This window comes from Sphingobium sp. WCS2017Hpa-17, from assembly GCF_031843765.1.
In the GTDB taxonomy this organism is placed as follows: domain Bacteria; phylum Pseudomonadota; class Alphaproteobacteria; order Sphingomonadales; family Sphingomonadaceae; genus Sphingobium.
In genome coordinates, this window is sequence record NZ_JAVTIV010000022.1 from 1 (window position 1) to 57,092 (window position 57,092).

General features: G+C 64.5%; 47 protein-coding genes, 4 tRNA genes, 1 rRNA gene and 1 riboswitch. Of the genes, 22 read left to right on the top strand and 30 right to left on the bottom strand.

All coding sequences use genetic code 11. From position 1 onward, the window contains the following. Window positions 1-102, top strand: a 5S ribosomal RNA gene (rrf, locus tag RQH62_RS20925); the annotation flags it as partial. 70 nt (window positions 103-172) lie between these two features. Continuing rightward, window positions 173-249, top strand: a tRNA-Met gene (locus RQH62_RS20930). 213 nt (window positions 250-462) lie between these two features. Here RQH62_RS20930 and RQH62_RS20935 read toward each other — a convergent pair. Further along, a complete protein-coding gene (locus RQH62_RS20935) occupies window positions 463-2,568 on the bottom strand; it encodes a prolyl oligopeptidase family serine peptidase (RefSeq protein WP_311270587.1) in 2,106 nt (701 codons plus the stop codon). After that, window positions 2,565-2,849, bottom strand: coding sequence for a hypothetical protein (locus tag RQH62_RS20940; protein ID WP_311270588.1), 285 nt, complete (start codon window positions 2,847-2,849; stop codon window positions 2,565-2,567). The genes RQH62_RS20935 and RQH62_RS20940 overlap by 4 nt, the downstream gene beginning before the upstream one ends. Window positions 2,850-2,887: 38 nt before the next feature. Further along, window positions 2,888-2,998: riboswitch (TPP riboswitch) on the top strand. Between the two features lie 55 nt (window positions 2,999-3,053). On the opposite strand from RQH62_RS20940, the gene RQH62_RS20945 reads away from it, so the two are divergent. Together RQH62_RS20945 and thiC are read left to right on the top strand one after the other, a co-directional pair. After that, a complete protein-coding gene (locus RQH62_RS20945; protein WP_311270589.1) occupies window positions 3,054-3,461 on the top strand; it encodes a DUF2065 domain-containing protein in 408 nt (135 codons plus the stop codon). An 11-nt stretch (window positions 3,462-3,472) separates the two neighbouring features. Next, window positions 3,473-5,407: a phosphomethylpyrimidine synthase ThiC gene (thiC, locus tag RQH62_RS20950; protein ID WP_405053578.1), complete on the top strand. Its 1,935-nt coding sequence runs from the start codon at window positions 3,473-3,475 to the stop codon at window positions 5,405-5,407. Window positions 5,408-6,057: 650 nt separating this feature from the next. Here the strand turns inward: thiC and RQH62_RS20955 are convergent. Together RQH62_RS20955 and RQH62_RS20960 are read right to left on the bottom strand one after the other, a co-directional pair. After that, window positions 6,058-6,324: a Txe/YoeB family addiction module toxin gene (locus tag RQH62_RS20955; protein WP_311270590.1), complete on the bottom strand. Its 267-nt coding sequence runs from the start codon at window positions 6,322-6,324 to the stop codon at window positions 6,058-6,060. Then, a complete protein-coding gene (locus RQH62_RS20960) occupies window positions 6,321-6,575 on the bottom strand; it encodes a type II toxin-antitoxin system prevent-host-death family antitoxin (protein WP_311270591.1) in 255 nt (84 codons plus the stop codon). Before RQH62_RS20960 ends, RQH62_RS20955 begins: the two co-directional genes overlap by 4 nt. Before the next feature lie 202 nt (window positions 6,576-6,777). Between RQH62_RS20960 and RQH62_RS20965 the strand changes: the two genes are divergently transcribed. After that, a complete protein-coding gene (locus RQH62_RS20965; protein ID WP_311270592.1) occupies window positions 6,778-7,059 on the top strand; it encodes a LysR family transcriptional regulator in 282 nt (93 codons plus the stop codon). 106 nt (window positions 7,060-7,165) lie between these two features. Here the strand turns inward: RQH62_RS20965 and RQH62_RS20970 are convergent, their stop codons facing one another. Together RQH62_RS20970 and RQH62_RS20975 are read right to left on the bottom strand one after the other, a co-directional pair. Then, window positions 7,166-7,852 (bottom strand): DUF6891 domain-containing protein, encoded by a 687-nt coding sequence (locus RQH62_RS20970; protein ID WP_311270593.1) that lies wholly within the window; start codon window positions 7,850-7,852, stop codon window positions 7,166-7,168. Window positions 7,853-8,010: 158 nt separating this feature from the next. Further along, window positions 8,011-8,334, bottom strand: a complete 324-nt coding sequence (locus tag RQH62_RS20975; protein ID WP_311270594.1) for a hypothetical protein — start codon at window positions 8,332-8,334, stop codon at window positions 8,011-8,013. A gap of 151 nt (window positions 8,335-8,485) precedes the next feature. On the opposite strand from RQH62_RS20975, the gene RQH62_RS20980 reads away from it, so the two are divergent. Continuing rightward, complete coding sequence (locus tag RQH62_RS20980) at window positions 8,486-10,330, top strand: ABC transporter ATP-binding protein/permease (RefSeq protein ID WP_311270595.1); 1,845 nt, start codon at window positions 8,486-8,488, stop codon at window positions 10,328-10,330. 6 nt (window positions 10,331-10,336) lie between these two features. Here RQH62_RS20980 and RQH62_RS20985 read toward each other — a convergent pair whose 3' ends face one another. Beyond that, window positions 10,337-10,732: an acyl-CoA thioesterase gene (locus RQH62_RS20985; RefSeq protein ID WP_311270596.1), complete on the bottom strand. Its 396-nt coding sequence runs from the start codon at window positions 10,730-10,732 to the stop codon at window positions 10,337-10,339. Beyond that, a complete protein-coding gene (locus tag RQH62_RS20990) occupies window positions 10,732-12,792 on the bottom strand; it encodes a S9 family peptidase (protein ID WP_311270597.1) in 2,061 nt (686 codons plus the stop codon). Before RQH62_RS20990 ends, RQH62_RS20985 begins: the two co-directional genes overlap by 1 nt. Window positions 12,793-12,902: 110 nt before the next feature. Here RQH62_RS20990 and RQH62_RS20995 point away from each other — a divergent pair, with 110 nt between their 5' ends. Both RQH62_RS20995 and RQH62_RS21000 read left to right on the top strand, forming a co-directional pair. Beyond that, window positions 12,903-14,684, top strand: coding sequence for an aminopeptidase P family protein (locus tag RQH62_RS20995; protein WP_311270598.1), 1,782 nt, complete (start codon window positions 12,903-12,905; stop codon window positions 14,682-14,684). A gap of 248 nt (window positions 14,685-14,932) precedes the next feature. Beyond that, window positions 14,933-15,007 (top strand) — tRNA-Thr (locus tag RQH62_RS21000). Window positions 15,008-15,029: 22 nt separating this feature from the next. Here the strand turns inward: RQH62_RS21000 and RQH62_RS21005 are convergent. The 4 genes from RQH62_RS21005 to RQH62_RS21020 form a co-directional block, all read right to left on the bottom strand. After that, complete coding sequence (locus RQH62_RS21005; protein ID WP_311270599.1) at window positions 15,030-15,371, bottom strand: DUF1294 domain-containing protein; 342 nt, start codon at window positions 15,369-15,371, stop codon at window positions 15,030-15,032. Beyond that, the gene (locus RQH62_RS21010) at window positions 15,304-17,319 is read right to left on the bottom strand and encodes a TonB-dependent receptor domain-containing protein (protein WP_311270600.1); all 2,016 of its coding nucleotides are present in this window, start codon (window positions 17,317-17,319) and stop codon (window positions 15,304-15,306) included. Before RQH62_RS21010 ends, RQH62_RS21005 begins: the two co-directional genes overlap by 68 nt. A gap of 107 nt (window positions 17,320-17,426) precedes the next feature. Further along, a complete protein-coding gene (locus RQH62_RS21015) occupies window positions 17,427-18,824 on the bottom strand; it encodes a porin (RefSeq protein ID WP_311270601.1) in 1,398 nt (465 codons plus the stop codon). A 112-nt stretch (window positions 18,825-18,936) separates the two neighbouring features. Next, a complete protein-coding gene (locus tag RQH62_RS21020; protein WP_311270602.1) occupies window positions 18,937-19,893 on the bottom strand; it encodes a PQQ-dependent catabolism-associated beta-propeller protein in 957 nt (318 codons plus the stop codon). 152 nt (window positions 19,894-20,045) lie between these two features. Here RQH62_RS21020 and pedF point away from each other — a divergent pair, with 152 nt between their 5' ends. The 4 genes from pedF (at window position 20,046) to RQH62_RS21040 (ending at window position 23,961) form a co-directional block, all read left to right on the top strand. Further along, window positions 20,046-20,471 (top strand): cytochrome c-550 PedF, encoded by a 426-nt coding sequence (pedF, locus tag RQH62_RS21025; protein WP_311270603.1) that lies wholly within the window; start codon window positions 20,046-20,048, stop codon window positions 20,469-20,471. 5 nt (window positions 20,472-20,476) lie between these two features. Then, window positions 20,477-21,334 carry a transporter substrate-binding domain-containing protein gene (locus tag RQH62_RS21030; RefSeq protein ID WP_311270604.1) on the top strand — a complete coding sequence of 286 codons (858 nt, stop codon included), beginning with the start codon at window positions 20,477-20,479 and terminating at the stop codon, window positions 21,332-21,334. Between the two features lie 92 nt (window positions 21,335-21,426). Next, window positions 21,427-23,166, top strand: a complete 1,740-nt coding sequence (locus RQH62_RS21035; RefSeq protein WP_311270605.1) for a methanol/ethanol family PQQ-dependent dehydrogenase — start codon at window positions 21,427-21,429, stop codon at window positions 23,164-23,166. A 12-nt stretch (window positions 23,167-23,178) separates the two neighbouring features. Beyond that, a complete protein-coding gene (locus RQH62_RS21040) occupies window positions 23,179-23,961 on the top strand; it encodes a response regulator transcription factor (protein WP_311270606.1) in 783 nt (260 codons plus the stop codon). A gap of 60 nt (window positions 23,962-24,021) precedes the next feature. Here RQH62_RS21040 and RQH62_RS21045 read toward each other — a convergent pair whose 3' ends face one another. From RQH62_RS21045 to RQH62_RS21075, 7 genes are all read right to left on the bottom strand, one after another. Beyond that, window positions 24,022-25,605 (bottom strand): Na+/H+ antiporter, encoded by a 1,584-nt coding sequence (locus tag RQH62_RS21045; RefSeq protein ID WP_311270607.1) that lies wholly within the window; start codon window positions 25,603-25,605, stop codon window positions 24,022-24,024. Window positions 25,606-25,684: 79 nt separating this feature from the next. Continuing rightward, entirely contained in the window at window positions 25,685-27,898 is a 2,214-nt protein-coding gene (locus tag RQH62_RS21050) for a NahK/ErcS family hybrid sensor histidine kinase/response regulator (protein ID WP_311270608.1), read from the bottom strand. Then, window positions 27,895-29,037, bottom strand: a complete 1,143-nt coding sequence (locus RQH62_RS21055; RefSeq protein ID WP_311270609.1) for an FIST N-terminal domain-containing protein — start codon at window positions 29,035-29,037, stop codon at window positions 27,895-27,897. The genes RQH62_RS21050 and RQH62_RS21055 overlap by 4 nt, the downstream gene beginning before the upstream one ends. Window positions 29,038-29,097: 60 nt before the next feature. Continuing rightward, the gene (locus RQH62_RS21060; protein ID WP_311270610.1) at window positions 29,098-29,502 is read right to left on the bottom strand and encodes a DUF779 domain-containing protein; all 405 of its coding nucleotides are present in this window, start codon (window positions 29,500-29,502) and stop codon (window positions 29,098-29,100) included. Between the two features lie 116 nt (window positions 29,503-29,618). Continuing rightward, window positions 29,619-31,139, bottom strand: a complete 1,521-nt coding sequence (adh, locus tag RQH62_RS21065) for an aldehyde dehydrogenase (RefSeq protein ID WP_311270611.1) — start codon at window positions 31,137-31,139, stop codon at window positions 29,619-29,621. A 45-nt stretch (window positions 31,140-31,184) separates the two neighbouring features. Beyond that, the gene (locus RQH62_RS21070) at window positions 31,185-31,643 is read right to left on the bottom strand and encodes a pseudoazurin (protein WP_311270612.1); all 459 of its coding nucleotides are present in this window, start codon (window positions 31,641-31,643) and stop codon (window positions 31,185-31,187) included. Between the two features lie 77 nt (window positions 31,644-31,720). After that, complete coding sequence (locus RQH62_RS21075) at window positions 31,721-32,275, bottom strand: rhodanese-like domain-containing protein (RefSeq protein ID WP_311270613.1); 555 nt, start codon at window positions 32,273-32,275, stop codon at window positions 31,721-31,723. Between the two features lie 79 nt (window positions 32,276-32,354). On the opposite strand from RQH62_RS21075, the gene RQH62_RS21080 reads away from it, so the two are divergent. Both RQH62_RS21080 and RQH62_RS21085 read left to right on the top strand, forming a co-directional pair. Next, entirely contained in the window at window positions 32,355-33,149 is a 795-nt protein-coding gene (locus RQH62_RS21080) for a quinoprotein dehydrogenase-associated SoxYZ-like carrier (RefSeq protein WP_311270614.1), read from the top strand. After that, window positions 33,146-34,087: a quinoprotein relay system zinc metallohydrolase 1 gene (locus RQH62_RS21085; RefSeq protein ID WP_311270615.1), complete on the top strand. Its 942-nt coding sequence runs from the start codon at window positions 33,146-33,148 to the stop codon at window positions 34,085-34,087. Before RQH62_RS21080 ends, RQH62_RS21085 begins: the two co-directional genes overlap by 4 nt. Before the next feature lie 138 nt (window positions 34,088-34,225). Here the strand turns inward: RQH62_RS21085 and RQH62_RS21090 are convergent, their stop codons facing one another. The 4 genes from RQH62_RS21090 to paoA all read right to left on the bottom strand — a co-directional run bounded on the left by RQH62_RS21090 (window position 34,226) and on the right by paoA (window position 40,409). Beyond that, complete coding sequence (locus RQH62_RS21090; RefSeq protein WP_311270616.1) at window positions 34,226-36,559, bottom strand: TonB-dependent receptor domain-containing protein; 2,334 nt, start codon at window positions 36,557-36,559, stop codon at window positions 34,226-34,228. An 84-nt stretch (window positions 36,560-36,643) separates the two neighbouring features. Beyond that, window positions 36,644-38,836, bottom strand: coding sequence for an aldehyde oxidoreductase molybdenum-binding subunit PaoC (gene paoC / locus RQH62_RS21095; RefSeq protein ID WP_311270617.1), 2,193 nt, complete (start codon window positions 38,834-38,836; stop codon window positions 36,644-36,646). Next, entirely contained in the window at window positions 38,833-39,789 is a 957-nt protein-coding gene (locus RQH62_RS21100) for a xanthine dehydrogenase family protein subunit M (protein WP_311270618.1), read from the bottom strand. The genes paoC and RQH62_RS21100 overlap by 4 nt, the downstream gene beginning before the upstream one ends. Then, a complete protein-coding gene (gene paoA, locus RQH62_RS21105; protein WP_311270619.1) occupies window positions 39,786-40,409 on the bottom strand; it encodes an aldehyde dehydrogenase iron-sulfur subunit PaoA in 624 nt (207 codons plus the stop codon). Before paoA ends, RQH62_RS21100 begins: the two co-directional genes overlap by 4 nt. Before the next feature lie 329 nt (window positions 40,410-40,738). Between paoA and RQH62_RS21110 the strand changes: the two genes are divergently transcribed. Both RQH62_RS21110 and RQH62_RS21115 read left to right on the top strand, forming a co-directional pair. Beyond that, window positions 40,739-40,813 (top strand) — tRNA-Gly (locus RQH62_RS21110). Between the two features lie 54 nt (window positions 40,814-40,867). Further along, window positions 40,868-40,942 (top strand) — tRNA-Gly (locus tag RQH62_RS21115). Window positions 40,943-40,989: 47 nt separating this feature from the next. Here RQH62_RS21115 and RQH62_RS21120 read toward each other — a convergent pair. Genes RQH62_RS21120 through mutY form a run of 4 tightly spaced genes read right to left on the bottom strand, consistent with a single transcriptional unit; the run spans window position 40,990 to window position 45,148 of the window. Further along, window positions 40,990-41,793 (bottom strand): 3'(2'),5'-bisphosphate nucleotidase CysQ, encoded by an 804-nt coding sequence (locus RQH62_RS21120; protein ID WP_311270620.1) that lies wholly within the window; start codon window positions 41,791-41,793, stop codon window positions 40,990-40,992. Continuing rightward, complete coding sequence (locus RQH62_RS21125; protein WP_311270621.1) at window positions 41,780-43,126, bottom strand: TldD/PmbA family protein; 1,347 nt, start codon at window positions 43,124-43,126, stop codon at window positions 41,780-41,782. The genes RQH62_RS21120 and RQH62_RS21125 overlap by 14 nt, the downstream gene beginning before the upstream one ends. A gap of 44 nt (window positions 43,127-43,170) precedes the next feature. Then, window positions 43,171-44,094 (bottom strand): NAD(+) diphosphatase, encoded by a 924-nt coding sequence (nudC, locus tag RQH62_RS21130; protein ID WP_311270622.1) that lies wholly within the window; start codon window positions 44,092-44,094, stop codon window positions 43,171-43,173. Continuing rightward, a complete protein-coding gene (mutY, locus tag RQH62_RS21135) occupies window positions 44,081-45,148 on the bottom strand; it encodes an A/G-specific adenine glycosylase (protein WP_311270623.1) in 1,068 nt (355 codons plus the stop codon). Before mutY ends, nudC begins: the two co-directional genes overlap by 14 nt. Before the next feature lie 26 nt (window positions 45,149-45,174). Between mutY and RQH62_RS21140 the strand changes: the two genes are divergently transcribed. The 4 genes from RQH62_RS21140 to smc all read left to right on the top strand — a co-directional run bounded on the left by RQH62_RS21140 (window position 45,175) and on the right by smc (window position 50,784). Further along, the gene (locus RQH62_RS21140) at window positions 45,175-45,717 is read left to right on the top strand and encodes a DciA family protein (protein ID WP_311270624.1); all 543 of its coding nucleotides are present in this window, start codon (window positions 45,175-45,177) and stop codon (window positions 45,715-45,717) included. Window positions 45,718-45,809: 92 nt separating this feature from the next. Continuing rightward, window positions 45,810-46,478: a thioredoxin domain-containing protein gene (locus tag RQH62_RS21145; RefSeq protein WP_311270625.1), complete on the top strand. Its 669-nt coding sequence runs from the start codon at window positions 45,810-45,812 to the stop codon at window positions 46,476-46,478. A 44-nt stretch (window positions 46,479-46,522) separates the two neighbouring features. Then, window positions 46,523-47,266, top strand: a complete 744-nt coding sequence (locus RQH62_RS21150) for a thioredoxin domain-containing protein (RefSeq protein ID WP_311270634.1) — start codon at window positions 46,523-46,525, stop codon at window positions 47,264-47,266. A gap of 74 nt (window positions 47,267-47,340) precedes the next feature. Next, window positions 47,341-50,784 (top strand): chromosome segregation protein SMC, encoded by a 3,444-nt coding sequence (smc, locus tag RQH62_RS21155; RefSeq protein ID WP_311270626.1) that lies wholly within the window; start codon window positions 47,341-47,343, stop codon window positions 50,782-50,784. A gap of 122 nt (window positions 50,785-50,906) precedes the next feature. Here the strand turns inward: smc and RQH62_RS21160 are convergent, their stop codons facing one another. Further along, entirely contained in the window at window positions 50,907-52,361 is a 1,455-nt protein-coding gene (locus RQH62_RS21160) for a phospholipase D-like domain-containing protein (RefSeq protein WP_311270627.1), read from the bottom strand. After that, window positions 52,358-53,266, bottom strand: coding sequence for a 4-hydroxybenzoate octaprenyltransferase (gene ubiA, locus RQH62_RS21165; RefSeq protein ID WP_311270635.1), 909 nt, complete (start codon window positions 53,264-53,266; stop codon window positions 52,358-52,360). The genes RQH62_RS21160 and ubiA overlap by 4 nt, the downstream gene beginning before the upstream one ends. Before the next feature lie 101 nt (window positions 53,267-53,367). Here ubiA and RQH62_RS21170 point away from each other — a divergent pair, with 101 nt between their 5' ends. Next, window positions 53,368-54,114, top strand: a complete 747-nt coding sequence (locus RQH62_RS21170; RefSeq protein ID WP_311270628.1) for a 16S rRNA (uracil(1498)-N(3))-methyltransferase — start codon at window positions 53,368-53,370, stop codon at window positions 54,112-54,114. Window positions 54,115-54,212: 98 nt separating this feature from the next. Then, window positions 54,213-55,586 (top strand): glutamate--cysteine ligase, encoded by a 1,374-nt coding sequence (locus tag RQH62_RS21175; protein WP_311270629.1) that lies wholly within the window; start codon window positions 54,213-54,215, stop codon window positions 55,584-55,586. Window positions 55,587-55,589: 3 nt separating this feature from the next. Here RQH62_RS21175 and RQH62_RS21180 read toward each other — a convergent pair whose 3' ends face one another. Continuing rightward, a complete protein-coding gene (locus RQH62_RS21180; protein ID WP_311270630.1) occupies window positions 55,590-56,900 on the bottom strand; it encodes an isoprenylcysteine carboxylmethyltransferase family protein in 1,311 nt (436 codons plus the stop codon). Between the last annotated feature and the right edge of the window lie 192 nt (window positions 56,901-57,092).

Consider the following 57,092-nt stretch of genomic DNA (forward strand, 5'->3'; position numbering starts at 1 on the left):
GCGTCTGTGACCCACCCGATCCCATCCCGAACTCGGCCGTGAAACCAGTCTGCGCCGATGGTACTATTGCTCAAGCACTGGAAGAGTAGGGCGTCGCCAGGCATTGCAGCTCGCGCATATATCGATCTAAAACCCATCCACAACCCAGCGACCTCCGGTCGCGCCTTCTTGGCGCGGGATGGAGCAGCCCGGTAGCTCGTCAGGCTCATAACCTGAAGGTCGTAGGTTCAAATCCTACTCCCGCAACCAAGAGGTCGCTAATCCAATTAGACATCACAAATCACGTCAGCAGTCGGGTAGTTCCCCCCCCGGGGACTGCCTTTTGTGCCTCCGTCTCGTCAGACGCATGAACTGACGGTCGTCGGTTCAAATCCTGCTTTCGTAATAAACAAAAAGCCCGCCAATCTGGCGGGCTTTTTGTTTATATGCGCTCTCCAGAGGGGGCACCGCCCGGCGCCAGGCTCAGTCTCCCTCCAGACGCTGGCTGAAATAGACCATCTGCATCGCCTGCAACCGCGCGCCCTGTTCGATATCCGCGTCGCCCGAATGGCCGCCGGCTGTATCTTCATAGAAATGATAGGGCAGCCCATAGTCCTTCAGCCGCGCCGCGAACTTGCGCGCATGCTGCGGTCCTACACGGTCGTCCTTGGTTGTGGTCCAGATATAAGGCGTGGGATATGTCCCTCCCTTGCGGATATTCGCATAGGGCGAAATTGTCTGGAGAAAGGCTTTCTCCTCTGGCACGGAAGCGCTCCCATATTCATCCACCCAGGATGCACCCGCCGCAATCTGCTCATAGCGGATCATGTCGAGCAGCGGCACCTGAATGACGACCCCGTTCCACAGGTCGGGATGCTGATTGAACTCCACGCCCATCAACAGACCACCGTTCGACCCGCCATAAATGCCGAAGCGACGGGGCGAGGACAGTTTGCGCGCGAAGATATCCTGCGCCACGGCCGCGAAATCATCATAGATGATCTGGCGCTTCGTCTTCAGGCCCGCCTCATGCCAGGCCGGGCCGAACTCGCCGCCGCCGCGGATATTAGCCAGCACGAAGCTGTTGCCCCGCTCCAGCCACAGCTTGCCGGTAATCGCGGCATAGCTGGGCGTCATCGGCACCTCGAAACCGCCATAGGCGGTCATGATCGTCGGAGTGCTGCCATCGGGTTTCATGTCCTTGCGATGGACGATGAAATAGGGGATTTTCGTGCCGTCGGTCGATGTCGCTTCATGTTGATCGACCACCAGTCCGGACGCATCGAAGCGCGCGGGCATCGCCTTCACCTGGCGTGGGGCAGGATTGGCGGCGTCGATCGCCCACAGCGTCGTCGGCGCCAGGAAGCCCGCGACCGCCAGATAGGCGGCATCACTCTTGTCGGTGGCGCTGGCAATGGAGATGGTCGCGTTGTCGGGCAGGGTGACCGGGGTGGCTGTCCACTTGTCCTTTTCCGGCGTCAGGACCAGCACCCGCCCGCGCACATTGTCGTTGATCGCCAGGATCACCCGACTCTTCGTCGCCGTCACGCCGTCAATGGATTGGCGCGCATTGGGCGCGAACAGGATCTGAGGGGCCAGTGTGGCACCTGATTCCAAGGCCTTTAACGGCACCGCCGCCAGCGATCCCGCCGGCACGGTGACGCCGCCGCTTTTCCATGTTTCGCTGGTCTGGATCAGCACCTGTCCCTGCACCATGCCCAGCAACTGGCTTTTGGCGGGCAGAGGGAGCTTCTTCACCCCTTCGCCCGTGACGAGATAGGTTTCGTTGCCGAAGAAGGTGACGCCACGATAAAGGAAGGCGGCGCGATTGCCCGATCCGTCGGACAGCAGCATGGGGAAGGTGCCGACCTGATCGCTGGCCGCGCCCCGATAGATTTCCCGTGCCGCCGACAAGGGCTGCCTGCGTTGTACCAGCTTCACCACGAAGGGATAGCCCGACTTGGTCATGCTGCCTTCGCCCCAGTCGCGGGCCAGCAGCAGAGAGTCCTTGTCCAGCCACGCTTCATTCTGCTTGGAGGTGGGAATATCGAAACCGCCCTGCACGAACGCGCCCGACACCAGGTCGAATTCGCGCAGCGTCACCGCATCCTCGCCGCCGTCCGACAGGTTGATCAGCGCCAGCCGCTCCTCGGGATCGAGGATGGTCGCACCCTTCCACACCCATTTCTTGCTGTCCGCCTTCGACAGGGCGTCCAGATCCAGCACCGTCGTCCAGTGCGGCGCATCGGTCGCATAGTCGGCTTCGGTCGTGTAGCGCCAGATACCCTGCGGATGATCGGCATCGCGCCAGAAATTATAGACGCGGCCGTGGATCAGCATCGGCATGGCGATCCGGTCCTTGGCCGATGCGATGGCGAGCGCGTCCCGGTAATAGCCGGCATAGCGCGGATCATTCTGAAAGGCGGCGAGGGTCGCCTTGTTTTCCGCTTCGACCCACTGCATCGCGCGCGGGCCGGTCCAGTCCTCCAGCCAGATGAAGGGATCATCCGCCGGGGCGGGAGCGGGGGCAGGGGGCGCACCGGCCCCGGTCAGCATCGCGGCAGTCACCAGCAACATCATCCTTTTCATGGGCTATTTCCCCTTTGCGGCATTATCCGCCCCCGCCGATATCGCCGCCGCAACAGCGCGCCCGCGACCAGCAAAGGTAACGCCGCCAGCATCAACAGGCTCCCGATCAGACTGGGCGACCAGCCCCAAAGGCTATGCAGCCCAAAGGCGGCGGGCGCCATGACCAGCAGGAAACCCAGCGTCAGCAGCCACAGCCCCCAGCGGCGCGGCCGTACCGCGACCATGCGCATTTCATGACGCCAGGCCTTGGTCGAAAGATCGGGGGGCGGGGTATCGAACATAAGCTGCTGGACCTTGTGCCGTTTCGCCCCTATCCTGTCCAGCATCCCCGGGGGACCGCACACAGGCGGTTGAGAGGTGGCTGATGTGGCCACGACCCGTTGAACCTGATCCGGCTGACACCGGCGTAGGGAGGGAACGGCTTGTGTAATCTGCAAACCGCGTCCGCCCTGCGTCTTTGAAAAGAGACGAAAGAGAGGCGGCCCATGGATACGATTTCCGTTCTGACGCTGCGCCTGGCCGAGATTTTCGGCCTCTACATGATCGTCGTCGGCCTTGGCGGGCTGGCCAGCCCGTCGCGCTGGCGGGCGGTGATGGACGATCTCAACCGGTCGCCAGGACTGGTCGTGGCGCTGGGCTTCGCGGTCTTTGCGGTCGGCGGCACTTTGGTCCTGATCCACAGCATCTGGACCGACCCGCTTGCCATTATGGTCAGCCTGATCGGCTATGTCGCGCTGATCGAGGGCGCGACCCTGCTTGCGGTGCCCAGCCCGCTCATCCGCATCGGCCACTGGTCGACCGGCTTCATCCGCGTCTGGGCCAGCATCGTGCTCATCCTCGGCATCCTCCTTTTCCTCGCCGGCCTCACCGGCCGCGCCACCATCATCGTCTGAAAGGCAAATCCATGGCAGATGTCCCCGCCCGCACCGAGATGCCCGAAGCCGAAGGCTTCTTCGGCCGGCAGGCCGCAATGAACGTCACTACTGGTCCGATCCGTGGCTCGAAGAAGATTCATGTCGGCCCGCGCAAGGTCGCCATGCGCGAAATTCATCTGGAGCCGGGCAGCGGCGAGCCGCCGGTGCGCGTCTATGACACTTCGGGGCCGTACACGGATCCCGACGCGCGCATCGACATCATGGCGGGCCTCCAGCAGCTGCGTCGCGACTGGATAAGCGAGCGCGGCGATGTCGAGGACTATGACGCGCGCGCGATCAAGCCGGAGGATAATGGGCTCAAGGGGCCGGACCGGAGTGGCGGCGTCCAGCCTTTCCCGAACGTGGTGAAGCGCCCGCTGCGCGCCAAGCCTGGCGCCAATGTTAGCCAGATGCACTATGCCCGCCGCGGCATCATCACCCCGGAAATGGAATATGTCGCGGAGCGCGAGAATCTGGGCCGTGCCCGCCTGAAGGATTATGTCCGCGACGGCGAAAGCTGGGGCGCATCGATCCCCGATTATGTGACCCCCGAATTCGTCCGCGATGAAGTCGCCCGTGGCCGCGCCATCATCCCGTCGAACATCAACCATCCGGAATCGGAGCCGATGGCGATCGGCCGCAATTTCCTGGTGAAGATCAACGCCAATATCGGCAACAGCGCCGTCGCCTCCGACGTCGCAGCAGAAGTCGACAAGCTGGTCTGGTCGATCCGCTGGGGCGCGGACACGGTGATGGACCTGTCCACCGGCCGCAACATCCATGACACCCGCGAGTGGATCCTGCGCAATTCGCCGGTCCCGATCGGCACCGTTCCCATCTATCAGGCGCTCGAAAAGGTCGGCGGCATCGCCGAAGACCTGACATGGGACGTGTTCCGCGACACGCTGATCGAACAGGCCGAACAGGGTGTCGACTATTTCACCATCCATGCCGGCGTGCGCCTTGCCTATATCCCGATGGCGGCCAAGCGCGTCACCGGCATCGTCTCGCGTGGCGGTTCGATCATGGCGAAATGGTGCCTCGCCCATCATCGCGAAAGCTTCCTCTACGAGCATTTCGACGAGATCACCGAGATCATGAAGGCCTATGACATCGCCTATTCGCTGGGCGACGGCCTGCGTCCCGGCTCCATCGCCGACGCCAATGACGAGGCGCAGTTCAGCGAACTCTACACGCTGGGCGAACTGACCCACCGCGCCTGGAAACAGGATGTGCAGGTGATGATCGAAGGGCCGGGCCATGTGCCCATGCACAAGATCAAGGAGAATATGGAAAAGCAGCTGCAAGTCTGCGGCGAAGCGCCCTTCTACACGCTGGGGCCGCTCACCACCGACATCGCGCCGGGTTACGACCATATCACCAGCGGCATCGGCGCGGCGCAGATCGGCTGGTACGGCACGGCGATGCTCTGCTACGTCACGCCCAAGGAGCATCTTGGCCTGCCCGATCGCGACGATGTGAAGGTCGGCGTCGTCACCTACAAGCTCGCTGCCCACGCCGCCGACCTTGCCAAGGGACACCCGGCCGCGCAGGTCCGTGACGATGCGCTGAGCCGCGCCCGTTTCGAATTCCGCTGGCGCGACCAGTTCAACCTCTCGCTCGATCCCGACACGGCCGAACAATATCACGACCAGACCCTGCCGGCCGAAGGCGCCAAGAGCGCCCATTTCTGTTCCATGTGCGGCCCCAAATTCTGCTCGATGAAAATCACGCAGGAAGTGCGCGACTTTGCCGCAAAGAAGAACCAGCCCGCCGACGGCTTCCTCGAAGCGGGCCTGACCGGCGCGGAAGTGGCGGAGGCCAGCAAGGCTGCGGCCTTGAAAGGCATGGAAGAGATGAGCAGGCTGTTCAAGGCTACCGGCAGCGAACTCTATATGGGCGCTGGCGGCAGGGAGCATGATTGAGAAGTCAGTGTTTAGCTAGGCTTCGGTCGCGTCAAGCCATCGAGATACTCTTTCGTATAGTCCTCGAAAAATGACGCGGCCCATTCATCCTTATCGGGTCGAAATTCGAGCGAGAATGATCGATACGAGTTCTTATCGTCACAACCGACATAAAACTTTGCTGAAAAGCGGACGCATCCACGTGTGTCAGCGCCGATCATTCCTAGCTCCTCTTGGTCTAAGGATGATTGCAAGCAAAGGCCGATTTCGGCTTTGTCTCCGCTTATTTTTCCAAGTCTGACTGAAACACATTCTCCCGGAGGAAGCAGATCTACAGGCCGTTTTAGTTCAAGAAGTTCAATGGAAGTTAATCGTAACTGATGATCAGAATTCGTTGCGCCATGGATATCCGATACAAAAATCCTCACGTTTTTTGCAGGATTTTTCCCATAGTTTTCGAGGAGAAATCCTAACTCTATTTCCCAAGGAGTTTCAGGTGGATCACCTGTATATGAGGACAATATTCCTCGATTCCAATTTTTCACTCTAAATCGAGGTCGCCTCACGTAGTTTACGAAGTTGAAAGACTGCGATACCAAAAATCCGAGCAGAGCACTTGCAAACGACAGTAGAATTTTCTCCATTCCACTCTTCTCCCACTAAATGCTCCCTCAATAATGATACCGGCAACTCAGCACGTCCAGCGCCTGCGTCTCGCCTGATCCGCTCACCCGATAGACCAGCCGATGCTCACCGGTGATGCGTCTTGACCACCAGCCGGTCAGATTCTGCCGCAGCGGTTCCGGCTTGCCCGTGCCGCGAAACGGATCGCGGCGGCATTCGCCGATCAGCGCGTTGATCCGCGCCAGCACCTTGGGATCATCCGCTGCCCACGCGACATAGTCCTGCCATGCCTGCGACCCGAAGACGATCTTCACGGCGCGATCAGTTCATGCTCCTCGCCCAGCCCGACATCCAGTTGCCGGATGCCCTCCAGCAGATGCCTGGCATTGGCGGGTGACGACAGCAAATGCAGCGTCTCCTGCATGCCTTCCCATTCGCTTTCCGAAATCATCACCACGCCCTCGCCCTTGGGCCGCACAATCTGGATCGGCGCCCTGTCGGCGACGACACGATCAAGCACGGCCTTGAGGTTGGCGCGGGTTTCGGAAACGCTAAGAGTCTGCATGGTCTTCATGTACTAAATTCGGTACAGAATCGCAAGGTGGCTGCTGCCGCTTCACATGTGGATCAGCGGTCGTCAGCGACATCTTCCCTCATGCTTAAGGGATAGACAATGTCGACGAGCGAGTCGAAGTTGTTTGTCACAACCCGGCCCCCGCCCGACACGATGCTGTCCTACACGCCAAATCTCTGATCTATCCTCATGGATGGACCAGCCTTCTCCCCCCAATCCGCCCGCTCGCCCCACTAAAAAACGTCGCGCCCGCTGGACGCCGTCGCTACAGGCGAGTTTCCTTGGGACTTTGCTCCAGACCGGCAGCGTCCGCCACGCTGCGCGTGCGGTGGGGATGTCGCCGTCCAGCGCGCATCGCTTGCGCCGTCGACTTACCGGCACGGAATTTGACCGCAACTGGGCCGAGGCGCTGCTGCTGCACGACCAGTTGATGACCCGGCCGCTGAGTATCGCGCATGCTGCTATCACCCGATAGGAAGAGGCGCATCGCGAGAGCGCAGGTGAGGCTTTGGGAGGGCGTTGCGAGTGCAATGCGAGCGCTTCGGGCCGAAAAACCCGACAACGGTGTGAACTTCGCTAGCCTATCCTTGGATCAGCACCGCGCCGCGCCGCTTCTTCCATTCCAGCGGCACGGCGATCCGCTGTTCCAGCCGGCCATCCCAACTGGTGGTCAGGCCGTGTGCCTCCAACTGCTCGACGATGCGATTACCGATGGCGACCGCCGCATCCTCGCCTTGCTGACAGGCGCCATAGTTCAGATAGAGGCCATGGCCTTCCACGGCGGATTCGGTATCCTGCATATGGAAAAAGGCATAGCCTTCCACAGACATGCCCTCATTCTGGGCCGTCTCGATCTCGTCCCAGATTTCGGACGCGCCGCAGGTGCCGCAACAGGTGAAATTCTGCCGTGCGACGATGCCTTCCTCTTCCAGAGCATCGAAGGCGGCATCCAGCCGGTCGCAATCGGTCATGTCCGACCAGTCCCGCTCGGCGGCGCGATGATCGGCCAGCGCCGCGCGCAGCGCAGCCGACGCCTCGACCCGCAACAACGGCCGGGGCAATTCTTCCTCGAACACGTCGTTGGCGTTGGTCAGGATTGCGTCATCATCGAAAAAGCCACCGGCGACATCGCGCCGCACCAAGTCGCGCAACGCGGCAACGGGGTCATAACTGGGGGTAGGGTTGGGGGCAGGGCTTTTCGCCTCGCATATCTGGTCGTCGCCGGCAGTCCTGTTTCCGAAAATCCGCTTCCACAAAGACCCGAACATGCGCCTGCCTTGCCTCCTGCGATGCGCTACGACCGCCCCATCATGCCGCGCGATGCCGCAAAGGAAAAGAGTCTAAAACGGCCCTTTGTTCCGGCAAGCCGCGCAATCGCCGCCTTCACCCCCGTCTCCGATACGGAAAAGAGAGCGGACGCCGCCGTTCAGTCAGCGTCGCGCGCCCGCGCCTTCACCTTGCGGATTTCCGCCAGCTGCCCCATCAATATGGTCAGCGCATCGCGTTCCGCGGCGTCCAGCGCCTTGCTGTCGAAATGACGGATCAGCACTTCAAGCGCGTCGCCGATCCGGCCGATCTGCCGGCCATAGCTGCCCACGTCGTTCAACACCGTGCGCTCTATGTCGGGCCGTGCCGTCTGGCCCAGCGCGATGTTGACGAGGCCGATCTGCCCGCCATTCTGGGTCCATGTAAGGGGATTGATCGCCTGCCACAGGCGTTCGGGGGCCAGCGCTACGCTAAAAGGTTCCATGCCGCGCATCATCCTTGTCGAAGAAGGGGAGGAGCATGCAGGCTGCCATGGTGCACCGCAGCAGGCAAGGTGCGATACGATATGTCTGTTTGGTGTCTATCCGCAGGCCAATTTACTGGATCGCTGAGCGACAGTGCCTACATAGAGGCCGATGCCACCCACCACACCCGATTCCACGCCGATCCCGCCCATCTGGGCGACATTACGGCGTTTCCTACCCTATCTCTGGCCGGCCGATTCGGCCGCGCTGCGTTGCCGGGTCGCCATCGCCATGGGACTGGTACTGCTGGCGAAAATCGTCAGTCTCGCCATGCCCTTCGCCTACAAGGCGGCGATCGACCGGATGGCGCCGGGCATGGAGCCGGCGGTCGGCCTCGCCATGGCACTGGTCGCCGTCTATGCGGGCGCGCGCTTCGGCAGCGTCCTGTTCGACAATCTGCGCAATGCCGTGTTCGAAAAAGTAGGGCAGGAGGCTGGCCGGCGCTTGGCCGACGATGTCTTCGTCCACCTCCACCGCCTGTCGCTGCGCTTCCATCTCGACCGCCGCACCGGCGCCGTGACGAAGATCGTGGAGCGGGGCACCAAAAGCATCGACACGATGCTCTATTTCCTGCTGTTCAACATCACGCCCACGGTGCTGGAGCTGGTCGCGGTCTGCGCCATTTTCTTCGTCAAATTCGGCCTTGGGCTGGTCGTCGCCACGCTCGTCATGGTGGCGCTCTATATCGGCTTCACCCGCACCGTCACCGAATGGCGCAACCAGCTGCGGCGCGACATGGTCGACATGGACACCAATGCCGTCGCCCATGCCGTGGACAGCCTGCTCAATTTCGAAACGGTCAAATATTTCGGAGCCGAGCAGCGGGAGGCGACCCGCTACGGCACGGCGATGCGTCGCTATGCCAAAGCGGCGGTCAAGAGCGAGAACAGCCTCGCCTGGCTCAATATCGGACAATCGCTCATCACCAACCTGATGATGGCGGGGGCCATGGCCTATAGTGTCTGGGGCTGGAGCCGGGGCCAGTTCACCACCGGCGACGTGGTGCTGGTCAATACGCTGCTCAGCCAGCTGTTCCGGCCGCTCGACCTGCTCGGCATGGTCTATCGCACCATTCGTCAGGGGCTGATCGATATGGAGGCGATGTACAAGCTGATCGACACGCAGCAGGAAATCGCCGACCGCCCCGACGCGCCGGCGTTGCAGCCGCATGGCGGTGCCGTTCGCTTCGACCATGTGCGTTTCGGCTATGATCCCGAACGCGAAATCCTGCACGATGTCAGCTTCACCGTCCCGGCGGGCAAGACGCTGGCGATCGTCGGCCCGTCGGGCGCGGGCAAATCCACCATCGCTCGCATCCTGTTCCGCTTCTACGACATCCAGTCGGGGCAGGTGTCGATCGACGGGCAGGATATCGCCGGCGTGACCCAGGCCTCGTTGCGCGCCGCGATCGGCATCGTGCCGCAGGACATGGTCCTGTTCAACGACACGGTCGGCTATAATATCGGCTATGGCCGCGAAGGGGCAAGCCAGGCGGACATAGAGGCCGCGGCAAAGGCCGCCTCCATCCACGACTTCATCATGGGTCTGCCGCAGGGCTATGACACGCGGGTCGGCGAACGCGGCCTCAAATTGTCGGGTGGCGAAAAACAGCGCGTGGCGATCGCCCGCACCCTGCTCAAGGATCCGCCGGTGCTGGTGCTGGACGAAGCGACCAGCGCTCTGGACAGTCGAACGGAAACGGAAATCCAGACGGTACTGCGCGATATCAGCCGCAAGCGCACGACGTTGGTGGTCGCCCATCGCCTTTCGACCGTGGTCGATGCCGATGAAATCATCGTGCTGGACAAGGGCGTGATCGTGGAGCGCGGCCGCCATAGCGACCTCGTCCGCGCCGACGGCCTCTACGCTCTGATGTGGGCACGGCAAGCTACCGAGCGGGAGGAGATGCCAAGCGAACCGGGGATAGAAGATATGTTTGAGGTCGCCCGACCCTGAACGGCGTTAGTCGATGAAGTTGGCTGCGACTTCGGCCGGAACCCGCAATATCCGGCCGGTCGCCTTGTCGATGATCGCCCAGGTGGATTTGGCCGCGACCTTCACCTTGCCGTCCGGCCCGGTAAATTCGATCAGCCGGTCGAACCGCGCCCCGCGTGGCGGCTCTGGAATCCAAGTGTGCGCCGTCACCACGTCGCCCTGCGTCACATTGCCGCGATAATCGACCTCGTGCCGGGTCACGACCCAGATATAGGCATCGACATGGGCCGGATCGGCGTCCTGCCGCCAATGCTCGACCGATACCTGCTCCATCCACTGGACCCAGACCGCGTTGTTCACATGGCCCAGTTCGTCGATATGCTCGGGACAGGCGGTGATCTGTTTGGTGAAACTGGACGCCATCAGCCCTCCACACCCAATTGCCACAGGATGAAGGCGAATTCCTCCGCCGTCTCATGCAGGCTTTCGAACCGCCCCGACTTGCCGCCATGGCCCGCACCCATATTGGTCTTGAGCAACAGGATATTCTGGTCGGTCTTGGTCGCCCGCAGCTTTGCCACCCACTTTGCCGGTTCCCAATAGGTAACGCGCGGATCGTTGAGGCCCGCCGTCACCATCAACGGCGGATAATCCTGCGCGCTGACATGGGTATAGGGGTCATAGCTCTGGATCGTGCGGAACGCGGCCTCATCCTCGATCGGATTGCCCCATTCCGGCCATTCGCCCGGCGTCAGGGGCAATGTCTCGTCCAGCATGGTGTTGAGCACATCCACAAACGGCACATGCGCCACCACAGCGCCCCACAGGTCGGGATCGGAATTCATCACCGCGCCCATCAACTCGCCGCCTGCTGATCCGCCCGAAATGCTTATCTTGCCCTTCGACGAATAGCCAAGATCGATCAGCCCCTTCGCCACATCGACGAAATCGGTGAATGTATTGACCCGCTTGTCCAGCTTGCCGTCCAGATACCATTGCTGGCCCAGATCATCGCCGCCACGAATATGGGCGATGGCAAAGGCGAAACCGCGATCCAGCAGCGACAGGCGGCTGGTCGAAAAGCCCGGCTCCATCGCCATGCCGTAAGCGCCATAGCCATAAAGATGCAGCGGCGCGCTGCCGTCACGCGGGAAATCCTTGGGGTAGACGATCGATACGGGAATCTGCGTGCCGTCGCGCGCCGCGATCATCAGCCGCTCGGCCGCATAGCCGGTGGCGTCATAGCCCGAAGGAATTTCCTGAACCTTCAGCACCTCCAACTCACCCGTCGCCAGATGATAGTCATAGATGGTGTCCGGTGTGACCATCGATTCATAGCCGATGCGCAGCTTCGTCACGTCATATTCGGGATTGTCGTCGAGGCTCGCCGAATAGCTGGCTTCCGGGAAAGGGATGCGCTTGGGCGTATGCGTCGCATAATCGCGCAATTCGATCTGGTCGAGGCCGTCCTGTCGCCCTTCGGTGACATAGAAACCCTTGAACAGCGTGAAATCGGTCAGATAGAAATGCGCGTCCGCGCCGATCACTTCCTCCCACTGGTCTGGCGCGTCCAGCGTCGCCTTCACCAGCCGGAAATTGGGATGGCTGTCATTGGTCTTGATGTAGAGCGTGCCCTCATGCTCATCGACATCATATTCGCGGCCGGCCTTGCGCGCGGACACCAGCAGAGGCGTCGCTGTCGGGTCGTCGGACGGGATCAGCCAGGCTTCGCTGGTCACATGATCGCCGGTCGCAATGACGATCCATTTTTCCGAAGAGGTCAGGCCGATCGAGACGCGGAACCCTTCATCATCCTCATGGAACAGTTCGACATCGCTCTCGATGCTCTGGCCCAGCCAGTGCAGCCGCGCATTGTCGGTCCGCCAATTCTCGTTGGCCAGACCATAGAGCAGCCCCTTGCTGTCGGCCGTCCACACCAGCGATGATAGCGTATCTGGGATCACTTCAGGCAATATTTCGCCAGAGAAGAGATCCTTGATCCGCGCTTCGAACCGTTCCGAGCCATTGGTGTCGATGGCATAGGCAAGGTAGCGGCCATCCGGGCTGACCGACATGGCGCCCAGCCGGAAATACTCATGCCCCGCTGCCAGTGCGGGTTCGTCCAATATCAGTTGGTCGTCACCGCCGGCGGACGGCTTGCGATACCATTTGCGATATTGCGCCCCCGTCTCGAAAGCGCGCCAATAGATATAGTCTCCATCCTTCTGCGGAACCGACTGGTCGTCTTCCTTGATGCGCCCCTTCATCTCCTGAAACAGCGTGTCGAGCAAAGGCTTGTGCGGCGCCATTGCACCCTCGAACCAGCTGTTCTCGGCCTTCAGATAGGCCAGGACATCCTTGTCCTTCACATCGGGATAGCCGGGATCGCGCAGCCATGCGTAAGGATCGTCAACCGTGATACCGTGATGCGAGAAACTATGCTGGCGGCGGTCGGCGACGGGAGGCTGCATGTGATCGGTCATTCACTATCCATGGTTCAGACGGGGGCCGCGCTGGAATAAGCGCGCCTGTCCCTCTATGTTGTTGCCATTATGGCCAACGCAAGAGGCCGGAATGATCCAAGGGAAGTCCAATGTCCAGTTATGAAGATCGCCTGAAGGCCCTGCGCGCGCAACTGGTGCGTCAGACGCTGGACGGTTTCGTGGTCCCGCTGACCGACGAGCATATGAGCGAATATGTCGGCGCCTATGCCCAGCGGCTTGCCTGGCTGACGGGATTTCAGGGGTCGGCTGGCAGCGCCGTGGTCCTGCCGCAGGAAGCGGCGATCTTCGTCGATGGCCGTTACACGCTTCAGGTCCGCGAGCAGGTGGACGGCGCGCACTGGCAATATGAGAGCGTGCCGCAGACGTCCATTGCCGCCTGGCTGAAGGATCATGCCGGGCAGGGCGCGCGTATCGGCTATGATCCCTGGCTCCATACCCGTGCCTGGGTGGTTCAGGCGACCGAGGCGCTGAGCCAGAAGGGGGCGGAACTGGTCGCGGTCGACACCAATCCGATCGATGCCGTCTGGCCCGATCGCCCGGCGCCCAGCGACGCCAAGCTGGTGGTACATGGCGATCGCTTCGCCGGTCAGTCCGCCGCCGAAAAGCGCGCAGCCATGGCCGACTGGCTGACGGAGAAGAAGGCTGACGCGGTCGTCCTGTCCGCCCTTGATTCGATCGCCTGGACCTTCAATGTGCGCGGCAAGGATGTGGAACGCACCCCGGTCGCACTCGCTTATGCCATCGTCCATGCCGATGCGACTGCCGACCTCTATGTCGCACCGGAGAAAATGGACGAGGCTGTCGCCCAGCATCTGGGCAACGCGGTGCGCATCCATGATCGCGCGGCCTTTGCCGATGCGTTAGCGGAGCTTGAGGGCAAGACCGTCGTTGCAGACCCCGAACGGGCCGTCGCCGCGATCTTCAACGGTCTGGACGCTGGCGGCGCAACCATCCTGTCGCTGCGCGACCCCGCCGTCCTGCCCAAGGCGATCAAGAACGACACCGAAATCGCCGGGCACAAGGCGGCGCAGGAGCGAGACGGCGCAGCGCTCAGCCGCTTCCTCCACTGGATTGCAGTCGAAGCGCCCAAGGGCGACCTCACCGAACTGTCCGCGTCAGACCGACTGGAGGCATTCCGGAAGGATACCGGCCTGCTCGAGGACCTGTCCTTCGACACGATCAGTGGCGCGGGGCCGAACGGCGCCGTCGTCCACTACCGCGCCGAGGAAAAGACGAATCGCCCGATCGAACTGAACAGCCTCTATCTGGTCGATTCAGGCGGCCAGTATCGCGACGGCACCACTGACGTGACCCGTACGCTTGCCATCGGCACGCCGACCGACGAGATGCGCCACCGTTTCACGCTGGTGCTCAAGGGCCATATCGCGCTCGCCCGCGCCGTCTTTCCCAAGGGGACGCGCGGTGGCCAACTGGACGCGCTCGCCCGCCAATATCTCTGGGCCGAAGGGCTGGATTATGCCCATGGCACCGGCCATGGCGTCGGCAGCTTCCTGTCGGTGCATGAAGGGCCACAGCGTATCGCGACCTTCGGCGGTGGCGACGAGCCGCTGGCGGCGGGCATGATCCTGTCCAACGAGCCGGGCTATTACAAGACCGGCGAATATGGCATCCGTATCGAAAATCTGGTGCTGGTGGAGGAACGCGACGTTCCCGGCGCGGAAAAGCCGATGCTGGGTTTCCAGACGCTGACCTTCGCACCGATCGACCGCACGCTGATCGCAACCGATCTGCTCGGCCGTGAAGAGCAGGCCTGGCTCGACGCCTATCATTCGTCTGTGCTGGACCTAGTCGGCCCGCAATTGGAGGGGGATGCCCTGGCTTGGCTCAAGGCGGCCTGTGCGCCGCTTTAAAGCCTAGTCATCCGACCTGTCAGCGGGAGGGGGCGACGCGGCACCCTCCCGCGCTTGGGCTTTCCGCCTGCGCAGATTGTCGCGCAGCGCCTGCGCCAACCGTGCCTTTTTCTCGTCCTGCGTTTCAGCCATGCAATGCGCATAAGCAAAATGCATGATCGACCGCAACCCGCCTTGACATGCGCCGCGAGGGCGGCCATAGGCCCGGCCTCCGAAGCGCACATAGCGCATCGGAACAGAAATAGAGTGCTGCCGTAGCTCAGTGGTAGAGCGCATCCTTGGTAAGGCTGAGGTCGGGAGTTCAATCCTCCCCGGCAGCACCATTTCTCCCCCGACAATCTGAAATCAGATCATCGCCCATACGGCGATCGCCATCATCTGCGCAGCCGCGATCAGGCAGAGCAATGCCGAGAAGGGCTGTTTGCGCGTCTTGTGGCGAAAGACATGGCGGCCCAGAAACGCACCCGGCGTTCCGCCCGCCAGCGCCCAGAGCAGCAGACTGCGTTCGGACAAGCGGCGCAGACCCATCCGGGCGCGCCGCTTGTCCATGCCGAACAGGGTGAAGGCGATCAGATTTGCCGGTAACAGGACGGCCAGAAACAGAATTGCCCGAATGGCGTCAGCCTCCGAAACTGACGCCGATCCACAGGGTGCGCGGCGTGCCCAGGTCCATCGATCCACCGGCATTGCGGGTCACGACCGTTTCATCGAACAGATTCTCGCCGCGTGCCACCAGGCTGATACCATGGCCGACCGGCAGGCGGGCGATAGCGTCGAGCGTCAGCGCATCTGGCAGCACGTCGCTTTGCAGATCATCCTCATATTGTTTGGCGACATAGCGCAGCGTGGTCGATAGCGTCGGGCCGGACGCCGGGGCGTAAGCGATGGTCGCGCTGGCGGCATGGCTGGGCGTCTGGGCCGGGCGCAGGCCGTCAAAGGCGTCGCCCGGTGCATGAACCCGGCTATGGCTATAGGCGTAGGAGGCCGACAGGTTGAAATCGCCCAGCTTCGCAGCGGCAGTCAGTTCGATGCCCTTGGCGACGATCCGGTCGACATTCTGGCGCTGGCGCGTGTTGGTGGCGACGGTGACATTGGCGATGGCATCGTCCAGCCGGTTGTAGAAGGCCGTGGCCGACAGGGTGATACCCGCAATCGGCGTCAGATCGACTCCGACCTCCGCACCCTTCAGCTTTTCGGGGGTCAATGCCGCATTAGCCTGCGTCGTGATCGGGAAGACGACGAAGGGCCGGTACAGTTCGTTCAGAGTCGGCAGACGGAAGCCGCTATAGGCCGATGCCCGCACTGCGAAGGCGTCGCTCGCATGATATAGCGCTCCAACTCGGCCAGAAAATTCCCAGTCCGATCGATCGGCATAGTCGCTGCCCGTGGTCGCGCCGGTTGTGGCGCTCACCTGATGGTAGAAGCCGTTGTTGATCGACCAGCGATCGGCCCGTCCGCCGCCCGTCAGCACCAGACGCCCGAGCGTCCAGTCATCTTCGACGAAGAACCCGGCCGTCCACTGATCCCCACCAGCATGGCGCAGGAAGGTGCGCGGATTGGCGGCGACATTGGCGTTATAGGCATCCTCATACATGTCGCCGGTGGCAAAGCGCGTGTCGACGCCCAGCCGCAGCATATGCGCGCCACCCACGGGCGGCCGTATCTCGATCTTGCCGCCGATCCCGGTGGAGGGCGTGTTACGCTGGTCCAGCGACTTGCGGAAAGTGGAGGAGGACATGACGATGTTGGAGAAGTTGCGCGCTTGGATATAGGCCAGCGCATCCACCTGCCACGACCCGCGATTGATATAGCGGATGCTGGCGTCCTGCCCCTGGCTCATGCTGTCCGCGCCCTTGAAACGCAGCGTGCGGTGATCCTCGAACAGGGTCGCGCGGAATTGCAGCTCCGACGTGGCGGAAAGGGGCGCCACCGCTCGCAAATTGGTCGACCAGCCATCATAGGCGGCCGGCACTGTGGCCGCGACGCGCTGATCCCTTGGCGTGGTCTGGAAACCGTCGCCCCGGTCCCAGCGGCCCGACAGTGAAACATAGCCGCCACCCAGATCCTGCGTCAGTCCGGCCGACAACTCGGTCGAGTCACGACTGCCGTAGAATGCGCTGGCGGAGAAATCCGACAACTGGTCGCGCGTGGCGCTGGCCATTTCGATCGTGCCGGCCACCGCGCCTGCGCCAAAGGCGCCGATACCGCCGCCGCGCGTCACCCGGACCACCGACAGGCGTTCCGGGGCCAGCGCGCTGAAGGGAATATAGCCGAAAAAGGGATCGGCGACCGGTACGCCGTCCAGCAGCATCAGGGTTCGGCTCGACGCATTGCCGCCGAGCGCCCGCAATGTTGCGCCCTGATTCGACGGGTTGGACGATCGGCTGTCGGACCTGCGGAATTGCTGGAACCCGGCCACGTCGCCCAGCACGCTTTCGATCCGGCCCGATGCACTGTCGAGCAGCCGCTGGCGGTCGATCACCACTGACCCATAGGCCGGCGTTCCCGGCGGCAGGGCCAGCCCTTCGCCCGTGACGATGATGGTGGATGAATCCGCGACGGCTTCGTCGGGCGCCTGCGCGAGGGCGGCGGTCGGAACGGTTAGCAGGATGGCGGGCAATAGGATATGTTTCATGGCGATCCCCTCGACGCCCCTGTCCTTATTTTCCATGCCTTTTGCAAATGGAAAGGGGCCGCACCCTATTAGGATGCAGCCCCCGCCCCGTGACATTGTTCCTTCGGTCAGAAGAAGAGAATGGCGCCCGCCGCAATGGCGTCCGACGTCGCCTTGTTGCCGTTGTGCGCTTTCGACCGGGTGTTGATATATTCGCCCAGCAGCGTCACCCAACTGTTCAGGCCATAGCGGACCTGTCCGACCCAACTGCTGTTCTTGTCAACCAGCGTGGGATTGGCCAGCGCATCGGCCGTGTTGGCATAGTCGAGATTGCTCTCGCCATAACTCCCGCCGACCGAGAATTTGCCGAAGGTCGTGAGACCCTGAAGGTAGAAGCCATGGCTGTCGCGTTTGTTGCCCAGGCTATCGGTGTCGAACAGGTTGAGGGCGGTCGTACCCAGGCCCGATGCGTCATAATAGGTGCCGACCAGCGTGACCGGACCGAATGTGACCTTGGCACCGGCGTCCCAGCCCCAGCCGGTATAGTCCGGCCCGGCGATGACATTATGCTTTTGCGACAGGCCGGAAACCCAAAGCCGCGTGCCGACGTCACCAAATTTGCCATCATAAACGAACTTGGCCTGGAAGCCGGGCTGCTTGTTCGATTCCGCCGGACCGGTGAGCGAGGACAGCGGCTCGAAAATGCCGACGCTGGCGGTGAAGCCGCCAAAGCTGGGCGTGGTATAGGTGATCTGCGGCTGGAAATCGGTGTAGATGTAGCCGGTGCCGATGCGGCCCAGCGTCGTATTGGATGGCGCGACATTGCCCGCAGGTGTGCCTGACGATAGCAGGGTGATGTCGTTCAGGATCGATTCCGACTGGAACAAGCCAATATCGCGGCCGATCTTCACCTCGCCGAAGCCGGCACGACCAAAGGTCAGGTATGTCTGACGAAAGTCGATGCCGGCGGTCTGGAGCGCGCGGGGATTGCCGCCGCTATTGGCGCCACCGCCGACATAGCTGACCGAGTTGATGCCCGGATACATGCCGAAATGCGCGCCGACGTCCCATCCGTCCAGACTGGTCGAGGCTTCCACCTTCAGGAAGCCGGGCAGCAGGCCGTTGCGGATGGCTGAGCTGTTGCCGCCCACGGTGGCGACCCCGCCCGTCACCGTCGTCGTGGCACTGGGCGTATCGCCATTGTCATGGACATAGAAGCCATTGACCGATCCGGAGAATTTCAGCGTCACATCGCCGATCTGGAGGCCCACGCCGCTGTCGGTCATGCGCACATAGCCCGCACCGCCCGACGCATCCGGCGTCACTGCCGGGGCAGGGGCGGCGGCCGTCTGCGTGGCCTCGCCACTCTGCCCCTTCGCCAGTTCCTGATATTCGTCGTCGGTTAGGATGCCCTTTTCATGCAGCCGCTTCAGCAGGTCTGCGGTGGTTCCGGCCATGGCCGGTGCTGCGGTGGCGGCGAGCATCAATGCTCCAGCCGCGCTCATCAGGCGCAACGTCCCCTTCATATTATCCTCCCTGTCTTCACGCCGGCTTGTCTCCGGCTGGGGTGGAGAGTGCGGCGGAAGGGGGAGGGGAGAAATTGGACTTAGGTTCTCGTCCCTTCGGACAGGAGACGAATCACGGCGCGGCGACGATGCCCCACGGTGCGGCGCCAACCGCGATCGTGCCGGTCACGGCCGCCTTGGCCAGGTCGATCACGGAGACATTGTCCGAAAGGCCATTGGCGGCATAGGCATGGGCGCCATCGGCGCTGATGGCGACATGCCAGACGCGCTTGCCGACTGGCACATAGGCCCGCACCTTGCGCGTCGAGACATCGACGATGGCGACATGATCGGCCCGGCCCAGCGCGATCACCGCTGTCCTGCCGTCGGGCGTGAAGCGGATGCCGCAGGGCAGGATGCGATGCTCGGGGATGCCGGGAATGGCGAAATGCAGCGTCTCGCTCACCTGCCGGGTGGCTGTGTCGACGATCTGTACCGTGCCGCCGACTTCCGCGGCGACCCAGAGCTGCTTGCCGTTGCCGGTAAATTCGACATGGCGCGGCCGCAGGTCGACCGGCGTTTCAGCCACCATCGTCTTCGTGCTCAGGTCGATCCAGTTGACGACATTATCCTCTTCGGACGTGACCACGACCCACTGGCTGTCAGGGCTTTGCGCCACGCCTTCCGGTTCGCCGCCGACATCGACCTGGAAGGCGACGGTACGGGTGGCGAGGTCGATCGCGGTCAGTGCGGCATCATCTTCATTGGCGACGAACAAGGTCTTGCCGTCGCGCGACAGGAAGAATTGCTCGGGGTCTTGCCCGGAGGGGAGTTCGGCGACGACCTTGCCGGTCGCCCGTTCGATCACCTGCACCGCATGGTCGAGGCTGGCGCAGAGATAGATGAAACGGCCATCCTTCGACACTGCGATGCCGCGCGGGCGGCCGCCGACCTTCCATGTTGCCGTCACTGCGCCCGCTGTCGCGTCGATCACGCTGACGCTGTCGCCACGCTCATTGGAGACGTAGAGGGTTTCGGCCTGCGCCGCAGCGGGCAGCAGCATCAACCCGGCCATCAAGATGCGCTTCATATCGTCCCGTCCTCTCCGTCCCTTATCTCGTTCCAATGATCTATCCAGAGGGTGTCAATTACGGGATTGTACCAATGGCCAATGGGGGCGCGGCTCGCCCTTGCCTACACTCGGAGTCATCAGGGGAAAACCGACCGGGTGAGGATATAATGATGAATTTGGGTAGGGTCGCGTTGCTGGGTGCCATGGCGATGCTGGGCATGACCGCAACCACATCTTTGATGGCGCATGGTGACGTGACGCCGCAGGCGGTGGATACGTCCGCATTGCCGGATATCGGCGAGGCTTGGCTGGATAAGAATCCCTATAGTGGTAATGCCAAGGCGATCGAGATCGGCCAGTCCGCTTACGGCCAGAATTGCGCGCGCTGCCATGGTCTGGACGCGGAAAGCGGCGGTATTGCGCCGGACCTGCGCTATCTGGAGTCGGGCGAGTCGGGCGACCAGTGGTTTGCCGAACGTTTCCGCCACGGCTCCAGCCATGATGGCAAGGTCTATATGCCGCCCTTCGGCGACGTGTTGGGCCAGAAGGCCGGCTGGGCGATCCGCGCCTGGCTCGAAACCAAGCACGAAGGCTGATCGGCATGCTCTCGCGGCGGGGGCTGATCGGCGGGGCGGGGGCGGCGCTGGCGCTTGGGCTGATACCCGGTGACCTTAGCGCTGCCCCACTTGCCAAGGTCAAGGCGCTCGGCACCATCCGGGTGGTCGTCTATCAGAATAACCGGCCCTGGTCCTGGGAAGAGGGCAGCAAATTGGTCGGGCTGGACGTCGATCTGGCGCTGGCGATAGCAACCAAGCTGGGCGTGCGCGCGGATATAGCCCAGTTGGTGGCGGACGAGAGTGCCGACGATGATCTGCGCAATGGCGTGTGGAAGGGTGGGCTGCTGGGCTTCACGCCCGGCGACATCATGTTGCATGTGCCCTTCGACCGGGTCTTCGCCTCGCGCAACGACCAGGTGGCGATCATTGCGCCTTATTATCGCGAAAGCTTCGGACTGGCCGGTGGCGGCGGCATGGCAGTGGAAGCGATGCCGACCGAATGGAAGGGCCGCAAGCTGGCGGTGGAGCTGGACTCCATTCCCGACTTCTACCTGATCGGCAGCTTCGGCGGCGTGCTGGCCAAGGATGTGACCCATTATCCGACAGGATCGGAGGCCGTCGCTGCGACCATGGCGGGGCAGGCCGATGCGGTTCTCGCCAGTCGTGCCCAAATTGAGGAAGGCACGCATCGGGCAGGGGGCAGGGCTCTGGCGCTGCGCAAGGGACCGCTGCCTGCGTTCGCATCGCCCGGCTGGGATATCGGCATGGCGGTCAAGGAAAACAGCCGCACGCTGGGCGATGCGGTGGAGGAAATCATTACGGCCATGGCCGCCAGTGGCGAGATGAAGGCGCTGTTCGCGCGCTATGGCGTCACCTGGACGCCGGCGAACGCGGCGGGTTGATAGGCGACCGAAGGTCCAATTGCCGCTTTGTCGGGGTGGCATAGTTTGCACGTAAACGGGCGTAGAGCGCCCGTTCAATAGGGAGGATGGTTATGAAAGGACCGATGATGCGGGCGCTGTCGGGCGTTGCCGCACTGTCGCTGGCGGTCGCTGCGGCGCCGCTGCTGGCCAATGGGCCAACGGATGCGGATTTGATGAACGATGCGGCATCGACCGGCGACGTTCTGACCTATGGCATGGGGCCGCAGGCGCATCGCTTCAGTTCGCTGAAGGCGATCGACAGCAGCAATGTGTCGAAGCTGGTGCCGGCCTTCGCCGCTTCGCTGGGTGGCGAGAAGCAGCGCGGTCAGGAAGCCCAGCCGATCGTCTATGACGGCACCATCTATGTGACGGGCAGCTATTCGCGCGTCTTCGCCTTCGATGCCCGCACTGGTGAGGAAAAGTGGCAATATGATGCCCGTCTGCCCGACGGCATCATGCCCTGCTGCGACGTCGTCAATCGCGGTGCTGCCATCTATGGTGACAAGATCATCTTTGCGACGCTGGACGCGCGCCTTGTGGCGCTCAACCGCAACACCGGCAAGGTGATCTGGAACAAGCAGATCGCTGATTATAAGGAAGGCTATAGCGCCACCGCCGCGCCCCTGATCGTCAAGGGCATGGTCATCACCGGCAATTCGGGCGGCGAATTCGGCGTTGTCGGCGCGGTCGAAGCGCGTGACGTCAATACCGGCGAACTGATCTGGCACCGCCCCGTGATCGAAGGCCATATGGGCACGCTGAAGGGCAAGGATAACGGCATCACCGGCAAGCTCAATGCAACCTGGACCGGCGACCTGTGGAAGAGCGGCGGCGGCGCGACCTGGCTCGGCGGCACCTATGACCCGGAAACCAACCTGCTCTTCTTCGGCACCGGCAACCCTGCGCCGTGGAACAGCCATCTGCGCCCCGGCGACAATCTCTACACCGCCTCCACGCTGGCGATCGACCCGGACACCGGCGTCATCAAATGGCATTTCCAGACGACGCCGCATGACGGCTGGGACTTCGACGGGGTGAATGAATTCATCCCCTTCGACGCCACGATCAACGGCAAGCCGATGAAACTGGGCGCGAAGGCCGACCGCAACGGCTATTTCTTCGTTCTCGACCGTACCAACGGCAAGTTCATCAGCGCCAACAAGTTCGTGATGCAGACGACCTGGGCCAATGGCTTCAACAAGAATGGCAAGCCCAACTATATTCCCGAAGGCCGTCCGCCGGCACCGGGTGAGGGCAAGGGCAAGCCGGTCTTCGCCTCGCCCTCGTTCCTGGGCGGCAAGAACTGGATGCCGATGGCCTACAGCCAGGATACCGGCCTGTTCTACATCCCGTCGAACGACTGGGGTATGGACATCTGGAACGAACCGATCGCCTACAAGAAGGGCGCGGCCTATCTGGGCGCGGGCTTCACCATCAAGTCGATCGCAGAGGATCATATCGGCGCGCTGCGGGCGATGGACCCCAAGACCGGCAAGATCGTGTGGGAATATAAGAACAAGGCGCCTTTGTGGGGTGGCGTTCTAACCACTGGCGGCAACCTCGTCTTCACCGGTACGCCCGAAGGTTATCTCAAGGCCTTCGATGCCAAGACCGGACAGGAATTGTGGAAGTTCCAAACCGGCTCTGGCGTGGTCGGATCGCCCGTCACCTGGGAGCAGGATGGCGAACAATATGTGGCGGTGATGTCCGGCTGGGGCGGCGCGGTGCCGCTGTGGGGCGGCGAAGTCGCCAAGTCGTTTAAGGATATCAATCAGGGCGGCGCCCTCTGGGTGTTCAAGCTGCCGAAATAAGGGATCAGGACAATGATCGTCATGGGACGTGGACATTATGCGCAATCCGCTCCGGCCATCCCGCCCGGCGCAATGCGGCTTGCTACGTCCCATGACTTGTCCGATCATCATGTGCAGGGGCAGGATATGGGGCATTATATGGGCGGGGACGCGATCATGGAGCGGGTGCTGATCATCGATGATCATCCGCTGGTGCGGGATGGATTGCGCAGCGTGATCGCGATCAGTTTCGACAATATCGAGATTTTCGAGGCGGCCGGTCTGGATGAGGCTGTCGCCACGCTGGAAAAGCAGGATAATTTCGATCTGATCCTGCTCGACCTCAATATTCCCGACGTTCGCCGGTTGGATGGCTTGAAGCTGCTGCGCGATCGTTTTCCGATCCTGCCGGTGGTGATGGTGTCCGGCGCCTTCGATCGGGCCATCGTGCAGGAGGCGCTGGCCGCCGGTGCGGCGGGCTTCATCCCCAAATCGTTGAAGCGCAGCGCTATCGTAGAGGCGTTGCATCGCGTCGTGTCGGGCGAAATCTACCTGCCCGAAACCATGGGCGAAGGCGCGGCTCCGTCAGCCGAGGAAGACGACATCGCCCGCCGGATCGACAGCCTGACCCCGCAGCAGAAGACGGTGCTGGGCCATCTGGTCAACGGTCGGCTCAACAAGCAGATCGCCCATGACCTTGGCGTGTCGATGACCACGATCAAGGCGCATGTCTCGGCCATCCTCCAGAAGCTGGGCGTGCTCAGTCGTACGCAGGCAGTCATCAAGGCGAACCGGGTGCATTTCGGCGCCGACTGATAGCGTTTGATGGCCTGTTTCCTGCGCCGCCTGCCTCCCGCCAGGCGGCGCTTCGTCGTTTCAGGCCTTGGCCGCCAATGCGCTCATCTCTTCCAGATCGAGGTCGCGCTCCAGTTCCTGCAACACATGCTCGTCGATATCGCCGATCCGGTGCAAGCGCAGCAATTCGATCCGGCCGGCCGCGACGGCCTTCAGCACCAGATCGAAATGGGCGTGCAGAATATGCGCATGTTCTTCTTCCTGCCCGGCATAGCTGGCCGATAGCGTCGCATGGCGCTGATAGCGTTCCAGCAGGCGTGGATGCAGCAGCACACCGTCCGCATCATGGGCATGAACCTCTACCACGCGCAGTTGCGCCTGCGCCATGGCGGCTTCCGCCTCGCTCATGCTGAGGCGGGCGCGGTCGCTGGCCGGCTCCTCCAGCCGCATCAGACGGATCACGGCGCCCAGCGTCGTTCCCTGAATCAGCACCGTGCCGATGATGACGGCGAAGGATGCGACCAGGATGAAGTCGCGACCGGGGAAACCCTCCGGCACGCTGAGCGCCACCGCCAGCGTCACCACGCCGCGCATGCCGGCCCAGCCGAGCACCACGGCGGATCGCGCACCGATCGGCGTATAGCGGCGCACGCCCATGGCCCGTAGCAGGCGGATGATGCCATCGGATCCGAACACCCAGGCAAAGCGCGCCAGAGTCAGCGCCAGCAGGATTGCCAGCACGGGTCCGGTCATCTGAGCCAGCACCAGTTCGAAGCCGCCGACCCGGTCGATCACGCCGCGCAGCGAGGAACCGATCAGCAGGAAGACGAAGGCCTCCATCAGGAAGATCATCACCGCCCAGAAGGCCGTGCCGTTCATTCGCACCGTCGCGGAGAAGACGACATGCTGGTACCAGCCGCAGATGAGGCCGGTGGTCACGGTGGCGATCACGCCGGACACATGCATCGTTTCCGCCAGCAGGTAGGAGGCCCAGGGCGCCAGCAGGGACGAAGCGATCATCAGATATTTGTCGTCCAGGCGCGGCGTCAGCCGGACCCAGGCGACGCCAACCGCTGCCCCGATCGCCGCGCCACCGATTGCCAGCAGCAGGAAGCTCTCCACCGCCTCAACCAGGCTGAAGGCGCCGGTAACGCCGGCGGCGATGGCAAAGCGGAAGAGGACGAGGCCGCTGGCATCGTTGAACAGGCTTTCGCCCTCCAGCAGAATGGAGAGGCGACGGGGCAGGCGGACATGCTGCAACACTGCGCGCGCCGACACAGCATCCGGCGGCGAGACGATCGCGCCCAGCGCGGCGCAGGCGGCCCAGGGCAAACTCGGCACCAGCATATGCGTAACCAGCGCGATGATCGCCGTGGTGAAGACGACCGCGCCAACCGCCAGTGCGATGATGCCCAGCATATGGCGATGGAGGTGCCGGAGCGCGATGAACCAGGCGCCGTCCATCAACAATGGTGGCAGGAAGATCACCAGCACCAGCTCGGGATCGAGCGAGAGGACTGGCAGGCCCGGCACGAAAGCGAAGAGCACGCCGCCGGTCAGCAGCGCGACGGCGGGCGGCAGGCGCATCTTGTGCGCCGCATAGTGCAGCACGATGATCGCCAGCAGCATGGCGATCACCAGTTCGAACAATTGCATCGGATGCATGCGGCCCCCGCTTCCACCTATATCCGTCCCTAGTAGCGCGTGCGCGATGCAGGTCCAGCGTCGGGGCGGTCGATAGGCGCTATTTCAGCATGGTTCGCAACAATGCGCGCAGTTGCGCAGGCTTGACCGGCTTGTTGAGCAGCGGGATGCCGTCGGCGTCCAGTCGCGCCTTCAATTCCTTGCCCCGATCGGCGGAAATCATCACGGCGGGCACCGGGTGTGCGAAATGCGCCCGCAGCCGGTCGAGTGCCGCATCGCCTGTCTCGCCATCGTTCAGATGATAGTCGATCAGGATGATGTCCGGCGTTTCGCCTGCTGCGAACAGCCCGGTCGCTTCAGTAAAGCCGCCTGCCGTGAGTACGGTACAGCCCCAGCCGCCCAGCAATGTGCGCATCCCAGTCTGGATCGCCCGCTCATTGTCGATCACCAGCACATTGAGCCCGCGCATGCTGCGGTCGCGCCCGACGCTGGCCGGGCCGCTGTCCGGATCGGCCACTGGCTCGCCCACCGGCAGTTCGATCGCGAAGGTCGATCCGCGTCCCGGCGCGGATTCCAGCGTGACTCTGTGGCCCAGCATGTCGCTCGCCCGCTTGACGATGGCGAGGCCCAACCCCTTGCCACTGGTGCGGGTGTCGAACCGACGAAATTCGTCGAACACCAGTGCCTGCTTGTCGGCGGGGATGCCGCTGCCGGTGTCGGTGACGCTGACGCGGATTGTCCCGGCATCCACAACACAGGCGACGCGGACCGATCCCTGCTGGGTATAGCGCAGGGCGTTGGACAGGAAATTCTGGAGGATGCGGCGGACCAGACGGATGTCCGACCGGACCCATAGCGGTTCGCTCGTCATATCCAGGGCCAGCCCCCCCGCCCGTGCTACAGGCGCAAATTCGACGCGCAAGGTGCCGAGCAGCGTATCGAGCCGGAAGTCGCTTAGTTCCGGCTGGATCGCCCCGGCATCGAGCCGGCTGATTTCCAGCAGCGCTTCCAGCAGATCCTCGACTGAATCGAGCGCGGTCGATGTCTGGTTGACCAGCGCGCGGGTCGGGAGGGCCAGCCGTCGGTCGCCCAGCGCCGCAACGAACAGCCGTGCGGCATTGAGCGGTTGCAACAGATCGTGGCTGGCCGCCGCGAGGAAGCTGGTCTTGGACAGGTTCGCCTTTTCCGCGGCTGTCTTCGCGTCGCGTAACTGCCCCTCGATCTCCCGCCGTTCGGCGACTTCTGCGCGCAGTTCGGCGGTGCGATCGGCGACGCGCCGCTCCAGCGTCTCGGCGGTTTCCTGCAAGCCGGCCTGCGCGCGCAGCATGTCGGTGACATCGGTAAAGCCGATCACCTGCCCGCCACGGTCCAGCGCAGTACTGCGCAGTTCGAAATGGCGGTCGCCGGCCGACACCAGCGCATGGGCCGGTTCGCCCGGTTGATCGCCGCGCCAGTCGAGACAGCCCTGATCGGCCATGCCCATATAGTCGCGGCACCAGTCGCGCAGCGCGGCATGGCTCGCCCCGTCCTGCATCCAGTCGTCGGGCAGGCCCAGCAGATGCTGCAAGGCTTCGTTCCAGGCGGCGATGCGGCCCTGTGCGTCGAACAGGCACACGCCTTCGGACAGATTATCCAGTGTCGATTGCAGCACCAGATTGCGTTCGGCCAGTTCCAGCGCGCGATTGCGGGCATCTTCCGCCTTCACTTCGGTAATGTCGGTATAGATGCCGACGATCCCGCCCTCGCTGGTACGCAGCTCGTTGATCTGCACCCAGCGCCCGTCCGCCAAGGCCTGCACATGGCCACCATCGGCGACGCTGTGACGGGCCAGTCGGTCGGATACCCAGCGGTCGGGAGCCACCACCGATCCCAAAGGCTGGTGATAAGCGGCGGCGAGGCGCGCGACATCCTCGAACGCCAGTCCCTCGCGCACATGGTCGGCGATTTCCGGCCAGAAGCCCAGATAGGCGTCATTATAGAGGACCAGCCGATCCTCCGCATCGAACAGGACGAAGCCTTCGTTGATCGAATCGATCGCATCGCGCAGCCGCCCCTGTGCGGCATGAGCGGTGGCATGGGCCTGCGCCAAGTCGGCATTGGCGGTCGCCAGCCGGCCCAGCGCGTCCTCCAACTCCATGGTCCGGTCACGCACCATGGCTTCCAGCGTGATCGCTGTCTCGAACATCGAAAAGGCATTGCCGGCCATGTCGCTCGACCGTTCGACCCGGTCGATCAGCGCCGCATTGATTTTGCGCAATTTGCGGTTTTCTTCCCGCAAATTGTCCAGTTCGCTGGGGCCTTCGATGGCCTTCATCGCCCGATCGCCAGCCCGCTGAACGTCTGGTTGACGTGCAGCGCATGATATTGCTCGCCATAGGTATTGAAGCCGATCACACGATGCCGGCCGTACAGTTCGGACACGGCGCGGCCGATCTGGCGTTGCTCCGCATCGATGCGATTGAGTACGCAGTCGAAGGCGATGATGCGGTCGACCTGTCCGACATGGGCGCCGATATCGGCGAACATGGATTCCATGCCGGCGATGCGGTCTATCGGTTCGCCCACCGTCAGCACGATCCCTTCGTCGATCGCGCAATAGAAGGTCAGGCTACCGTCCGCATTGGCGCTCTGGATCGAGCGGACATGATAGTCGCCGCCGGCACGCACCATCGGCGGGTGTGCGGCGTAGAAGGCCAGCCCCAGCTCTTCGCCGGCATGGCCCGCCAGCCGCAGATATTCCTCCGCCGCCGGTTCGGCATTGATTTCGGTGACGATCCGGTCCTGCGGGATCGCGCCGGTCACCACCATCTTGGCGGCGCCGGGGCGATAATGCTGCGCCTTGAACACATGGATCGGGCGGGGGGTGGACAGGATGGCGATCACGGCGGCGCGCTTGTGAAAACGGCCGCCCTCGAAGATGGCGGTTTCGCGAAAGGCGAGGCCATCGCCGGACGATCCGCCGATCAGCGGAATGTCGCCCAGCGCATCCTGCATCGTCATGGTCAGCAATTCCTCGCGATGCGACAGGCCATCGACCAGGAAAAGCGCGACATGGTTGACCTTGCCCCCCAGATGGCGGCTGTCACGATCGGCGATGGCGGCGAGCGCGCGGATTTCCTCCCTCGCGGCGACGGGATCGAACGCGTCGATATCGTCGAAAATATGGGATGTCAGGTGAAAGGCGTCGGCCGGAAAGCCGATGACGCTCAGGCTGTCCTCGTCATAGCCGGCTTCGGTCAGTTCGCCCGAACTGGTGCAGCCGATGGCGACGACCTGCTCGCTGTGGCGATTGACGGCGCGGGCCAGGGCATCGCGATCGAAGCGGTGGGAGCAGAAGAGCAGCATGCCCGCCAGCGGCGCATCGCCCAGCTGCCGCGCGACCTCCGCCATCGCGATGGCCGGATCGTGCGAGTGGCTTGATGCGAAGCCGATCTCCGACGCCAATATGGTCATGTCCCTCTCCTGCAACCGGCCCTTGTTTTTCAAGGTTATGCACTGTCCCGCATCAGATTGTCATCCGGGGAAATCATCGCCATGCGGTGGGTCGCCGGCCGCTTCCAGCCGGGCATTTTCGTCATCGTCGAATATGCGGGACCGGACGATGAAACGCACCCCTTCGGGGCTTTCCAGCGACATGCCCGCACCGCGTCCCGGAACGACATCAATCGTCACCTGGGTATGGCGCCAATATTCGAACTGCGCTGCGCCGATCCAGACCGGGATGTCCCCCGCGACATGGCCGAGCAGCACATCCTGCGCGCCAACCTTGAACTCGCCGCGCGGGAAGCACATCGGTGCGGAGCCGTCGCAGCAGCCGCCCGACTGGTGAAACATCAGCGAGCCGTGCATGGCCGTCAGCCTCTGCATCAGCGCCTCGGCGTCCGCTGTTGCCAGTATCCGTGGTGGCAGTGCCGTCATGTCCGACCTCTGGTTCCTTGAAAACAACGGTGCGGCGGACACCGGGGAAAGGGTGCCCGCCGCCGTCGAAGGCGTGTTGGAGAGGGAGAACGCCTTCTGACGAACCGTTCCCCGCTTTAGAAGAAGCCCAATGCCTTGGGGCTGTAGCTGACCAGCAGATTCTTGGTCTGCTGATAATGGTCCAGCATCATCTTGTGGTTTTCACGGCCGATACCCGACTGCTTGTAACCGCCGAACGCCGCATGGGCGGGATAGGCGTGATAGCAGTTGGTCCATACGCGGCCGGCCTGGATGCCCCGGCCCATGCGATAGGCGCGCGTCCCGTCGCGGGTCCATACGCCCGCGCCCAGCCCGTAGAGCGTGTCGTTGGCGATGGCGAGCGCTTCGGCTTCGTCCTTGAAGGTGGTGACGGCCAGTACGGGGCCGAAAATCTCCTCCTGGAAGATGCGCATCTTGTTGTGGCCCTTCAGCACGGTCGGGGTCACATAATAGCCGTCGCTCAATTCGCCATCGAGGGAGGCGCGTTCGCCGCCGGTCAGCAACTCTGCGCCTTCATTCAGGCCGATCTCGATATAGGAGAGGATCTTCTCCAACTGGTCGTTCGACGCCTGCGCGCCGATCATGGTGCCGGGGTCGAGCGGGCTGCCCTGCTTGATCGCCTTGACCCGTGCGATGGCGCGTTCGATGAATTTTTCGTAGATGGATTCCTGGATCAGCGCGCGGCTGGGGCAGGTGCAGACTTCGCCCTGATTGAGGGCGAACATCGCAAAGCCTTCCAGGCATTTGTCGAAATAATCATCGTCCGCGTCCATCACGTCTTCGAAGAAGATGTTGGGCGATTTGCCGCCCAGTTCCAGCGTGACCGGGATCAGATTTTCCGAGGCGTACTGCATGATCAGGCGGCCGGTGGTGGTTTCGCCGGTGAAGGCGATTTTGCTGATCCGCTTGTTGCTGGCGAGCGGCTTACCCGCTTCGACGCCGAAGCCGTTGACGACGTTCAGCACGCCGGGCGGCAGCAAGTCGCCGATCACTTCGAGCAGGACGAGGATCGACATCGGCGTCTGCTCGGCGGGCTTCAATACGATGCAGTTGCCCGCGGCCAGCGCCGGGGCGAGTTTCCACACGGCCATCAGGATCGGGAAATTCCACGGGATGATCTGGCCGACCACGCCCAGCGGCTCGTGGAAATGATAGGCGATCGTGTCATGGTCGATCTCGCTGATCGATCCTTCCTGCGCGCGGACGCAGCCCGCGAAATAGCGGAAATGGTCGATGGCGAGCGGGATGTCGGCATGGGTCGTCTCGCGGATCGGCTTGCCGTTGTCGATCGTCTCGGCCATCGCGATGAGGTCCAGATTGGCCTCCATCCGGTCGGCGATCTTGAGCAGAATATTGGCGCGATCGGTGGACGAGGTCTTGCCCCAGCTATCCTTCGCCTTGTGCGCGGCGTCCAGCGCCAGTTCGATGTCGCCGGCAGTACCGCGCGCGATCTTGCCGACGACCTGACCGGTCACGGGCGAGACATTGTCGAAATAACCGCCCTGCACCGGCGCGACCCATTCGCCGCCGATATAATTGTCATATTGATCGCGGATCAGCGTCTTTCCCGCGAAACGCTCCATTGCCTGCTGCAACATGCTTCTACTCCCGAATGCTATGCGTCTGAATGAAAGAGGAGGCGCTTACTTCACCTTGGCCAGCGCGGCGGTCATGCGCTTGGCGGCGAAGGGCGGCAGCTTGACGGCCTTGGCGGCGGCGATGTCGGCCGGCGTCACCTTGCCCACCTGTACCAGCGCGACCATGCCCATCGAATAATGCGGCATGCACTTGACCCCATAGAGGCCCGGCTTGCTGACGGTCAGCACGGCTTCCTTGTTCATGCCCCCCTTCATCGGCGTGGCGCCGGCGGGCAGCATATTGGCCATGGTTTCGGCATTGTGGCTGGCGTCGGTCGGCTTGAAGCGGATCGTGTCGCCGGGTGCGGCCTTCACGTAGCTCGGCTCGAACACCATGGCGCCATCGGTGCCCTGATTTTTCATCTGGACGACGATGTCTTTGGCCGAGGCCGGCAGCGAAACAGCGAGGGCGGCAGCGGTCAGCAGGCAGGCCGGAATGCGCAGGTCAGTCAAATCACTCTCCATGGAATCGAACGGCTTGGTCTGCCGGATTGGGGAGAGAGTGCGGCCGCAGGGGGGCTGCGCACAATTGACCTTTGGTCCTATGGGATGGTCCCGCCGTCTGGCACTGCGCGGGCAAGCGGCCTTTTCAGGTCGGTCCAGCCTTCGACCCCTTCGGCCAGCCACCAGATATTGGCATAGCCCTGTGATCGCAGCCTTTTGGCCGCGTTCCAGCCCATCCAGCAATCCGACCGGCAAAAAAGGATCAGCATCCGGTCGCGCCGCCCATGCGTCAGCCGGGCGAGGCCCTGCATGAACCAGTCGCCGATGCCGGGGGCCAGTTCACCCCGCCCCGCTTCGGGGAACCAGTGGGCGCCGGGAATGGACTCATGTGGCGTCGCGAGCCGCCACCGGCCGTCTGTTTCCCTGTGGCCGCCCTCTGCCGGCAGCACGTCGATGAAGAGGGCATCGCGTCCGGGTAGAAGCTGGGCGGCGGCCTGAGGGGCGATGCGGCCGACGCCGGGCGGGGCGTGGTGCACGGGTGCGCGATAATGGGCGATGCGATAGCCCTCTGCATTGAACAGCGCGTCCTGTGCCGGCGCGGGCGCGGGCAACAGCAAGGCGGTCATCAGGACGCTGATAGGGGCAGGGCGCATGTCTCTCTCCCGATACGACCAACGGCCAATGGTAACCTGCGACGCAGGAGAATAGACCCCACCATAAGGGAGAAGGATAATGCAAAGGCAGGCAAGCCTTTGGGTCGCGATCGCCCTGGTGTCGGTCGCGGCCGATGCCGGGGCGACAGCGCCCGCTGATCCGCTGGGGTCGCCGATGTGGCAGGCCCATGCCCGCACCCTGTTTGGCGATGATCCGGTGCGGTTCGATCCGCGCGTGAAGGTGGATTTTCCGATGATTGCGGAGAATCAGCGCGCCTTTCCGGTCGCGATCGACGCCCGCGCCATTCCCGGCGTCACCCGCATGGTGCTGCTGGTCGACCTCAATCCCATACCGATCGCGATCGATTATCGCCCCACCCACGCCGCCGCCTATGTCGCGACCCGGATCAAGCTGGATCAGCGGACGCCGGTGCGGGGCGCGGTGCAACTGGCGAGCGGGGAATGGCTGGTGTCGGGCGGCTGGGTCGATGCGGCGGGCGGGGGCTGTTCCGCGCCGCCGGTCAGCCGGGTGAAGGGCGACTGGGCCGATCATCTGGGCGAGATTCGGGGCGAGGCCTGGCCGATGCCGAACCATGTCAGCCGGGTCAGGCTGAATTTCCGGCATCCGATGGATACCGGCTTCGTCGCCAATATCGCCACCTATCATCTGGAGGCGCTTAGCGTGAAGGCGGGGGACCGGGTGTTGGGCGAGATGGAGATATGGGCGGCGGTGGCCGAAGATCCGGCGATTACGCTGATGGTCGATGGCGGCGCGGGGGAGGCGCTGCACGTCGAGGCACGCGATACCAATGGGCGCGAGTATCGGGCGGCGCTGTCGGTGGCACGCCAGTCACCCATGCCGGGTGGCCGATGATCCTGTCGCGGCGGTCCGTGCTGGGTGGCATGGCGGTGCTGGCGGCTGTGCCGGCGCAGGCTGCGGATTATGCGATCGTGCCGGAGCCGATCGGCGAGGGTGTGTGGCTGGTGCGCGGGGCGGACGAACCGATCGAGGCGGGCAATGGCGGTGCGATCGCCAATATCGCGATCATCGCCACGCCGGCCGGGACTGTGCTGTGGGAGTGTGGGCCGTCCATCCGCTATGCCCGCGCCTTGCGGCAGGCGGCGGAGCAACTGACGGGTAAGCCGGTGGTGCGGGTCTATATCAGCCATCTCCATCCCGATCATGGCATGGGGCTGGCGGCGTTTGACCCGGCCATCGTCGCGGCGCTGCCCGGCACGATCGACGCGCTGCGGGCGGAGGGGCAGGGCTATGCCGATGGCATGTACCGGCTGCTGGGCGACTGGATGCGCGGCACGGATCTGGTCCTGCCGGGGAAGGTGATCGCGCCGGAGGAAGAGGATTTTGGCGGACGGCGGCTGCGGTTGCTGGGCTTGTCCGGGCATAGCGGGGCGGACCTTGCCCTGCTCGATCCGCAGACGGGCTTGCTGCTGGGTGGCGACCTGATCTTTCACGACCGGGCGCCGAGCACGCCGACGGCGGATCTTGGCAAATGGCGCACCAGTCTGGATCAGTTGAAGGCGCTGCCGCACAAGGGGGTGGTGCCGGGCCATGGGTCGTTCGATCCGGGCGGGACGGTGGCGATCGACCAGACGCACGACTGGATCGACTGGCTGGAGGCGACGCTGACGCAGGCGGTGCAGGGCGGGCTGGACATGGTAGAGGCCGGCGAACTGCCGATTCCAGAGCGTTTCACGAGGATGGCGGCGGCGCGCTACGAATTGCAGCGTAGCGTGTCGCATCTCTATCCGGGGCTGGAAGCGAAGCTGATGCCGCGGGTGGATGTGCCGTAAATGCGACAGCGAGTTGGACAGGTGTTTCGGTTTTACTGAAATTCAAGCCATTGTTAAACAAGGGTTTTCAGGATGACATGCGTTCGGATTGTACGCATGCCATCCTATTTTCCTTTACAATCAATACGTTGTGGCGTTTCAGAAGCGAGCCTTCATGCCGACCTGCCAGCGACGGGGTGCGCCGGGGCCGTAGGCGCGGGGGTTGGAGGCGCCGGGGGCTTCTTCCAGTTCGATCTCGTCCACTTCGCTGAAGGTGCCGAAGGTGGCGTAGCGCCGGTTGAAGGCGTTGCTGAGCGCGCCGAACAGGCTGACGCCCTTGATCAGGTCCACGCTGGCGCGCAGGTTGACGACCGCATAGCCGCCCAGCTTCGCCTCATCATTGCCTTCGTCGCCGATCAGATATTGGCCGGAGCGGGCCAGCACATCGCCACCGACGGTCCAGCCCCTGTTGCCTGCAAAACGACCCGCATAATCGAGGCTGAGCGTGGCGCTGTGGCGGGGGATGCCGGGCAGGCGGTCGCCGCGTGCGACAGCGATCAGGCCATCCTCGTCCGCCGAGGGGTTGGCGGGGCTGGAGAGGGTGAGCGGCGCGCGATAGCTGGCGTGGGTGAAGGCGTAGCTGAGGCCGGCGGTGAACCCGCCCCGGCTGGCGCGCAGGGTGGCTTCGATACCCTGCCGCCGGGTCATGCCGATATTGCGGAAATAGGCGCGACCACGAATTTCGGAGGCGACATATTGAATGTCGTTGCGATTGTCGGTGCGATAGGCCGAGAGCAGCCAGTCGAGGGCGAAGCCGCCGACCTGCCCCTTGCCCTTGGCGCCGGCTTCCCAGCTTTTGGCGACGACCTGCTTCAACGGCGGGTCGGCGATGAAGAAGTTGGTGAGGCTGCATGGCGCATTTTCGTCGGCGCAGGAGAGTTCGGCCGGAGTCGGCACGCGGTTGCTTTCCGCATAGCCGGCGCGCAGGCTGAGGCTGTCCGACAGCGTATAGTCGAATTCGATGCCGGGGTTCAGCCGCTCGAACCGATGGCGGCCGTTGAGCGCGGTGCCGATCTGGTCCTGCATGACGATGCGGGCATGGTTGTAGCGCAGGGCGATTTCGGCGGAGAGGCGCGATGTGATCGGCAGGCGATCCTGCGCGAAGACGCCCCAATAATCGGTGTGGGCGACAAGGCCGACGGGCGCGATGGCGTTATCGTCCTGCACGATGATCGACCCCAGCCCATCGACGCTGCGGTCGTCGGTCAGGGCGCCCAGTTCCGTGGAGGTGTCGAAGCGGGTGCGGCTGGTGTCGTAGCTGAAGCCCAGGGCGAAGACATTTTCGCCTGCGCCCAGCGTGCGCTTGTCGATCAGTTGCACCAGCGCGCCCATCGCCCGCGTGGCGGTGCGGCCCCGGTTGAGCACGCCATAGCCTTCGCCGCCCAGCGTGTCGGCAATGGGGTTGCCATCGGCGTCGGTCAGGACCGCCTGTTCTTCCTCCTCGTCATCGCCGCCGACGGTTTCGAGACAGACGAAGCCGGCATCATCGTCATCCTCGCACCCTTCGATATCGGCGGCGTCGCCATTGACGGTGCGCAGCGTCAGTTTCTGGGCGTAGAGCGTGCCTTCGATCCGGGTGGTGTCCGACAGGGCGACCCAGGGGTGGAGGCTGACCCGGCCATAGCGGCTGCGGCTATTGTCGGGCCAGGTGAAGACGGCGCGGCGATCGGCCGCCAGCAGTTCGACCGGGGACACGCCATTGCCGGTGAGGTTGGTGTTCGCGCCGACGACCTTGAGGTGCAGGCCACCCGTCGCGGTGTCGAAGCCGAGGTCGGCATAGCCATTATAGAGGGTGGAGGGCGAATGGTCGCGCCAGCCATCGTCATGCGTATATTGGAAGGCGCCGAACGCGCTCCAGTCGCCCCATGCGGTGCCGCCCGCCACGCTGGCTTCCGTCATGCCGAAACGGCCGTGGGAGAGGCTGGCCTCCAGCCCCGGATCGCTGGCGCCGGTCTTCGTTTCCAGCGTCAGCGCCCCGCCCAGCGCGTTGAGGCCATAGACGGCGCTCTTGTCGAGCAGGGCGACGCTGCGGATCGCGGCTTCGGGTAGCAGGTCGAACTGCACCGTGTCGCCGAAGGGCTGGTTGAAGCGGGCGCCGTCCAGATAGACGGCGATCCCCTGCGACTGGCCCTGCAACGGGGAAGCGGTGAAGCCGCGATAGACGAGATTGGGTTGCCAGGGATTATTCTGTGCGTCCTGCAACGTCACGCCGGCGAAATTGCGGGTCAGCGCGCCGAGGAAGTCCGGGCTGCCGGTGCGGCTGATGTCGGCGGCGGTCAGGGTCAGCGCATCGTCGATATCGACAGCGCCGCCCGGTGCGGTGACGATGATCGGCTGGCGGATGCCGTCTGCCTCATCGGGCGCCTGTGCCCATGCCGTTCCGCCGACCAGCCCTATCGCGCTGCCAGCCAGAAACGCCGCCCATATCCGCATGCTCGTCCTCTCCCCATTCGTCTTTGGCGGGGAGGGTAGGGGCGGGCCGGGCGGCGCTCCATTATACCTTGGGTCGAGCGCCTCTTACGCTGCCTGCGCTTTCAACAGCTTGTCGATGGTCAGTGGATAGTCCCTCAAGCGAAGGCCGGTGGCGTTGTAGATGGCGTTGGCCACCGCCGCGCCCGCCCCGCATATGCCGAGTTCGCCGACACCTTTGGCCTTCATCGGTGAACTCTTGTCGTCCAGTTCGTCGACGAAGAGGACATCCTGCTGCGGAATGTCGGCATGGACCGGCACCATATATTCGGCCATGTCGTGATTGACGAAGAAGCCGAAGCGGGTGTCGACGTCCAGCGCTTCCATCAGCGCCGCGCCCACGCCCATGGTCATGGCGCCGATCACCTGACTGCGCGCCGATTTGGGGTTGAGGATGCGCCCGGCGGCAAAGGCCCCGCCCATGCGGCGGACGCGCACTTCGGCGGTGTCGATATCGACGCCGACCTCGCAGAAATGCGCCCCGAAGGTCGCCTGCGCATAGCGTTTGTCGAGATCGCCATAGTCCATGCTATCTTCGGCCCAAAGACCATCGCGGCCGGCGAGCGATGCCAGCGTCTGCGATTTATTGGCGAGTTTGACGAGGCCGTCCTCGAACAGAGCCTGATCGGCGGGATAGCCGGCCTGTTCCGCCAGCTTCGTACGCAGCGCCATGGCGGCGGCATAGACGCCGGCGGTTGCACTGTTCGCGCCCCATTGCCCGCCCGAACCTGCCGATACGGGGAAGCGGCTGTCGCCCAGGCGCACCGTCACCTGATCGAGCGGGACGCCCAGCATCTCCGCCGCCGTCTGCGCCACGATGGTATAGGTGCCGGTGCCGATATCGGTCATGTCGGTTTCGACGATGACGCGACCTTTTGCATCGACACCGATGCGGGCACCGGATTTCTGCACCAGATTGTTGCGGAACGCCGCGGCCACGCCCATGCCGACCAGCCAGCGGCCGTCGCGCACCTGCCCCGGCTTCGGGTTGCGTTTGGCCCAGCCGAAATGGTCGGCGCCGGCGCGCAGGCATTCCACCAGCTTGCGGCTGGAAAAGGGGCGCTGCGGGCCGGCTTCGGGATCATATTGCACATCGTTTCGGATACGTAACTCTACCGGGTCGATGTTGCAGGCCTCGGCCAGTTCGTCCATCGCGATTTCCAGCGCCAGCAGGCCGACCGCTTCGCCGGGCGCGCGCATGGCGTTGCCCTCCGGCAGGTCGAGGGTCACCAGCCGATGCGCCGTCATCCGGTTCGGCCCGCGATAGAGGAGGCGGGTCTGCTGCGCCGCCGTTTCCGGGCCGCCGCCGGGCAGATCGCCCGACCAGACTTCATGCCCGATCGCGTCGATCACCCCGTCCTTGTCCGCGCCGATGCGGATGCGCTGGATCGTGGCGGGACGGTGGGTGGTGTTGTTGGGGATCTGGTGCCGGGCGATGGCGACCTTGACGGGTCGGCCGACCTGCTTCGCGCCCAGCGCGGCAAGCAGCGCGTCGGCGCGCAGGAACAGCTTGGACCCGAAACCGCCGCCGATATAGGGGGAGACGAGGCGGACCTTCTCCTTGGGGATGCCCAGGGTCTTGGCGACTTCGCCGACGCCCCAGGCGATCATCTGGTTGGAGGTCCACAGCGTCAGCCTGTCGCCATTCCAGGCGGCGGTGGTGGCATGCGGCTCCATCATCGCATGGCTGTGGTCGGGCGTGGTGTAGTGCTGGTCGATCTTTACCGCCGCCTTGGCGAAGCCGGCATCGAAGTCGCCCGCCTTGGTATCGGCATCCTTGCCGGGATTGACCCCGCGCGCCTGATCGGCCGCCAGATCGAACCGGCCATCCGCTGCAGCATAGTCGATCCGCACCAGCTTGGCCGCGTCGCGCGCATTTTCGAACGTGTCGGCGATGACGAGAGCGACCGCCTGCTCATAATGGTCGACCTGCGGCCCGCCCAGCAGCGGGGCGGTGTTCATCGACCCCTTGCCCAGCTTCCCGGCATTGGCGTGAGTGACGATGCCCAGCACGCCCGGCGCGGTTTCGGCGGCGCGCAGGTCCATGGTGGCGATCCGCCCCTTGGCGATGGCTGATCCGACGATCCAGCCATAGGCGGCGTTGGGGGCGGCGTCGTGCCGTTCATAGGCATAGGGGGCGCTGCCCGTGACCTTGGCCGCGCCGTCGATGCGATCATGGGGGATGCCGATCACCCGGCCACGATCGATCGGGTTGGGGCCAGCCGGCGTATCGAACTTCATGCCCGTGCCTCCTGCTGGCGGTAGAGGGACGCGAGCGTCCGTTCGACCAGCGTCTTCTTGAAGTCGTTATGATGGGTGGTGCGGGCGCCGGTCAGGGCCGCTTCCGCCACGGCCTTGGCACCCTGCTTCCCCGCGGCGTCGGCCGCCGGTGTGCGCCAGGGCTTTGCACCGATGCCGCCGAAGGCGAAGCGGGTGGTGCCGTCCTTCCCGAACACCGCCGCCACCGACACGAGCGCGAAGGCGTAAGAAGCACGGTCGCGGACCTTGCGATAGACATGGGTGCCGCCGATCGGCCTGGGCAGCGTGACCGAGGTTATGATCTCACCGGCCTTCAGCGCGGTTTCCCTGTGCGGGGTGTCGCCGGGCAGGAGGTGGAAGTCGGCGATCGGGATCGACCGGGCCACGCCGTCCGCGCCCATCGTGTCGACCTGCGCGTCGAGCAGCCGCATGGCGACGGCCATGTCGCTGGGATGCTGGGCGAGGCAGGCGTCGCTGGTGCCGAGGATGGCGAGGCTGCGGCTCATCCCCTGCATCGCGCCGCAGCCGCTGCCGGGCTGACGCTTGTTGCAGGGCATGCGCGTGTCGTAGAAATAGGGGCAGCGGGTGCGTTGCAGCAGGTTGCCGCCGGTCGTCGCCTTGTTGCGCAATTGCCCCGATGCGCCGGCCAGCAGGGCGCGGCTGAGCACCGCATAGTCGCGGCGCACGGCCTTGTCGGCGGCAAGATCGGTATTGCGCACCAGCGCGCCGATGCGCAGGCCACCTTCCTCCGTCTTCTCGATCCGGTCGAGGCCCAGATGATTGACGTCGATCAGATGGGTCGGGGTTTCGATCTGAAGCTTCATCAGGTCGAGCAGGTTGGTGCCGCCGGCGATGAAGCGGGCGCCCTGGACCGATCCCGCCGCCTTGGCTGCTGCTGCGACGCTGGTGGCGCGTTCATAGGTGAAGGGCCTCATGCCTTTGCCTCCGCTACGTCGCGCATGGCGGCGATGATGTTGGGATAGGCGGCGCAGCGGCAGATATTGCCGCTCATCCGCTCGCGCAGTTCCATGTCGCTCAGCGCCACATCGTCCAGATCGTCGGTGACATGGCTGGGGATGCCGGCCTTGATCTCCTCCAGCACCGAAACGGCGGAGCAGATCTGGCCCGGCGTGCAATAGCCGCACTGATAGCCGTCATGAACGATGAAGGCCCGCTGCATCGGGTGCAGCTTTTCGGGCGTGCCCAGCCCCTCGATCGTCGTCACCTTCTCGCCATCATGCATCACCGCCAGCGTGAGGCAGCTATTGATGCGCCGCCCCTCCACGATCACGGTGCAGGCGCCGCACTGGCCATGGTCGCAGCCCTTCTTGGTGCCGGTCAGGTGCAGATGTTCGCGCAGCGCATCGAGCAGGCTGGTGCGCGGGTCGAGTTGCAGATGCACCTCGCGGCCGTTGACGGTCAGTTCGACGGGCATCATGGCATTGGCTCCGCTGGTCTTGGGCGTCGGCGCGGCGGCTGACAATGTGGGCGCGGCGGCGGCGAGGACGGCGCTGCCCTGCAACAGGCCGCGGCGCGTCAGGTGGTCGGACGACATGGTTGCATTTCCCTGCTGATATGGCCTGTAGGCTTGTGTTCAGTACGAAGGGCGGCGCCAATTGATCCCGCCGCGAAGCTGTTGGCGGCAGATTAGCAGATGGACGGCCTGCGCCAAGCGGTGCTTTTGCGGGACGATTCGCCGGACGGTGGCCAAATGTCGGCTGCGCGGGCATTTTCCACTCTACGCTAAACCGCAGAAAAGGCTGGTTTTCTGCGCCGGGAAAAGAGGATTTCATTTTTCTGCCATTCTGCCCCTTGCCGATTGGGGAAAGCCTTGCTAGTTGCCCGCCACCCGCCGAGAGGGACACACTCTCCCGGCCGCCAAGAGCGGGCGTAGCTCAGGGGTAGAGCACAACCTTGCCAAGGTTGGGGTCGAGGGTTCGAATCCCTTCGCCCGCTCCAGATTTTCTGCCAGTTGGCCACATATGCTGAAAAGGCAACTTTTCGGCCGCCCGAGCGGGCGTAGCTCAGGGGTAGAGCACAACCTTGCCAAGGTTGGGGTCGAGGGTTCGAATCCCTTCGCCCGCTCCAGTTTCCACAATCAATAGACTATTGCCTTCGGGCACCGCGTTGTCCGCCTATGCCAGCGGCTGGCCCAATATTTCGCGCGCGCGGGGCGTGAGGCGCTCTACAGCAGCGGCGTGGATGCCGGGCGCGGCGCAGAGCAGGCCGAAGGCGGTCGGCTGAGGGCGGTTGAACAGCAGGGGATCGCCCAGCGCGTCGGTCACGGTGCCGCCCGCTTCCTGCACGATCAGCGCGGCGGCCGCGACATCCCATTCATTGCCCCAGCGGACCGTGGCGACCAGATCGGCCTCGTCAGCAGCGACCATAGCCATGCGCAGCGCGATGCTGTTGGGCTTGTCCACCGTCACCAGATCGCGGTCGATGCGGGGCAATTGTTCGGCAGGGACGCGTGCACCCGGCAGGGTGTCACGTTCCCCGGCACGGAGCGCAATGCCATTGCGGGTCGCGCCCTTGCCCAGCTGTGCAACCCATAATTCGTTGCGGGCAGGAGCCGCCAATATGCCCAGCGTCACCGCGCCCTGATCGACCAGCGCCACCGACACGGCCCAGCCGGGCCGGCCGCGCAGATAATCGCGGGTGCCGTCGATCGGATCGACCACCCAGACGCGCGGCACGCCCAGCCGATGCACGGTATCGGCCGTCTCCTCCGACAGCCAGCCGGCCTGCGGATCGATCGCCGACAGCCGTTCGCGCAGCATGGCGTCGACCGACAGGTCGGCTTCGCACACCGGATGACCGGGCACTTTTTCCCACTGGCGCACGCGCGTTTCGCCATTGGCCCAGAGGGTCAGCGCATGGTCGGCCGCATCCGCCACGGCGGACACGATCGCGCGCAGGGCGGGGTCAGCCCCCGGCAACGGTCATCCCGTCCACGCGCAGCGTCGGCACGTTCATGGCATAGCGGAAGCTGAGGTCACTGGCCGGCGTCAGCGCGCGGAACATGTCCTTCAGATTGCTGGCGATGGTGATTTCCGACACGGCATGGGCGACCGCGCCATTTTCGATCAGGAAGCCCGCTGCACCCCGGCTGTAGTCGCCGGTGACGCCGTTCACGCCCATGCCGATCAGTTCGGTGACGTAAAGGCCGCGCTTCACGTCCGCCATCAGGTCGCCGGGCGATATGGTGCCGGCCTCCATATGGACGTTGGTGATGCTGGCGCCCGGCGCGCCGCTGCCGCCGCGACTGGCATGGCCGGTGGGTTCCAGGCCCAGCTGCCGCGCCGAGGCGCTGTCCATCAGCCAGCCGGTCAGCACGCCCCGGTCGATCAGCGCGCGCCGCTCCACCGGCAGCCCTTCGCCATCGAACGGGCGCGAGCGCATGCCGCGCGGCAGCAACGGATCGTCGATGATGGTGATGGCCGAATCGAACAAAGCTTCGCCCAGCGAGTCCAGCAGGAAGCTGGAGCGGCGGGCGATCGCCGGGCCGACCATGCCGCCGATCAGATGGCCGAGCAGGCTGGAGCCGATGCGCGGATCGAAGATGACCGGCATGACGCCGCTTTCGACCTTCACCGGGTTCAGGCGCGCCACCGCGCGCTGGCCGGCGCGGATACCGACGGCTTCGGCATCGTCCAGATCTTCGAGATGGCGGACGCTGTGGCTGGCATGGTCGCGCTGCATGTCGGCGCCGGTGCCGGCCAGCACGCTGGCCCAGGTCGCATGGCTGGTGCCGGCATAGGCGCCGGCAAAGCCGTGGCTGGTGGCGAGCGCCACCTGGCTGCGGCCGTTGGAGGCGCCGCCGCCTTCGCTGTTGGTGATGCCCGGTACGCTGCGGGCGGCTTCCTCCGCGATCAGCGCCCGTTCACGCAAGGCGGCGGGTTCCGGTTCTTCCTCATCGGTGAGGTCGAGCGAGGGCGGGCGCTTCTTCAGCAGTCGGTCTTCCGGCGCGAGGCCGGCATAGGGGTCTTCGGGGGCTTCGCGGGCCATGGCGATGCAGCGATCGACCAAAGTGGCGAGCGTCGCGGGGTTCATGTCCGACGCGGAAATGCTGGCGGAACGCTGGCCGATGAAGACGCGCAGGCCGATCTCCTCACCCTCCGACCGTTCGACATCCTCCAGTGCGCCCAGGCGCACCGACACGTTGGTCGATGCGGTGCAGGCATAGATGGCGTCGGCGGCATCCGCCCCGGCCTTGCGCGCGGCGCCGACCAGATCCTGCGCACGCGACTGGGCTTCGTCTAGGCTGAGCATGGAGGGGAAATCGTCCTCGAATATAGGGATAGTTGCGGTCGGCCTTACGCGCTTGCCGGCGAAGGGGCAACGGCGGCCAGCCAGTGATCGAGCAGGTGCCAGGCGACGGCCATCTGCGGCGGGGCAAGGAAGGGCGCGTCGGGATCGCCTGCCAGCGCGGCGCGGACCTGATCGGCGTCGCACCAGAAGGCGTCCTCGATCTCCGTTTCGTCCAGCGTCAGCGCATCATCCTGCGTCTGGCCGATGCAGGCGATCATCAGCGAAGAGGGGAAGGGCCAGGGCTGGCTCATCACATAGCGCACGTCATGGACGCGGACCCCCGCTTCCTCGAACAATTCGCGGGCGACCGCTTCCTCGATCGTCTCGCCCGGCTCGACGAAGCCGGCCAGTGCCGAATAGCGGCCGGGTGGCCAGGCATGTTGGCGGCCGAGCAATATGCGCCCGCGATGTTCGGCCAGCATGATGACGACCGGATCGGTGCGCGGGAAATGTTCGGCGGCGCAGGCGTCGGCATCGCATTTGCGCGACCAGCCGGCCTTGACCGGGCGGGTGGTCGCGCCGCAGACCGAACAATGACGATGCCGGGCATGCCAGTGGACGAGGCTGCGTGCGGCGCCGTAGAGCGCGACCTCTTCGGCCGGGACGAGGCCGGCGATGGCGCGGCTGCGCGGCGTGGGGGTGAGGGCCGGGCCAAGATCGACGACCAGCCGGGCGAAGATCGGCCGCGCGGCGGGATCGACGCCCAGCAGCACATGATCCTCCGCACGGGCATCGGGGCCGAGCGGTTCCAGCAGCAGATGGCCGTTCACCTCCACCGGTTCCAGTCCTTCCAGTACCAGCAGACGGGCGGCGGGATCGGCGAATGTTTCGGCCAGCAGGGCAGGATTGGTGCGGATATGATCGACGCGGTCCAGCCGGCTGCCGACGAAGCCCGGTATGGTCTTTGTCGTCGGGTCAGTTCCGTGCATGCGTCTGCCTTTCCTTCCTTACCGCTTCGGCCGCGCGGGCGAACAATGTCGGCAATCCAGCCTCCCCGATCTTGTCGATCGGCCACCATTCGCCTGCGCCCGGCGGCGTCATCTCCGCCCCCACATGGGCATGGTGGACGCGCAGCGCCAGTGAGAAATGGGTGAAGACATGCGCGACCGGCTCATCAATGCTGGTCCAGCGCGCCGGGAGCGGCGGGGTGGCGTCGGGCGTATCGCTCCAATCGGAACTGGGCAGCGCGCGCATGCCGCCCAGCAACCCCTTGTCCGGGCGGCGGACCAGCCAGACATGGCCGTCCCGCTCTATCCACCAGCCATGACCGGTGCGATGGGGGCGTGCTTTCTTGGGCGGCTTGACGGGATAAGCGGCGGGATCGGCGGTCAGTATGGCGGCGCAATCGTCGCGAATGGGGCAGATGCCGCAGGCAGGATTGCGGGCGGTGCAGATGGTGGCGCCCAGATCCATCATCGCCTGCGCGAAGTCGCCGGCACGGGCGTCCGGGGTGATGCGGTCGCAGGCTTCGCGAATTTCGGTGCGGGCGGCGGGCAGGGGCGTGGCTATGGCGAAGAGGCGGGCGACCACCCGCTCGACATTGGCGTCCACCACCACGGCGCGCCGGCCAAAGGCGATGGCGGCGACGGCGGCGGCGGTATAGGCACCCACGCCCGGCAACGCGCGCAGCCCCTCCTCGGTATCGGGGAAGGTGCCGCCATGATCGCGCGTCACTGCCCGCGCGCAGGCGAGCAGGTTGCGGGCGCGGGCATAATAGCCAAGGCCTGCCCATGCGGCCATCAGGTCGGCATCGTCGGCGGCGGCCAGATCCTGCACCGTGGGCCATCGTTCGGTGAATTTCGCGAAATAGGGGCCTACGGCGGCGACCGTCGTCTGTTGCAGCATCACTTCGGACAGCCAGACCCGATAGGGATCGGCGGCGTTGCTGCCCGGCGGTGCGCGCCAGGGCAGGCGCCGGGCATGCACATCATAATGAGCGAGCAGGTCACCCGCGATTTTTCTGTCTCTACCCTCGACGCGCATGCCGGCCCTATGCCATTAAGTGCGCCATGACGGAACGCCCGGTCCCCCCTAAATATAAGAGTCGTGCCAAGGCACCGGCCGAGCGTCCGCGCACCGGCGCGCCGCGCGCGATCGCCGACCTGATGCCGGATATCGGCCGCGCCGCCTTTCGCAAGTTCGGCTTCGTGCAGTCGAGTATCGTCACCCGCTGGGCGGAGATTGTCGGCAGCCATTATGCCGAGATTTCCGTGCCCGAATCGATCCGCTTTCCGGTGGGGCAGAAGGCGGGCGGCACGTTGCAGCTGACGGTGATGAGCGGCCATGCGCCGATGGTCCAGCATATGCTGCCTGATATCGTCGAGCGGGTGAATCGCTTCTTCGGCTATGCTGCGGTGTCGAAGGTGGCGATGCGGCAGGGCGAGATTGCACCGATGCGGGCCGAGCGCCGCCCACCGCCCCGCAACCTGAAGCCCATTCCGGTCGAGCTGGGCGATTCGCTGCGCGACATTGGCGACCCGGAATTGCGGGCGGTACTCGAATCGCTGGCACAGGGGCTTGCCAACAGCAGCGGATTGCCGAAAATTAACTAGAGCCATGGCGGATCGGGTGGCAATCCGATCCTTCGCCCATAACTACCCTTATTCGGCTCCGGTTCAGCGGGGCCTTTCTACGGACGCGCCTCATGAAGAAACTGCTCCTGCCGCTTGCCCTGCTTGCCGTTCCCGCCGCGCTGGTCGCCGCGCCCGCCGCCAACTGGGTGAGCCGGGTCGTGCTGTCGCCGATCGGCGGCCATCTGATGGGCAATCCTGCCGCGCCGACCAAGCTGGTCGAATATGTGAGCTATACCTGTTCGCATTGCGCCCATTTCGTCGGCGAGGCGAGCGCGCCGCTCAAGACCGGCTATGTGAAGGGCGGCAAGGTCAGCGTCGAGATACGCAACGCCGTGCGTGACAAATATGACCTGACCGCCGCGCTGCTGGCCCGTTGCGGCGGCCCGGTCCGCTTCATGGGCAATCATGAGGCGCTGTTCGCCAACCAGACGGCGTGGATGCCGCAGATCGAGGCCTATGACGGCAGCGCCGACAAGCCGGCCGATCAGGTCGCTGCGCTCAAGGATATCGGGCAGAAGACCGGCCTTTATGCGCTGATGACCAAGCGGGGTTTCACAAATGCGCAGCTGGACGCCTGCATCGCCAATCCGGCTTCGATGAAGCAGGTGCTGGCGATGACCGACGAGGCATGGAACAAGGCGAAGATCGGTGGCACGCCCGGTTTCGTCGTCAACGGCACGAAGGTTGAGGGATCGACCTGGGCGATCCTTCAGGCTGCATTGCCCCCTGCCGCGCGCTGATCTAAACCCCTTTCATCTTGTCTGAATTCGGAGCCTTGCCCGTCGTGAAAGCCTTTTCCGGTATAGCCCTTGTCGCCCTCAGCGCCGCCCTCAGCCTGACCCTCGCCGCCTGCGGCAAGAATGAAGAGGCTGCCAAGCCTGCCGGCGAACCTGTCGCCGCCGTCGCCGCGCCTGCCGGCACCAGCTGGTCGGAAACGATCGCGGAAACGCCGGACGGCTATTTCGTGATGGGCAATCCGTCGGCCAAGGTGAAGCTGATCGAATATGGCTCCTACACATGCAGCCATTGCAAGGATTTCTCGGCTGAAGCGTCGGAGGAGATCAAGAAGATCGTCGATACCGGCAAGATGAGCTTCGAGTTCCGCACCTATCTGCGCGATCCGATCGACCTGACCACCGCGCTCCTGGCTCGTTGCGGCGGCAAGGATATTTACTATCCGCTATCGGAACAGTTCTTCGCCAACCAGTCGGCGATGTTCGAGAAGGTGCAGGGCAATGAGGCCGCCTTCCAGGGCGTCGACAAGCTGCCGCCGGCGCAGCGCCCTGGCGCGATCGCCCAGATCGCAGGGCTGGTCGAATATGCGCAGCAGCGCGGCATTTCCGCCGATCAGGCCAAGCAGTGCCTGGCCGACACGGCGGTGGCCGAAAAGCTGGCCAAGAATGTCGAGAAGGCCAACAGCGAATATCAGATTCAGGGCACGCCCAGCTTCCTGATCAACGGCGTGCTGCTGGACAATGTCGCCAGCTGGTCCGCGCTGTCGCCCAAGCTCAAGGAAGCGGGACTCTAATTGCGCCGGAGGGGGCTGACAGGCGCGGATACGCATAACGGAACCGGGGTGGCTGGCTGCCCCGGTTTGCCGTCATGCAGATAAAGCGCCTCAAGCTCTCCGGCTTCAAGAGCTTCGTCGATGCGACGGAGTTGCGGATCGAACCGGGGCTGACCGGCATCGTCGGCCCCAATGGCTGCGGCAAATCCAACCTGCTGGAAGCGATCCGGTGGGTGATGGGCGAATCCAGCGCCAAATCCATGCGCGGCGGCGGCATGGAGGATGTCATCTTCGCGGGCACCGCCACGCGGCCGCAGCGCGACTTTGCCGAAGTGTCGCTCCTCACCATCCAGGAACAGGGCGAGCTGTTTTCCGCCGTCGATGTCGGCGCAGATGGCGAACTGGAGGTCACGCGCCGGATCGAGCGCGGGGCAGGCAGCGCCTATCGCGCCAATGGCAAGGATGTGCGGGCCAAGGACGTGTCGCTGGTCTTTGCCGACGCCGCCACCGGGCCGCACAGCCCGGCGCTGGTCAGTCAGGGGCGCATCGCTGCCGTCATCGCTGCCCGGCCGCAGGAACGGCGGGCGATGCTGGAGGAAGCGGCGGGCATTGCCGGCCTGCATGTCCGGCGCAAGGATGCCGAGCAGAAATTGCGCGCGGCCGAAGCCAATCTGGCGCGGCTGGACGAGATATTGGTCGACATGGACGCGCGCGCCAATGCGCTGCGGCGGCAGGCGAAGGCGGCGGAACGCTATATCCGCCTGTCCGACCAGATAAGGGTGGCCGAGGGTCGCGTGCTGTTTGCCCGCTGGCGCGAGGCCAATGCCAGTGCGGAGGCGGCGCGGGCCGAGGCGAAACAGGCGGACGCCGTCGTGTCGGCCGCGCAGGAAGGGCAGATGGCCGCCGCTGCCCATGCGCAGGCGGCCGTCGCGGCGCTGGCCGACCGGCGCGCCGCTGCGCAGGGCGCACGCGATGCCGCCAATGAGGCGGGGCACCGGCTGGCTGCGCTGCGGACCGAGCGGGAATCGGTCGTCCGTCGCCTCGCCGACCTGACGCAACAGGCAAGCCGGCTGGAGGAGGATCGCGCGCGCGAAGGGACTTTGGCCAATGATGCGGCCGATGCGATTGCCCGGCTGACGACGGAAATCGCGACGCTCAAAGGCCGGGTGGCGGAGACGGAGAAATTGCGGCCTGCCTTTGCCGCGCGGATCGCCGCTGCCGAGGATGCGGCGCGCGACACCGAACTGGACCTGGCCAAGGCGATGGCGACGCAGGCGGCCGAGCAGGCCGAATTGCGCGTGGCCGAAGCGGCACTGGCGGCGGCGCGCAGTCGGCTGGACCGGGCCGAGCGGGAAGTGGCGCGGCTGACTGCCGAGGCCGAGGCATTGCCCGATGCCGCGCCGCTGGAGGCACAGCGAGCGGCGGCGCTGGCGGATCAGGACAAGGCGAAGGGCGAGCGCGATGCGGCTGAAGTCGAGATCCAGTCGGCCGATGCGGAGCGCCAGTCTGCTGCCGAAGCGCGAGCCGGGGCCGAGGCGGCGCTGGCGTCGGCGCGGGCGGGGCTGGCGGCGCTGGATAGCGAAGCGGCGGCACTGCGGCGCGCGGTCGATAGCGGTGGCGCGGGCAAGGGGCGGGCGCTCGACCGGCTGAAGGCGGCGCCGGGCTATGAGCGGGCACTGGCCGCCGCGCTGGGCGATGATCTGGAGGCGCCGGTCGGGGAGGAGGGTAAGCGGCGCTGGGCCGGAGCCGATTCTTTGCCCGGCGATCCGGCCCTTCCCGACGGCGCCACGTCGCTGGCGGCGCATGTCATAGCGCCGGCCGAACTGGCTCGCCGTCTGGCGCAGATTGCCGTGGTGGACCGGGACGAGGGGCAGGCGCTGGGCGTCGGGCAGAGGCTGGTCACGCGGGATGGGCAGTTGCGCCGCTGGGATGGCTATGTCGCGATGGAAGGCGGGGCGGCGGCGGCGGAGCGGTTGATCCGTCTTAATCGACTGGATGCGATTGCGGCCGCGCGTCCGGCTGTCGAGGCGGAGGTCGAAGCGGCCAGCGCCGCGCAGGATCAAGCGAAGGCGCGGGAGCAGGCGGCGGCGCAGGCTTTGGCGACGGGGCGGAATGCGCTGACACAGGCGGACCAGCGATTGCGTGCCGCGCTGCGGGCCGCCGATGAGGCGACGACGGCACTGGAACGGCTGGCGGGCCGACGCGAGAATGTAGAGGAGCGGCTGACCGAGGCGCAGCGCGACCGGGATGGCGCGCAGGGCGAGCATAAGAAGGCGGAGGCGAACCGGGCTGCCGTGCCCGATGGCGCAGAAACCCGTGCGCTGGTTGCGAGCCTTTCTCAGGCCAGCGAGAAGGCCCGGGGCGTCGTCAGCCAGTTGCAGGCCGAACAGGCGCTGGCCGACCGTGCGCTCTCCAGCGACCGGGAGCGACAGGAGGCGGCGGATGCCGAGGTGAAGGGCTGGCGCGCCCGCGCCGGCGAGGCGGCCAAGCGGATCGCCGCGATGGTGGCGCGGGCCGAGGAGATTGTTGGCGAGCGGGACGGGCTTGCTGCCCAGCCGGAGACGCTGGCCAGCGCGATTGCGGGGTTGAGTGATCAGGGCACGGCCCTGACCGAGGCGGCCGATCAGGCCCGCCGCGCCGAGCAGGAGGCGGAGAGCGCTTTGCGCACTGCTGAGGCGCGCGCGGCGCAAGCGGGCGAGGCACTGGCGGCTGCGCGCGAAGCCCGCGCTACCGCCGTCGCTCGCGCCGAGGCGGCCGATGAGCGGCGGATCGAAACCAACCGCCTGTCGGGCGAGCGGTTCGAATGCCCGCCACCGGTTCTGCCGGAGAAACTGGGCTTTGCCAGTGCAGACATCCGCATCGCCCAGACCGAACTGGCCGATCATGACCGGTTTCATGCCGAGCGCGAGCGGATCGGCCCGGTCAATCTGGTCGCGGCGCAGGAACTGGAGGAACTGGAGGCCAGCCAGGCCACCAGCCGGGCGGAAAGCGCGGAACTGACCCAGGCGATCAACCAGTTGCGCGGGTCGATCGGCAGTCTCAATCGCGAAGGGCGGCAAAGGCTGCTGGCCGCGTTCGAGGCGGTGGACGGGCATTTCCGACGGCTGTTCACCACACTCTTCAATGGCGGTCAGGCGCATCTGGAACTGATCGACAGCGACGATCCGCTGGAGGCGGGGCTGGAGATCATGGCCCAGCCGCCGGGCAAGAAGCTGGCGGCGCTGACCCTGTTGTCGGGCGGTGAGCAGGCGCTGACCGCCGTGGCGCTGATCTTCGGCCTGTTCCTGACGAATCCCGCGCCGATCTGCGTGCTGGACGAGGTCGACGCGCCGCTGGACGACGCCAATGTCGAGCGCTTCTGTGATCTGCTCGACGCGATGGTGGCGCAGACCAATACCCGTTACCTGATCGTCACCCATAATGCCGTCAGCATGGCGCGCATGCACCGGCTGTTCGGTGTGACCATGGTGGAGCGCGGGGTCAGCCGGCTGGTGTCGGTCAACCTGCAAAGCGCCGAGGCATTGCTGGCGGCGGAATAGGATTTCCGCCGCTTAACTTCGCACATTTCCCGCACATTTCGACATTTTGTTGCTTGGCGATGATCCTATCGGAAAGGCGGGCTGCTATCATAGCATCCAGGCCGTCCGATAGGACAGCGGCATCACCCCCGCCCGAACCAGCCCTTCATCCGGCGGAACAGGCCGCGTTCGCTGACCGGTTCGAACATTTCCTCCGGCCCTTCGGGGTCGAGCACCTCATGGTCGGCGATCCATTGCTGCACGTCGTTCAGGTCCGGCGTCACATAGGGGCGCAAGGTGCGGCCGGGCTTCTGGCGCAGTTCCTCGATCGCGGCGACGAGGCCGCGTTCGGCGATCACGGCGGACACGCGCTCGGCGGGCAGGTCGAGATGCTCGGCGATCAGGTCGTCGCGAATCTTCAGGATCGTCGTCTGCCGCCCGTCATTGCCGGGGAGGGCGGTATCGATCGACACGTCGCATTCGGTGTCCAGCCGCATCGAACGGTTGTTCATGTTGGAGGAGCCGACGCGGATCAGCCGGTCGTCCACGATCAGGATCTTGGCATGGACGTAAATCGGCACGCCGCGATTGGTGAAGGGATGGTAGATGCGGAAGCGGCCGTGAGGATCGCGGCTTTTCAGCGTTTCATAGAGGCGCGCGCGCGCCGTATCCATCGCCTGCTGTTCCAGCCAGCCGTCGGCCTGCTCGGGATTGACGATGACGATCTCCGGCCCGTCCGCTTCGGCGAGGCGCTTGGCGATCGCTTCGGCAATGCGGCGGGAAGCGAAATATTGGCTTTCGGCATAGATGTGGCGCTTCGCTGCCGCGATCTGGTGCAGGTAAAGCTGCTCGATCTCGGTCAGTTCTTCCTGATCGTCCATTTTCGGCGCGGTGCGGGCGATGGCGATATCGACGCCTTCGAACATCACGGGCAGCCTGTCGGGCCAGCAATCGCTGATGCCCTCGACCGGCTCCAGCGGATCGCCGCCCGCGCCGACCCAGCGGTTGCGGGCATGTTCGCCCAGCGCGGCCGCGACCGGGCCGGCCAGCGCGGTGGTGGCATCATGCCAGGGGCCATAGGGCGATCCGTCGGGATGATGGCGGCCGGGCTCTTCATCGCGATGATGGCGGGTGTCCCACCGGTCGCCGGTCATGTCGATGCCGCCGCAGAAAGCGAAGCAATCGTCGATCACCACGATCTTCTGATGATGGGAGGCGGCGGGCGGATGATGGCCGTCCAGCTTCACGGTGATGCGCGGATGCGCCATCCAGCGCAAGGTGGTGACGAGGTGCGACGGGCGCGCCATCGACTTGATCGCGCCGACATCCCAGCGCAGCAGGAAGATTTCCAGTTCCGGGTTCTGCTCCACCAGCCAGGTGATGAAATCGCCGATGACGATCGGTGCGCCGTCCTTCGCCTCATCCTCGCGGATCAGGCTGATGGCCGGGTCGAAATCCCAGCCGATCAGCATGATGCGGCGCTTGGCCTTCATCATCGCGTCGCGGGCGATGCGGAAATAATTGTCGGCGTCGATGATGACGCTGGCCTTTTCGGCGCGCGCGATGCGCCAGCAATCCGTGCCCGGCTGCGGGGTCATAGCGAGGCACTCCCCACGACCAGACAGCCCAGGAACATCAGCAAACCGGCAAAGCGGTTGGACCGGAATTTACGCAGGGGATCGACTCCATCTTCCTTCAACGTGGCCGTCTGCCACAGCAGATGCACGGCCATGGGCAGCAGGGCGGCCAGCGCCAGACCCTGCGGCCGTATCTGCCAGATTGCGCTGCCCCACAAGGCCAGAGCGAGCACGTAACATAATGTCACGCCGCCGCGCACATGGCGGCCCATCGACAGGGCGCTGGAGCCGATGCCGATCAGCGCGTCATCTTCCCGGTCCTGCAACGCATAGATGGTGTCATAGCCGACCACCCAGAAGAGGCTGCCAGCATAGAGCAGCAGGCCCGGCAGGGTGAGGGCGCCGGCCACCTCGCTCCAGCCGACCAGCGCGGCCCAGGAGAAGACGAGGCCGAGCCAGACCTGCGGCCAGCCGGTGATCCGCTTCATGAAGGGATAGGCGGCGACCAGCGCGAGACTGCCGAGCGCGACGACTTGCGCATAGGGGCGCAGTTGCAGCAGGACGATCAGGCCGACGAGGCAGAGCGCCACCAGCCACAGCCATGCGGTCCTGACCGCCACTGCCCCGCTCGCCAGCGGCCGGGCGGCGGTGCGGGCGACTTTCCGGTCGAGGTCGCGATCGACGATATCGTTGAAGACGCAGCCAGCGCCGCGCATGGCGATGCTGCCCAGCAGCAGCCAGCCGATCAGCGGCCAGCGGGCAAAGCCCCCGCCCGCCAGTGCGACGCCCCACGCGCCGGGCCAGAACAGCAGCCACCAGCCGATCGGCCGGTCGAATCGCGCCAGTTGCGCGAGCATACGGGGGGTATCCGGCAGCCGGGCGAGCAGGCCGCGCGCTTCGCTGTCGGGAACGATACCTGAATTCAACGGGGTCTGATTCAACGACGACTCCATTCACCCTAACGCTTGTCGAAGGGCCATGCTTCTCTTTAGGGAAGAACATGTATCCGGCAAGACAAGAGACGCATGTGACCGCAACCCCCGCCTGGCCCCCGCAAAGCGCGCCGCGCCTGCATGTCGAAACCCAGTTGGGCGAAGGCGTGGTGGTGCCGGTCGATGGCAATCCGGCCCATTATCTGATCAGCGTCATGCGGGTGAAGCCCGACGATATCGTGCTGCTGTTCGACGGGCGATCGGGCGAATGGGCGGCGCGGGCGCGGGATATCCGCAAGCGCGATCTGGTGCTGGAGTGCGTCCAGCAGACCAAGCCGCCCGAGCATGTACCCGATTTCTGGCTGTGTTGCGCGCCGATCAAGAAGGGACGGATCGACCTGATCGCGGAAAAGGCCTGCGAACTGGGCGTGGCGCGGCTCCAGCCGGTGCTCACTCGCCGGGCGGTGGTGGACAAGCTGAATCTTGATCGGCTGCACGCGCATCTGGTGGAGGCGGCGGAGCAATGCGGTCGGACGGCGCTGCCGGAACTGGGCGAGATGGTGAAGCTGGACGCGCTGCTGAAAGGCTGGTCGCCCGACCGTCATCTTTTCTTTGCGGACGAGACGGGTGGGGCGCCGCTGGAGGCGACATTGCGGACCCATCCCGGCCCCGCCGCTTTTCTGGTCGGGCCTGAGGGGGGATTCGATCCCGTCGAGCGGGACGCGATCCGCGCGACGCCCGGCGCGGTGCCGGTATCGCTCGGCCCGCGTATCCTGCGCGCAGAGACGGCGGCCATCGCCGCGACATCGGCCTGGATGACCATAAACGGCGACTGGAAATAGTTTCATTTCGCTATGTTATTGCAGTTCGCAAAAGCGCAACTTATCTGTCGGCCGCGCGCTCTTGTTTGACGCGCTTGGGGGAAGAAGTAAGGCGGGGCATGAGCACCAGAACCGACTCAGGGGATCATGATCCCGTCATCGAGAATCGCGACCAGCTGATCGCGGCCTTTTCCAAGGGCGAAAAGCCCAAGGACCGCTGGCGCATCGGCACCGAGCACGAGAAATTCGTCTATAATCGCAAGGATTATCACGCCCCGGCCTATGAGGAAAAGGGCGGCATCCACACCTTGCTGATCGGCCTGACCCGCTATGGCTGGAACCCGGTGTTCGAGGGCGAGAATATCATCGCCTTGTCCGGCACCGACGGCACGATCAGCCTGGAGCCGGCCGGCCAGCTGGAATTGAGTGGCGCGCCGCTCGACAATCTGCACCAGACATGCGCCGAAACCGGTCGTCATCTGGAGCAGGTCAAATATGTCGGGGACATGCTGGGCCTCGGCTTTCTGGGTCTTGGCATGTGGCCGGACAAGACGCGCGCTGAGCTGCCGATCATGCCCAAGGGTCGCTATGACATCATGCTGCGGCACATGCCGCGCGTGGGGTCGATGGGGCTGGACATGATGCTGCGCACCTGCACCATCCAGACCAACCTCGACTATGGCAGCGAGGCGGACATGGCGCAGAAATTCCGCGTCAGCCTCGCGCTGCAACCGCTGGCGACCGCGCTGTTCGCCAATTCGCCCTTTACGGAAGGCAAGCCCAACGGCTTCCTTTCCTATCGCAGCCATATCTGGTCGGACACCGATCCGGGCCGCACCGGCATGCTGCCGTTCGTGTTCGAGGATGGCTTCGGCTATGAGCGCTATGCCGACTATGCGCTCGATGTGCCGATGTATTTCGTCTACCGCGACGGCAAATATATCGACGCGGCCGGGCACAGCTTCCGCGACTTCCTCGATGGGAAGCTGGCGGTGCTGCCGGGCGAGAAGCCGACCGAGAAGGATTGGGAGGATCACCTCTCCACCGCTTTCCCCGAAGTGCGGATGAAGAGCTTCCTGGAAATGCGCGGCGCCGATGGCGGGCCGTGGAACCGCATCTGCGCGCTGCCTGCCTTGTGGGTCGGTCTGCTTTACGATCAGGGGGCGCTCGACGCGGCGTGGGATGTGGTCAAGGACTGGACCATGGAGGAGCGGCAGCTACTGCGCGATTCCGTGCCGAAGCTGGGGCTGGACGCGCCGATCGGCGGCGGACGCACGTTGCGCGACATTGCCGGGCAGGTGGTGGACATTGCGCGTTCGGGTCTGGCCGCGCGTGGCCGCCTGAATGGTGCGGGCGACAATGAGACGGGCTATCTGTCCTTCCTCGATGAGGTGGTCGCCAGCGGCAAGACCAATGCCGAACGGCTGCTGGAACGCTATCATGGCGACTGGCAGGGCGATCTCAGCAAGGTCTACGCAGAAGAGAGCTTCTAGGCTCTACTCCGCCGGCTGCGCTGTCGCCGCCATCGTCTCGCGCTTCTTCCCCGTCACCCAGGCGAAGAAGCGCGGCACGGGCGCGTTGCGCTCCATCCAGTCGCTATAGGCGCGATAGTCGGGATCGGCGGACAGATGCTGCTCCTCCGTCTTGGCGCGCCAGTAATAGACGGCGTTGGTGAGGGCCAGCATCGCGCAGTTGCGCACCATGTCGGTCAGGCTGCCTGACACCGCCAGAAAGGGCAGGGCGGAAAACCACCAGAAGAGATTCTTGGCCAGATAGGCCGGGTGGCGGGTCCAGCGATAAGGACCGTGGGTCAATATGCCGCGATGGGTGAGGTTGGAAAAGCGCAGGCCGAACGCCACCGTCGCCCAGGCATAAAGGCCCGTCAGCAAGACCAGCCAGCCGCCCAGCAGCCATTGCAGCGCAGGCATAGTCTGCGTCCAATAGTCCCACTCCGCGCCGCCGGCATGATAATCGAGCGGCCCGCCGCCGCCCATCAGCACAAAGGGCGGATAGCACATCAGCGCCGCCAGCCAGCCACCCAGATAGGGGTTAGCGGTACGGATGTGCGAGTCCAACGGCTTGAAGGTCAGGATATAGCCGACCGTCGCCAGGCAGACGTCGATCATGAACATGACCGCGATCAGGAATCCCGCCATTGCAACCGGATGGGCAAGGGCATCCTCGATCCGCCATTCGACCACGCTGGCGAAATTGCCCGGCACGATCGACACCATGAAGGCGAGGAAGAAGCCCTTCACCGCCCAGGCGCGGGCGTGATGCGCGACCTGCGCCATGTCCGCCTGCCCCGCGACGCCGCCGATGATCCATTGGCCAAAGCTGTAGGAGGCGTCCCTTGGCTCCACCAGGCGCCGGTCGATCCAGATCACATAGGGGATGGACAGCGCCAGCAGCCAGGGCGCGGCGGCCATGAACAGGTCCATGGAAAAGCGATAATTGCCAGACCAGTACCAGCGCGCGATGCAGTAGAAGATGGCAATGGCGAGCCATGTGGCCCACAGGCCGGCGATCTTGACGATGCTGATGTCGATAACGTCGCGGATCGGGCGGGCAGGCGCGCGCCAGTCGATGCCGGTCGATGCGTTGCGATGCACCTTGTCGACGATCAGCGACCACAGCACCATCGGCAGGCCGCATGCGACCACAGCGGCCAGCCCCGCGTTCGGGCCGTTCATGCCATAGTGGCGCGCCACCAGCGTCCACAGGCCAAGGCCGACCAGCCCGGCGATGCCGACGCCGTGGCTGACGGCGGATTTCGGGCAGGAGGATGGAGCGCTGGGATCGACCATGTTCATGACCGCTGCCATTAGCAGATAATGGTAAGCAAGCAGTGAACCGCTTTGAGCGGGTGATGGTCGACAGGGAAAGTTTGTGGTGCCGGGGACGACGTCGAACTGGAGCATCAACCATCTGAAATTAAATGATACTTTCTCTATTGACTTTTTACGATACCATTAAAAATACCATCAAAATCTGTTCAT

Excerpts from the sequence above, each read along its gene's own strand:
- RQH62_RS20935 (WP_311270587.1), bottom strand. The coding sequence starts at position 2,568 with ATGAAAAGGATGATGTTGCTGGTGACTGCCGCGATGCTGACCGGGGCC.
- RQH62_RS20970 (WP_311270593.1), bottom strand. The coding sequence starts at position 7,852 with ATGTTCGGGTCTTTGTGGAAGCGGATTTTCGGAAACAGGACTGCCGGC.
- RQH62_RS21085 (WP_311270615.1), top strand. The coding sequence starts at position 33,146 with ATGATCCTGTCGCGGCGGTCCGTGCTGGGTGGCATGGCGGTGCTGGCG.
- RQH62_RS21060 (WP_311270610.1), bottom strand. The coding sequence starts at position 29,502 with ATGACGGCACTGCCACCACGGATACTGGCAACAGCGGACGCCGAGGCG.
- RQH62_RS21045 (WP_311270607.1), bottom strand. The coding sequence starts at position 25,605 with ATGCATCCGATGCAATTGTTCGAACTGGTGATCGCCATGCTGCTGGCG.
- RQH62_RS20985 (WP_311270596.1), bottom strand. The coding sequence starts at position 10,732 with ATGGCGTCCAGTTTCACCAAACAGATCACCGCCTGTCCCGAGCATATC.
- RQH62_RS21160 (WP_311270627.1), bottom strand. The coding sequence starts at position 52,361 with ATGACCCCGCAGCCGGGCACGGATTGCTGGCGCATCGCGCGCGCCGAA.
- RQH62_RS21020 (WP_311270602.1), bottom strand. The coding sequence starts at position 19,893 with ATGAAGCGCATCTTGATGGCCGGGTTGATGCTGCTGCCCGCTGCGGCG.
- RQH62_RS20990 (WP_311270597.1), bottom strand. The coding sequence starts at position 12,792 with ATGACCGATCACATGCAGCCTCCCGTCGCCGACCGCCGCCAGCATAGT.
- RQH62_RS20995 (WP_311270598.1), top strand. The coding sequence starts at position 12,903 with ATGTCCAGTTATGAAGATCGCCTGAAGGCCCTGCGCGCGCAACTGGTG.
- RQH62_RS21010 (WP_311270600.1), bottom strand. The coding sequence starts at position 17,319 with ATGAAACATATCCTATTGCCCGCCATCCTGCTAACCGTTCCGACCGCC.
- RQH62_RS21005 (WP_311270599.1), bottom strand. The coding sequence starts at position 15,371 with ATGCCGGTGGATCGATGGACCTGGGCACGCCGCGCACCCTGTGGATCG.
- RQH62_RS21055 (WP_311270609.1), bottom strand. The coding sequence starts at position 29,037 with ATGACCATATTGGCGTCGGAGATCGGCTTCGCATCAAGCCACTCGCAC.
- RQH62_RS21145 (WP_311270625.1), top strand. The coding sequence starts at position 45,810 with ATGAAGAAACTGCTCCTGCCGCTTGCCCTGCTTGCCGTTCCCGCCGCG.
- RQH62_RS21030 (WP_311270604.1), top strand. The coding sequence starts at position 20,477 with ATGCTCTCGCGGCGGGGGCTGATCGGCGGGGCGGGGGCGGCGCTGGCG.
- RQH62_RS21090 (WP_311270616.1), bottom strand. The coding sequence starts at position 36,559 with ATGCGGATATGGGCGGCGTTTCTGGCTGGCAGCGCGATAGGGCTGGTC.
- adh (WP_311270611.1), bottom strand. The coding sequence starts at position 31,139 with ATGTTGCAGCAGGCAATGGAGCGTTTCGCGGGAAAGACGCTGATCCGC.
- paoC (WP_311270617.1), bottom strand. The coding sequence starts at position 38,836 with ATGAAGTTCGATACGCCGGCTGGCCCCAACCCGATCGATCGTGGCCGG.
- RQH62_RS20945 (WP_311270589.1), top strand. The coding sequence starts at position 3,054 with ATGGATACGATTTCCGTTCTGACGCTGCGCCTGGCCGAGATTTTCGGC.
- RQH62_RS21140 (WP_311270624.1), top strand. The coding sequence starts at position 45,175 with ATGACGGAACGCCCGGTCCCCCCTAAATATAAGAGTCGTGCCAAGGCA.
- pedF (WP_311270603.1), top strand. The coding sequence starts at position 20,046 with ATGAATTTGGGTAGGGTCGCGTTGCTGGGTGCCATGGCGATGCTGGGC.
- smc (WP_311270626.1), top strand. The coding sequence starts at position 47,341 with ATGCAGATAAAGCGCCTCAAGCTCTCCGGCTTCAAGAGCTTCGTCGAT.
- RQH62_RS21050 (WP_311270608.1), bottom strand. The coding sequence starts at position 27,898 with ATGAAGGCCATCGAAGGCCCCAGCGAACTGGACAATTTGCGGGAAGAA.
- RQH62_RS21175 (WP_311270629.1), top strand. The coding sequence starts at position 54,213 with ATGAGCACCAGAACCGACTCAGGGGATCATGATCCCGTCATCGAGAAT.
- RQH62_RS21075 (WP_311270613.1), bottom strand. The coding sequence starts at position 32,275 with ATGCGCCCTGCCCCTATCAGCGTCCTGATGACCGCCTTGCTGTTGCCC.
- mutY (WP_311270623.1), bottom strand. The coding sequence starts at position 45,148 with ATGCGCGTCGAGGGTAGAGACAGAAAAATCGCGGGTGACCTGCTCGCT.
- RQH62_RS20965 (WP_311270592.1), top strand. The coding sequence starts at position 6,778 with ATGGACCAGCCTTCTCCCCCCAATCCGCCCGCTCGCCCCACTAAAAAA.
- RQH62_RS20960 (WP_311270591.1), bottom strand. The coding sequence starts at position 6,575 with ATGCAGACTCTTAGCGTTTCCGAAACCCGCGCCAACCTCAAGGCCGTG.
- RQH62_RS21125 (WP_311270621.1), bottom strand. The coding sequence starts at position 43,126 with ATGCTCAGCCTAGACGAAGCCCAGTCGCGTGCGCAGGATCTGGTCGGC.
- RQH62_RS21180 (WP_311270630.1), bottom strand. The coding sequence starts at position 56,900 with ATGGTCGATCCCAGCGCTCCATCCTCCTGCCCGAAATCCGCCGTCAGC.
- RQH62_RS21070 (WP_311270612.1), bottom strand. The coding sequence starts at position 31,643 with ATGGAGAGTGATTTGACTGACCTGCGCATTCCGGCCTGCCTGCTGACC.
- thiC (WP_405053578.1), top strand. The coding sequence starts at position 3,473 with ATGGCAGATGTCCCCGCCCGCACCGAGATGCCCGAAGCCGAAGGCTTC.
- RQH62_RS21035 (WP_311270605.1), top strand. The coding sequence starts at position 21,427 with ATGAAAGGACCGATGATGCGGGCGCTGTCGGGCGTTGCCGCACTGTCG.
- RQH62_RS21080 (WP_311270614.1), top strand. The coding sequence starts at position 32,355 with ATGCAAAGGCAGGCAAGCCTTTGGGTCGCGATCGCCCTGGTGTCGGTC.
- RQH62_RS21040 (WP_311270606.1), top strand. The coding sequence starts at position 23,179 with ATGATCGTCATGGGACGTGGACATTATGCGCAATCCGCTCCGGCCATC.
- RQH62_RS20980 (WP_311270595.1), top strand. The coding sequence starts at position 8,486 with ATGCCACCCACCACACCCGATTCCACGCCGATCCCGCCCATCTGGGCG.
- nudC (WP_311270622.1), bottom strand. The coding sequence starts at position 44,094 with ATGCACGGAACTGACCCGACGACAAAGACCATACCGGGCTTCGTCGGC.
- RQH62_RS20975 (WP_311270594.1), bottom strand. The coding sequence starts at position 8,334 with ATGGAACCTTTTAGCGTAGCGCTGGCCCCCGAACGCCTGTGGCAGGCG.
- paoA (WP_311270619.1), bottom strand. The coding sequence starts at position 40,409 with ATGTCGTCCGACCACCTGACGCGCCGCGGCCTGTTGCAGGGCAGCGCC.
- RQH62_RS21015 (WP_311270601.1), bottom strand. The coding sequence starts at position 18,824 with ATGAAGGGGACGTTGCGCCTGATGAGCGCGGCTGGAGCATTGATGCTC.
- RQH62_RS21100 (WP_311270618.1), bottom strand. The coding sequence starts at position 39,789 with ATGAGGCCCTTCACCTATGAACGCGCCACCAGCGTCGCAGCAGCAGCC.
- RQH62_RS20940 (WP_311270588.1), bottom strand. The coding sequence starts at position 2,849 with ATGTTCGATACCCCGCCCCCCGATCTTTCGACCAAGGCCTGGCGTCAT.